General features: G+C 73.9%; 49 protein-coding genes, 3 tRNA genes and 2 pseudogenes. 28 read left to right on the plus strand and 26 right to left on the minus strand.

Features of this window, described 5'->3' with window-relative positions:
- Both NH602_RS04100 and NH602_RS04105 read left to right on the plus strand, forming a co-directional pair.
- The coding region (locus NH602_RS04100; protein WP_305882377.1) for a sugar-binding domain-containing protein at positions 1-199 on the plus strand (199 nt) is incomplete at its 5' end.
- A 91-nt stretch (positions 200-290) separates the two neighbouring features.
- On the plus strand, positions 291-692 hold the full coding sequence (locus NH602_RS04105) for a hypothetical protein (RefSeq protein ID WP_157818410.1): 402 nt from the start codon (positions 291-293) through the stop codon (positions 690-692).
- Positions 693-740: 48 nt separating this feature from the next.
- On the opposite strand, the gene NH602_RS04110 is transcribed toward NH602_RS04105, so the two are convergent.
- From NH602_RS04110 to NH602_RS04120, 4 genes are all read right to left on the minus strand, one after another.
- A complete protein-coding gene (locus NH602_RS04110; protein ID WP_179761387.1) occupies positions 741-2,000 on the minus strand; it encodes an acyl-CoA dehydrogenase family protein in 1,260 nt (419 codons plus the stop codon).
- A 41-nt stretch (positions 2,001-2,041) separates the two neighbouring features.
- Positions 2,042-3,115, minus strand: coding sequence for a helix-turn-helix domain-containing protein (locus NH602_RS04115; protein WP_179761388.1), 1,074 nt, complete (start codon positions 3,113-3,115; stop codon positions 2,042-2,044).
- A 414-nt stretch (positions 3,116-3,529) separates the two neighbouring features.
- A complete protein-coding gene (locus tag NH602_RS31165) occupies positions 3,530-3,655 on the minus strand; it encodes a hypothetical protein (protein WP_256493718.1) in 126 nt (41 codons plus the stop codon).
- A 65-nt stretch (positions 3,656-3,720) separates the two neighbouring features.
- Positions 3,721-4,581: an endonuclease/exonuclease/phosphatase family protein gene (locus NH602_RS04120; protein ID WP_253067049.1), complete on the minus strand. Its 861-nt coding sequence runs from the start codon at positions 4,579-4,581 to the stop codon at positions 3,721-3,723.
- A gap of 144 nt (positions 4,582-4,725) precedes the next feature.
- On the opposite strand from NH602_RS04120, the gene NH602_RS04125 reads away from it, so the two are divergent.
- Positions 4,726-4,902, plus strand: a complete 177-nt coding sequence (locus NH602_RS04125) for a CsbD family protein (protein WP_062404020.1) — start codon at positions 4,726-4,728, stop codon at positions 4,900-4,902.
- Positions 4,903-5,037: 135 nt separating this feature from the next.
- Here the strand turns inward: NH602_RS04125 and NH602_RS04130 are convergent.
- The 4 genes from NH602_RS04130 to NH602_RS04145 all read right to left on the minus strand — a co-directional run bounded on the left by NH602_RS04130 (position 5,038) and on the right by NH602_RS04145 (position 8,513).
- A tRNA-Arg gene (locus tag NH602_RS04130) sits at positions 5,038-5,110 on the minus strand.
- Positions 5,111-5,179: 69 nt separating this feature from the next.
- Positions 5,180-5,269 (minus strand) — tRNA-Ser (locus NH602_RS04135).
- A gap of 99 nt (positions 5,270-5,368) precedes the next feature.
- The gene (locus NH602_RS04140) at positions 5,369-7,375 is read right to left on the minus strand and encodes an acetoacetate--CoA ligase (RefSeq protein ID WP_100879220.1); all 2,007 of its coding nucleotides are present in this window, start codon (positions 7,373-7,375) and stop codon (positions 5,369-5,371) included.
- 91 nt (positions 7,376-7,466) lie between these two features.
- The gene (locus tag NH602_RS04145; RefSeq protein ID WP_253067050.1) at positions 7,467-8,513 is read right to left on the minus strand and encodes an aldo/keto reductase; all 1,047 of its coding nucleotides are present in this window, start codon (positions 8,511-8,513) and stop codon (positions 7,467-7,469) included.
- A gap of 88 nt (positions 8,514-8,601) precedes the next feature.
- Here NH602_RS04145 and NH602_RS04150 point away from each other — a divergent pair, with 88 nt between their 5' ends.
- Positions 8,602-9,219: a TetR/AcrR family transcriptional regulator gene (locus tag NH602_RS04150; RefSeq protein WP_218899297.1), complete on the plus strand. Its 618-nt coding sequence runs from the start codon at positions 8,602-8,604 to the stop codon at positions 9,217-9,219.
- Here NH602_RS04150 and NH602_RS04155 read toward each other — a convergent pair.
- Positions 9,191-9,892: a dienelactone hydrolase family protein gene (locus NH602_RS04155; RefSeq protein WP_062399312.1), complete on the minus strand. Its 702-nt coding sequence runs from the start codon at positions 9,890-9,892 to the stop codon at positions 9,191-9,193. The two genes, NH602_RS04150 and NH602_RS04155, sit on opposite strands and share 29 nt — an antisense overlap.
- Before the next feature lie 59 nt (positions 9,893-9,951).
- On the opposite strand from NH602_RS04155, the gene hisC reads away from it, so the two are divergent.
- On the plus strand, positions 9,952-11,004 hold the full coding sequence (gene hisC, locus NH602_RS04160) for a histidinol-phosphate transaminase (protein ID WP_253067051.1): 1,053 nt from the start codon (positions 9,952-9,954) through the stop codon (positions 11,002-11,004).
- Positions 11,005-11,014: 10 nt separating this feature from the next.
- Here the strand turns inward: hisC and NH602_RS04165 are convergent, their stop codons facing one another.
- Complete coding sequence (locus NH602_RS04165; protein ID WP_253067052.1) at positions 11,015-11,689, minus strand: response regulator transcription factor; 675 nt, start codon at positions 11,687-11,689, stop codon at positions 11,015-11,017.
- A 544-nt stretch (positions 11,690-12,233) separates the two neighbouring features.
- On the opposite strand from NH602_RS04165, the gene NH602_RS31785 reads away from it, so the two are divergent.
- Positions 12,234-13,760 carry a glycoside hydrolase family 16 protein gene (locus NH602_RS31785; protein WP_253067053.1) on the plus strand — a complete coding sequence of 509 codons (1,527 nt, stop codon included), beginning with the start codon at positions 12,234-12,236 and terminating at the stop codon, positions 13,758-13,760.
- Positions 13,761-13,829: 69 nt separating this feature from the next.
- Here the strand turns inward: NH602_RS31785 and NH602_RS04175 are convergent, their stop codons facing one another.
- The 4 genes from NH602_RS04175 to NH602_RS04190 are packed head-to-tail and all read right to left on the minus strand — an operon-like array spanning position 13,830 to position 18,433.
- Positions 13,830-15,860, minus strand: a complete 2,031-nt coding sequence (locus tag NH602_RS04175) for a M3 family metallopeptidase (protein ID WP_253067054.1) — start codon at positions 15,858-15,860, stop codon at positions 13,830-13,832.
- A 26-nt stretch (positions 15,861-15,886) separates the two neighbouring features.
- Positions 15,887-16,462, minus strand: a complete 576-nt coding sequence (locus tag NH602_RS04180) for a GNAT family N-acetyltransferase (RefSeq protein ID WP_253067055.1) — start codon at positions 16,460-16,462, stop codon at positions 15,887-15,889.
- Positions 16,459-16,938 (minus strand): SRPBCC family protein, encoded by a 480-nt coding sequence (locus NH602_RS04185; RefSeq protein WP_073575615.1) that lies wholly within the window; start codon positions 16,936-16,938, stop codon positions 16,459-16,461. Before NH602_RS04185 ends, NH602_RS04180 begins: the two co-directional genes overlap by 4 nt.
- Positions 16,931-18,433 carry a GMC family oxidoreductase gene (locus NH602_RS04190; protein ID WP_073575614.1) on the minus strand — a complete coding sequence of 501 codons (1,503 nt, stop codon included), beginning with the start codon at positions 18,431-18,433 and terminating at the stop codon, positions 16,931-16,933. Before NH602_RS04190 ends, NH602_RS04185 begins: the two co-directional genes overlap by 8 nt.
- A gap of 10 nt (positions 18,434-18,443) precedes the next feature.
- Between NH602_RS04190 and NH602_RS04195 the strand changes: the two genes are divergently transcribed.
- Positions 18,444-19,709 carry a M18 family aminopeptidase gene (locus NH602_RS04195; protein WP_253067056.1) on the plus strand — a complete coding sequence of 422 codons (1,266 nt, stop codon included), beginning with the start codon at positions 18,444-18,446 and terminating at the stop codon, positions 19,707-19,709.
- 9 nt (positions 19,710-19,718) lie between these two features.
- On the opposite strand, the gene NH602_RS04200 is transcribed toward NH602_RS04195, so the two are convergent.
- Entirely contained in the window at positions 19,719-20,126 is a 408-nt protein-coding gene (locus NH602_RS04200; protein WP_073575612.1) for a YccF domain-containing protein, read from the minus strand.
- A 112-nt stretch (positions 20,127-20,238) separates the two neighbouring features.
- Here NH602_RS04200 and NH602_RS04205 point away from each other — a divergent pair, with 112 nt between their 5' ends.
- Both NH602_RS04205 and NH602_RS04210 read left to right on the plus strand, forming a co-directional pair.
- A complete protein-coding gene (locus NH602_RS04205; protein WP_253067057.1) occupies positions 20,239-21,063 on the plus strand; it encodes an oxygenase MpaB family protein in 825 nt (274 codons plus the stop codon).
- The gene (locus NH602_RS04210) at positions 21,060-21,869 is read left to right on the plus strand and encodes an AAA family ATPase (protein ID WP_253067058.1); all 810 of its coding nucleotides are present in this window, start codon (positions 21,060-21,062) and stop codon (positions 21,867-21,869) included. The genes NH602_RS04205 and NH602_RS04210 overlap by 4 nt, the downstream gene beginning before the upstream one ends.
- Here NH602_RS04210 and NH602_RS04215 read toward each other — a convergent pair.
- Positions 21,853-22,206, minus strand: coding sequence for a hypothetical protein (locus NH602_RS04215; protein WP_073575609.1), 354 nt, complete (start codon positions 22,204-22,206; stop codon positions 21,853-21,855). The genes NH602_RS04210 and NH602_RS04215 overlap by 17 nt on opposite strands.
- A 30-nt stretch (positions 22,207-22,236) precedes the next feature.
- Between NH602_RS04215 and NH602_RS04220 the strand changes: the two genes are divergently transcribed.
- Both NH602_RS04220 and NH602_RS04225 read left to right on the plus strand, forming a co-directional pair.
- A complete protein-coding gene (locus NH602_RS04220; protein WP_161151811.1) occupies positions 22,237-22,671 on the plus strand; it encodes a hypothetical protein in 435 nt (144 codons plus the stop codon).
- A gap of 20 nt (positions 22,672-22,691) precedes the next feature.
- Positions 22,692-23,093, plus strand: coding sequence for a VOC family protein (locus NH602_RS04225; protein ID WP_253067059.1), 402 nt, complete (start codon positions 22,692-22,694; stop codon positions 23,091-23,093).
- Positions 23,094-23,124: 31 nt separating this feature from the next.
- Here the strand turns inward: NH602_RS04225 and NH602_RS04230 are convergent, their stop codons facing one another.
- Positions 23,125-23,625 carry a DinB family protein gene (locus NH602_RS04230; RefSeq protein WP_161151810.1) on the minus strand — a complete coding sequence of 167 codons (501 nt, stop codon included), beginning with the start codon at positions 23,623-23,625 and terminating at the stop codon, positions 23,125-23,127.
- A 66-nt stretch (positions 23,626-23,691) separates the two neighbouring features.
- Between NH602_RS04230 and NH602_RS04235 the strand changes: the two genes are divergently transcribed.
- The 3 genes and pseudogenes from NH602_RS04235 (at position 23,692) to NH602_RS04245 (ending at position 25,121) form a co-directional block, all read left to right on the plus strand.
- Entirely contained in the window at positions 23,692-24,150 is a 459-nt protein-coding gene (locus NH602_RS04235) for an SRPBCC family protein (RefSeq protein WP_179761401.1), read from the plus strand.
- A 34-nt stretch (positions 24,151-24,184) separates the two neighbouring features.
- Positions 24,185-24,514: pseudogene (locus NH602_RS04240) on the plus strand (DUF6194 family protein); the annotation flags it as partial.
- A gap of 130 nt (positions 24,515-24,644) precedes the next feature.
- Positions 24,645-25,121 (plus strand): nitroreductase family deazaflavin-dependent oxidoreductase, encoded by a 477-nt coding sequence (locus tag NH602_RS04245; RefSeq protein WP_179761403.1) that lies wholly within the window; start codon positions 24,645-24,647, stop codon positions 25,119-25,121.
- A gap of 26 nt (positions 25,122-25,147) precedes the next feature.
- On the opposite strand, the gene NH602_RS04250 is transcribed toward NH602_RS04245, so the two are convergent.
- Together NH602_RS04250 and NH602_RS04255 are read right to left on the minus strand one after the other, a co-directional pair.
- A tRNA-Ser gene (locus tag NH602_RS04250) sits at positions 25,148-25,233 on the minus strand.
- A 23-nt stretch (positions 25,234-25,256) separates the two neighbouring features.
- Positions 25,257-25,970, minus strand: coding sequence for a class I SAM-dependent methyltransferase (locus NH602_RS04255; protein ID WP_253067061.1), 714 nt, complete (start codon positions 25,968-25,970; stop codon positions 25,257-25,259).
- 83 nt (positions 25,971-26,053) lie between these two features.
- On the opposite strand from NH602_RS04255, the gene NH602_RS04260 reads away from it, so the two are divergent.
- Positions 26,054-26,917, plus strand: a complete 864-nt coding sequence (locus tag NH602_RS04260) for an AraC family transcriptional regulator (RefSeq protein WP_253067062.1) — start codon at positions 26,054-26,056, stop codon at positions 26,915-26,917.
- Between the two features lie 80 nt (positions 26,918-26,997).
- Positions 26,998-27,933, plus strand: a complete 936-nt coding sequence (locus tag NH602_RS04265; RefSeq protein ID WP_253067063.1) for a neutral zinc metallopeptidase — start codon at positions 26,998-27,000, stop codon at positions 27,931-27,933.
- On the opposite strand, the gene NH602_RS04270 is transcribed toward NH602_RS04265, so the two are convergent.
- Complete coding sequence (locus tag NH602_RS04270) at positions 27,930-28,622, minus strand: GNAT family N-acetyltransferase (RefSeq protein WP_253067064.1); 693 nt, start codon at positions 28,620-28,622, stop codon at positions 27,930-27,932. The genes NH602_RS04265 and NH602_RS04270 overlap by 4 nt on opposite strands.
- Positions 28,623-28,676: 54 nt before the next feature.
- Between NH602_RS04270 and NH602_RS04275 the strand changes: the two genes are divergently transcribed.
- The 6 genes from NH602_RS04275 to NH602_RS04300 all read left to right on the plus strand — a co-directional run bounded on the left by NH602_RS04275 (position 28,677) and on the right by NH602_RS04300 (position 34,029).
- Positions 28,677-29,663, plus strand: coding sequence for an NAD(P)H-quinone oxidoreductase (locus NH602_RS04275; RefSeq protein ID WP_100879201.1), 987 nt, complete (start codon positions 28,677-28,679; stop codon positions 29,661-29,663).
- Between the two features lie 15 nt (positions 29,664-29,678).
- On the plus strand, positions 29,679-30,224 hold the full coding sequence (locus NH602_RS04280; RefSeq protein WP_073573815.1) for a bacterial proteasome activator family protein: 546 nt from the start codon (positions 29,679-29,681) through the stop codon (positions 30,222-30,224).
- An 87-nt stretch (positions 30,225-30,311) separates the two neighbouring features.
- Complete coding sequence (locus NH602_RS04285; protein ID WP_374210127.1) at positions 30,312-31,178, plus strand: ABC transporter permease; 867 nt, start codon at positions 30,312-30,314, stop codon at positions 31,176-31,178.
- Between the two features lie 6 nt (positions 31,179-31,184).
- A complete protein-coding gene (locus tag NH602_RS04290) occupies positions 31,185-31,937 on the plus strand; it encodes an ABC transporter ATP-binding protein (protein WP_083657998.1) in 753 nt (250 codons plus the stop codon).
- Positions 31,934-32,839 carry a glycosyltransferase family 2 protein gene (locus NH602_RS04295; RefSeq protein ID WP_308292805.1) on the plus strand — a complete coding sequence of 302 codons (906 nt, stop codon included), beginning with the start codon at positions 31,934-31,936 and terminating at the stop codon, positions 32,837-32,839. The genes NH602_RS04290 and NH602_RS04295 overlap by 4 nt, the downstream gene beginning before the upstream one ends.
- A 176-nt stretch (positions 32,840-33,015) precedes the next feature.
- A complete protein-coding gene (locus NH602_RS04300) occupies positions 33,016-34,029 on the plus strand; it encodes a hypothetical protein (protein ID WP_253067065.1) in 1,014 nt (337 codons plus the stop codon).
- Between the two features lie 22 nt (positions 34,030-34,051).
- On the opposite strand, the gene NH602_RS04305 is transcribed toward NH602_RS04300, so the two are convergent.
- The gene (locus NH602_RS04305) at positions 34,052-34,507 is read right to left on the minus strand and encodes a GtrA family protein (protein ID WP_179761409.1); all 456 of its coding nucleotides are present in this window, start codon (positions 34,505-34,507) and stop codon (positions 34,052-34,054) included.
- Between the two features lie 160 nt (positions 34,508-34,667).
- Here NH602_RS04305 and NH602_RS04310 point away from each other — a divergent pair, with 160 nt between their 5' ends.
- Genes NH602_RS04310 through NH602_RS04325 form a run of 4 tightly spaced genes read left to right on the plus strand, consistent with a single transcriptional unit; the run spans position 34,668 to position 37,199 of the window.
- Positions 34,668-35,279 (plus strand): hypothetical protein, encoded by a 612-nt coding sequence (locus NH602_RS04310; protein WP_073573812.1) that lies wholly within the window; start codon positions 34,668-34,670, stop codon positions 35,277-35,279.
- On the plus strand, positions 35,276-35,593 hold the full coding sequence (locus NH602_RS04315; protein ID WP_073573850.1) for a transcriptional regulator: 318 nt from the start codon (positions 35,276-35,278) through the stop codon (positions 35,591-35,593). Before NH602_RS04310 ends, NH602_RS04315 begins: the two co-directional genes overlap by 4 nt.
- Positions 35,590-36,462 carry an ABC transporter ATP-binding protein gene (locus NH602_RS04320; RefSeq protein ID WP_073573811.1) on the plus strand — a complete coding sequence of 291 codons (873 nt, stop codon included), beginning with the start codon at positions 35,590-35,592 and terminating at the stop codon, positions 36,460-36,462. The genes NH602_RS04315 and NH602_RS04320 overlap by 4 nt, the downstream gene beginning before the upstream one ends.
- Positions 36,459-37,199 carry an ABC transporter permease gene (locus NH602_RS04325; protein WP_073573810.1) on the plus strand — a complete coding sequence of 247 codons (741 nt, stop codon included), beginning with the start codon at positions 36,459-36,461 and terminating at the stop codon, positions 37,197-37,199. Before NH602_RS04320 ends, NH602_RS04325 begins: the two co-directional genes overlap by 4 nt.
- Before the next feature lie 16 nt (positions 37,200-37,215).
- Here NH602_RS04325 and NH602_RS04330 read toward each other — a convergent pair whose 3' ends face one another.
- Together NH602_RS04330 and NH602_RS31790 are read right to left on the minus strand one after the other, a co-directional pair.
- Positions 37,216-37,818 carry a DUF1707 domain-containing protein gene (locus NH602_RS04330; RefSeq protein WP_062399264.1) on the minus strand — a complete coding sequence of 201 codons (603 nt, stop codon included), beginning with the start codon at positions 37,816-37,818 and terminating at the stop codon, positions 37,216-37,218.
- 17 nt (positions 37,819-37,835) lie between these two features.
- Positions 37,836-39,632 carry a hypothetical protein gene (locus NH602_RS31790; protein ID WP_253067066.1) on the minus strand — a complete coding sequence of 599 codons (1,797 nt, stop codon included), beginning with the start codon at positions 39,630-39,632 and terminating at the stop codon, positions 37,836-37,838.
- A 52-nt stretch (positions 39,633-39,684) separates the two neighbouring features.
- Here NH602_RS31790 and NH602_RS04340 point away from each other — a divergent pair, with 52 nt between their 5' ends.
- On the plus strand, positions 39,685-41,091 hold the full coding sequence (locus NH602_RS04340) for an FAD-binding oxidoreductase (RefSeq protein WP_253067067.1): 1,407 nt from the start codon (positions 39,685-39,687) through the stop codon (positions 41,089-41,091).
- 20 nt (positions 41,092-41,111) lie between these two features.
- Positions 41,112-41,867, plus strand: coding sequence for a decaprenylphospho-beta-D-erythro-pentofuranosid-2-ulose 2-reductase (locus NH602_RS04345; protein WP_073573807.1), 756 nt, complete (start codon positions 41,112-41,114; stop codon positions 41,865-41,867).
- Positions 41,868-41,880: 13 nt separating this feature from the next.
- Here NH602_RS04345 and NH602_RS04350 read toward each other — a convergent pair whose 3' ends face one another.
- The 3 genes and pseudogenes from NH602_RS04350 to NH602_RS04360 form a co-directional block, all read right to left on the minus strand.
- On the minus strand, positions 41,881-42,531 hold the full coding sequence (locus tag NH602_RS04350; RefSeq protein WP_062404007.1) for a nitroreductase family protein: 651 nt from the start codon (positions 42,529-42,531) through the stop codon (positions 41,881-41,883).
- A gap of 10 nt (positions 42,532-42,541) precedes the next feature.
- Complete coding sequence (locus NH602_RS04355) at positions 42,542-43,228, minus strand: hypothetical protein (RefSeq protein WP_073573806.1); 687 nt, start codon at positions 43,226-43,228, stop codon at positions 42,542-42,544.
- Between the two features lie 289 nt (positions 43,229-43,517).
- Positions 43,518-44,176 (minus strand): annotated as a pseudogene (locus NH602_RS04360) (hypothetical protein); the annotation flags it as partial.

The following is a 44,176-nucleotide window of genomic DNA, read 5'->3' on the forward strand; positions in this document are numbered from 1 at the left end:
GCACCAGCTCGTCGCGGCGGGGGAGGCGGACCTGCGGGCCGCGGGCGACGTGATCGCCCTGGTCAGGGACCCGGAGCGGGCCGACGCCACCCGCGCCGTACTGCGCTCGGGCCTGGTCCACACCCTGGTCTGCGACGCGGCGACGGCCGACGCCCTGCTCGCCCCGGGCGATGGGCGGCACCCGCCGGGCGGCGCCTGAGGTACCGGCCCCGGCCACGACGCCGTGGTGCTCACCAGGCGTCGGGCTCGACCTCGGCGGTCATGTCCCGCCACGCCACCGGCTCGGCGCAGTGTGTACAGGTGAGCCGGGGCTCGGCGGGTGGCCGCAGCCGCGGTGCACCAGCCGGACCGGCGGGACGTCGACGGCGTACCGGTCGCAGCCGGTCGTCGAGGACGTTGCTGCGCCCGCCCGCTACGTGCACTGCACCTTCACCGAGGTCCCGCCCGGCAGCGTCTCCGTGGCCGGGGAGCCGGTGGAGGGCCCGCGGATGGTCGGGCTGATCCACGACGGCCGCTCCCCCGAGGTCCGGGCCCGGCTGCTGCACGGGATCGCCGACGCGTGGTGCGCGGTCACCGGGGACGCGAAGTCCGACGGGGCGATCTTCCTGCACGAGGTGCCGCGCGCCAACGTGCTGGAGGACGGCGAGATCCTGCCCGAGGCTGCCGACGACCCGGTCGCCGCGCACGCCTGAGCTCGGGAGCGGGCCGGCCCTCTCGGCACGGGGACCGGCCCGGGGCGGTCAGGTCCCGGTGGCGAGCCGGTTCTCGGCCGAGGCCAGCGGGTCGTAGCTCGGCTCCATCAGCATCTCGTGCAGGTGCCGTCGCCGGACGCCCATGTTGCCGCCGTCGTACACGGGGAAGCACAGGACGTCCTGCATGATCCCGGCGATCGGGGTCTCGGTGGTGTAGGCGTCCACGCCGACCAGGCGCATCGCGTCGTAGACCACGTCGACCGACCGCTCCGAGGCGTAGATCTTCGTGATGTTGGCGAGCTCGCGGTCCTTGCCGCCGGTGCGGTCGAAGTGGTCGGCAGCCTTCCACGCCAGGTACCGGGTCGCCTCGATGCGGATCTTGATGTCGGCGAGCATGTACCCGGCGTTCTGGTACTCGATGACCGGGTGCGGGCCGGAGCGGCTGTCGGTCCTCGCGAACTCGTAGGCGTAGTCGAAGGCCGCCCGCATCCGCCCGACGCAGGCCGCGCCGATCGGCGCGCAGGTCCAGGTGAACGCGCTCTTCACGATCTCCATGCCGTCGCCGGGGCCCCCGATCATGTTCGAGAGCGGGACGCGGACGTCGCGGAACTCGACGCGCGGCGAGTTCGCGGCGCGGTGCCCGATGGTGTCGAGCATGCCGGTGATCTCCACGCCGGGTGTGCCCCGCTCGACCATGACGACCGCGAGCGACTCCTGTGGCGGCAGTGCCGGGTCGGTGCGGCAGACGACCGCGATGAGGTCGGCGCCCTGGCCGTCGAAGCCCGAGGCGTTGGTGGTGTAGTGCTTGGAGCCGTTGAGGACGATCTCGTCGCCCTCGATCCGGGCGAAGGTCTGCACCCCGACCTTCGGGTCCGGCGAGTCGTAGTTCGCGCCGCCGGTGACCTCGGTGTAGGCGATCGCGGCGAGCTTCGGCTCGGTCCCGCAGAAGGCCGGCAGCCAGCGCTGCTTCTGCTCCTCGGTGCCGAAGTGGACGACCGGGTACAGCCCGAGACCGGTGCCGAGGATCGCCGTGGGGGTGTTGACGTCGACGCGGGCCAGCTCCTCGACGGCCAGCACGAACTGCAGCGAGGTGAACCGGCCGCCGCCGTACTCGGCTGGGATGAGCGCCTTCACGAACCCGGCCTCGACCATCTGCCGGTAGAACGGCTCGATGGCGTAGAACCGCTCGGCAGGCTGCGGGTGCGGGGCGATCGCCGGCTCGACGCCGGTCAGGACGGTGTCGGCGAACTGCCGGGCCTGCTCGCGCAGGGCCAGCTGCTCGGCGTCGAGGGAGAAGTCCAGTGTCATCGTCGAATGCCTTCCGGTCGGGCCCCGACCCGACCGTGGGGTCAGGGACGCGACGCGATGGTGGCCGTCACACCCCGCCCCGGGATCGAACCGGTGCGCACGGCGGCCGGTACCGGCGTGCACGCTCCGTCCGGGCCGCGGTCGACGTACTCCGACGGCAGGCAGCCGTGCTGGGCGCGGAAGACGCGGTTGAGGTGGGACAGGTCGGCGAAGCCCCAGCGGGCGGCGAGCTCGGTGAGGGTCCCGGTCCGCGCCGGGGCGGTGAGCTCGCGGGTGCACCCGTCGAGGCGCAGGGCCATGACGGTACGGGAGAAGCTGCGGTCGGTGCCCTCGTAGAGCTGGTGCAGCTTGCGGACCGAGATGCCGAAGCGGGATGCGACCGCGCCGGCCGAGGTGTCCCCGGTCCGCAGGTGCGCCGCCAGGTAGCGGTTGACCGCGGCCCGCATGCCCGCGTCGAGCTCCGCGCGCCCGGTGTCGCGCAGCTCGTCGGTGCCGCCGGCCGCGGCAGCGAGCAGTGTGGTGAAGGCGGTGTCGGCGGCGTCCGCGCCGGCCGGGTCGAGCGTGTCGAGGCCGTTCCAGGTGGACAGCATGGTGGAGGCGACGATGCGGGCCATGCCGGGCGCGGCGCCGTCGTGGGTCGTCGCGGTGGCGCCGTCGAGGTCGACGACCAGCGGCAGCAGCCGGGCGCGCGGCACCCGGAACGAGACGCAGCGCCACTCCTCGGTCCGGTCGTCGGCGACGAACTCCAGCCCGTACTCGCGGGTGGTGTCGAACAGCGCGAAGCCGCCCGGCTCCACGACGCAGCGGCGCCCGGCCTGGGTCCCCACGCAGTGACCGCTGATCTGCAGGTTCACGAACACGTGGTCGGTGACGGTGCGCCGCACCTCGGCCGCGCCGTGGGTGATGAGCTGCGTCGCCGACGACACCTCGGCACAGTTGGTCGCGGTGAGCCTGCTGGAGCGCACCCAGCTGCGGATCTCGCGCGCGTGGGCCCGGCCGGTCCGCCGCGCGCCGGGCAGCTCCGCGGCGAGCGGGGTGAACGCCTCGCAGATCACCTCGCGCCAGTAGCTGAACTGCTCACCGGCCGGGCGGTCCTCAGTGGTCCAGTAGCGCACTCGGGGCCTCCTCGACAGCTCGCATCGGCTCCGCCGGCGTCGGCGCCGTGAGCAAGGACACTATCCCGCAGGCGCCTCGGAACCCAGGTTCCGGCGGGGGTACGCGGGGTGAGCGCGAAGCATGACCGCTCCGGGGTACATCGGTGTTTCCGCCGGTGAACTCCGGGTCACGACCCGGCTCGCGGGTCAGCAGGGCCGCGGACCCGCCGATCCGACCGGACCGGTGACCGGGCGCAGGGAGGCGTCGCCGCCGGCCCGGGCCGGCGCCGCGCCGACGACCAGGTCCGCCGGCTTCACGTCGCGGTGCAGCAGGCCCGCGGCGTGCGCGGGCGTCCAGGGCGCGCGCGGCGCGCACCTCCCGCCGGAACCGCTCGACGACGACCGGGTCCCCGGCGAGGTGGGCGGCCAGCACCGTCAGCGCGACCTCGCCGCCGTGGCGGCGGTCGTGGGCCCGCAGCACGACCCCCATCCCCCGGCCCCGAGCCGTCCCCGGATCTCGAAGTCCCCCAGCACCGCACCGACGGCCAGGTCCTCGTCCATGACCCCACCCCTCCCGCGTCGTGTGACCGTTCTACCGGCCGGCGGGGTCCCGTCGATCCGCAGCGCTACGCAGATCCGGCCTCGGGCCGCACCGTGACCAGCAGCGCGGGGTGGTCGGTGGTCCCGCCCAGGTCGATCACCCGGGTGCGCGCAGCGGCCGCCGCGGGGATGACGACGACGTGCTGGACCCCGTCGTCGGCGGCCGGTGCCGACCCCGGAGGCAGACAGGACCGCAGGTCGGGGTCGTCGGCGGCCCCCAGGTTGAGGTCGGCCCCCACGACGACCGGTCCGGCGTCGGCGCGGGACCGCAGGCCCGCGACGACGGTGTCGAACAGGTACCCGCACTGGGCCCGGGTGACGGCGCGGTCGGTGTAGGCCAGGTGCGAGGTGCAGACCCCGAGCGGGCCACCAGCGGTCGTCGTGTCCAGGCAGAGCCAGGCACGCTCCTCGGGGTCACGCGGGTCCTGCGCCGGGTGGATCCCGGCGCTCGCGACGCTCGACGGGGCACGCGAGACCACGCCGATGCCGTACTCGTCACCGTTCGCGCAGCGGTACGGCGCGCCGGTGTCGCGCTCGCGGGCCGGCTGGAACGACGACGATGTCGACGACCCCGGCGCGGCCCCGGCGAGCGCCCGCTCGATCCGCTCGACGCCCGCGCGGCACACCTCGTTGAGGGTGACCGCGTCCGGCATCTCGGTCCGCACGAGATCGGCCGCGGCCTCGACGGCTCGCCCGGTGTAGCAACCGGCGATCCCGCTGTCGCACAGGTTCATCTGGACGACCGTCACCTCCGGGGTGTCCGGCGGGCCGGGCGACGCGGGAGCCGCGGACCCGGGCGCGCAGGCGACCAGGAGCGGGAGCGCACCGGCGACGACCGCCATCCGCAGGCGACGGGACCGCGCGGCGGGGGAACGGCGACCGGGCACACCTCCATGATCCGCCCGAACCGGACGAACCGCATCCGGGCCCACCGTTTCCCGCGCCCGCCACGTGGTACCCGGTCCCACGCCGTGCGCGACACCCCCGCGGTGGCGCAGGACAGCGGTGACGAACGAGCCGAGGAGGCACCCATGGGAGCGGACGACAAGGTCGACAACAAGACCGAGGAGCTCGCCGGCAAGGCCAAGGAGACCGTCGGCAAGGTCACCGACGACAAGGAGCTCGAGGCCCAGGGCCAGGGCGACCAGGCGAAGAGCAACCTGAAGCAGGCCGGGGAGAAGGTCAAGGACGCCTTCACGAAGGACTGACCGGCTCCTGTCGGCGCGACCCCTCGGCCCCGGTCACGACGTGACCGGGGCCGAGAGTCGTGAATGCGAGTCGGCCGATCCGGACACGAGAACGGCCCCGACCATAGGTGCTGGTCGGGGCCGGATCCTGATGTGTGCGCCCGAAGGGATTCGAACCCCTAACCTTCTGATCCGTAGTCAGATGCTCTATCCGTTGAGCTACGGGCGCGTTGCTGTCTCCAGCGTAGCAATCTTCAGTTGTCGGCCGGCGACCGGTGTCCCCACCGCCGTGCCGGTGCGGAGGCTCCGGGATTTGAACCCGGGATGGGGGGTTACCCCAAACCGCATTAGCAGTGCGGCGCCATAGACCAGACTAGGCGAAGCCTCCCCGGTGCCTGACGGCCACCAGCGAGCGCAACACTACACGGGCATTCCGGCCGTCCGGAACCGGGGTCCCCCTGGCCGGGGGCCCCCGGTCCGGCGCAGGTCAGGACCCTGCGAGGGCCACGAACGGGGTCAGCGCGTCGGGATTCTGGAGGGCGCCGGCCGACACCGCCTTCTCCGGCGCGGTGCCCGCGAGGATCTTCTTCACCGGGACCTCGCACTTCTTGCCGTTCAGGGTGCGCGGCACCGCGTCGACGACGACGAACCGGTCCGGCACGTGCCGCGGCGAGAGCTCTTTCCGCAGCAGCGAGCGCAGGGTCGGCTCGACGTCGTCGAGCGCGACGCCGTCGTCGAGGACGAGGAAGCAGAGCAGGGCCCCCTCCTCTCGCTCGCCGAGCGCGGTCGTGTCGATCACCAGCGAGTCCGCGACCCCGCCGACGTTCTCGACGACGGCGTAGAAGTCGGCGGTGCCCATCCGGACCCCACCGCGGTTGAGTGTGGAGTCCGAGCGGCCGTAGATGACGTAGGAGCCGCGCGGGGTGCGGCGGACCCAGTCGCCGTGCCGCCAGTTGCCGGGGAAGTCCTCGTAGTAGGACTCGCGCAGGCGGGTGCCGTCCGGGTCGTTCCAGAACATGACCGGCATCGACGGGGTCGGCGTCGTGATGATCAGCTCGCCGACGTCGTCGAGCAGGTCGGTGCCGTCCTCGGCCCACGAGCGGACGTCGGAGCCGAGCGCCGCGCAGGAGAGCTCGCCCAGCCACACCGGCACCGTGGGGGCGCTGGTGAGGAAGGCCGCACAGACGTCGGTGCCGCCGGAGACCGAGCAGATCTGGATGTGCGACCCGGCGGCCTCGCCGATCCAGCGGAACCCGTCGACCGACAGCGGCGCGCCGGTGGAGCCGAGCGCGCGCATCGCGGAGAGGTCGTGGTCGTCGCCGGGGCGCAGGCCGGCCTTCATGCAGGACTGCACGTAGGGGGCGGAGACCCCGAACAGCGACACCCGGTGCCGCGCGGCGAGCGCCCACAGCGCGCCGAGGTCGGGGTGACCGGGGCTGCCGTCGAACATCACGATGGTCGCGCCCACGAGCAGGCCGCCGACCAGGAAGTTCCACATCATCCAGCCGGTGGTGGTGAACCAGAAGAACCGCTCCCCCGGCCCGAGCCCGTGCTGCAGACGCATCGCCTTCAGGTGCTCCACGACGATGCCGCCGTGCCCGTGCACGATGCCCTTGGGCAGGCCGGTGGTGCCCGAGGAGTAGAGCACCCACAGGGGGTGGTCGAACGGGACGGGTGTGAACTCCAGCGGGCCGGGCTCGGCGGTGAACCCGGCCCAGGTCGTCGTGCCGTCGAGGATCGCGTCGGGGTCGAGGTAGGGCACGAGGACGGTCGCGCGCAGCGTCGGCAGCTGTCGCTGCAGGTCGGCGACCTTGTCGCGGATGTCGAAGCCCTTGCCGTTGTAGCGGTACCCGTCGACGGCGACGAGCACGGCGGGCTCGATCTGGGCGAAGCGGTCGTGCACGGCGCGGGCGCCGAAGTCCGGCGAGCAGGACGACCAGATCGCGCCGAGGCTCGCCGCGGCCAGGAACGCGACCAGGGTCTCGACGGAGTTCGGGGCGAGCGCGACGACCCGGTCCCCCTGTCCGACGCCGGCCCGGACGAGCCCGGCACGCGCGCGGGCGACCTGGTCGCGCAGCTCGGCGTGGGTGACGGTGCGCTCCAGGCCGTCCTCGCGGACGAACTCGACGGCGATGTCGTCGTCGGCGCGGCCCGGGCCGGGGGTCAGGGCGTGCTCGGCGTAGTTGAGGGTCGCACCCGGGAACCACTGCGCGCCGGGCATGTCACGGGAGCCGAGCGTGGCCGTGGGGCGGTCGTGGAACAGCACCCCGGAGTACTCGGCGACCGCCGACCAGAAGCCCTCCAGGTCGGTCACCGACCAGGTGTGCAGCTGCGCGTAGTCGGTGACGTCGGACAGCGGGGCGCTCCGCTCGTCACGCGCCCAGGTCGCGAACCGGACGATCTCGGTGTCCGCCACCCGGTCCGGGTCCGGGCTCCACAGGAGCTCGGGGGTGTCCGGATCGGTGACGGTCTGCGGCGACGACACGGGCGGCATGCCCCGAGCATCCCCGACGGCCCCGGCCGCGCACCAGTGGCCGGACCCCACTCCGGCCCTCCGCGACAGGGTGCCCGTCACAGGGGGACGGTCAGGCCGGGGCGCCGACGAGCGGCGGCGCGAGCCGGGCGAAGGCCTCCTGCCGCTCGTAGGGGAAGTACGGGTAGGGCGCGGGGCGGTGCGAGGCCGCGTCCAGCCGGGCGACCTGGTCGTCGTCCAGACGCCAGCCGACCGCGCCGAGGTTGTCCTCCAGCTGCGCCAGGTCCCGGGCGCCGACGATCACCGAGCTGACGGTCGGGCGGGAGGTGAGCCAGTTCAGTGCGATCTGCGGCACCGTGCGGCCGGTCTCGGCGGCGATCGCGTCGAGCACGTCGACGACGTCGAACAGCAGGTCGTCGGGGACGGGCGGGCCCGCCTCGGCGGTGGTGTGCAACCGGCTCCCCGCGGGCAGCGGGGCGCCCCGCCGGACCCGGCCGGTGAGCCGCCCCCAGCCCAGCGGGCTCCAGACCAGGGCGCCGACGCCCTCCTCGTGGCCCAGCGGCATGAGGTCCCACTCGTAGTCGCGGCCGACCAGCGAGTAGTACACCTGGTGCGCGACGGGCCGCGGCCAACCGTGCCGGTCGGCCAGGTCCAGGGTCCGCACCAGCCGTCGCCCGGGGTGGTTGGAGACACCGGTGTAGCGCACCTTGCCCGACCGGACGAGCACGTCCAGCGTCGCGAGCACCTCCTCGGGCGGGGTGCCCGCGTCGTAGGCGTGCAGCTGGAACAGGTCGATCCGGTCGGTGCCGAGCCGGCGCAGGGCGTCCTCGACGGCGCGGACCAGGTGGAAGCGCCCGGCGCCCGCGTCGTTCGGGCCGGGGCCGGTCGGCAGGCCGGCCTTGGTCGAGATCAGGACCTCGTCGCGGCGCTGCCGCAGCGCCGCCCCGAGGACCTCCTCCGACCCGCCGTCGGAGTAGACGTCGGCTGTGTCGAACAGGGTCACCCCCGCGTCGAGGCACCGGTCCACCATCCGGCGCGCGCCGGCGGCGTCGACCGACCCCCATGCGCCGAACAGCTCGCCGCGCCCGGCGAACGTGCCCGCGCCGAAGCTCAGGACCGGGACCTGCAACCCACTGCGGCCCAACCGTCGGTACTCCATGCCCGTCCTCCTCTAAAGGGACTGTAGTTCCTTTAGAACAAGCACGCCAAACGGGACTCCGGTTCCGTCACGGGTTAGGGTGGGCGCCGTGGCACCGGAGATGAGCAGGCCGGGCGGCCGGACCGCGCGCGTCCGGTCCGCCGTGCTGGCCGCGGCGGGCGACGCCCTGATCGAGCTCGGGCTGCCGGGCCTGGACCTCGCCGAACTCGCGCGCCGGGCGGGCGTCGGCAAGACGACGGTCTACCGCCGCTGGGGCAGCGTGCCCGCGGTGCTGGAGGACCTGGTCACCGACATGATCGAGACCTCCGCCCCGCGCGCCGACACCGGCTCGCTCGACGGCGACCTGCTCGCCAACGCCGAGCTGGTCCGCTCCACACTGGCCGACCCGCGACAGGGGCCGCTGCTCACCGCGCTGGTCTGCGCCGCCGCCGACGACGCCGGGACCGCACGCGCGCTGCGCGGCTTCTACGACGCCCGGACCGCCGTCTGGGAGCCGTGCGTCACCGACGCCGTGGCCCGCGGCGAGCTACCGGCCGGCACCGAACCGGCCGCCGTCGTCCGTGCGGTCTCCGCCCCGCTCTACCACCAGCTCCTCACCCGCGGGACGCGTCCGGACACCGCGGACGCCCACCGTGCGGCAGCGGCGACCGCGGCCGCCGCGCGCGCCGGGGTCTTCGTCAGCGCAGGTGCGCGTCGAACCAGTTGAGGACCCGCTGCCAGGCCTCGGCGGCCGAGTCCGGGTCGTCGTCGAAGCGGTAGCCGGTGCTCGGGTAGATCACGACGTCGGTCGCCTTCCCGGAGGACGCCGCGGCGTCGCGCAGGCGGGCGACGGCGTCGGTGTCGGAGGCCTCCGAGTAGATGCCCAGCCAGGGGCAGGTGAGCTCGGGCGCGGTCTCGACCAGGGCGGGCAGGCTGGACCACGGCGACGACTCGATCCCGCCACCCGCGACCGTGATCGCCGCGCCGAGGGTGCGGTTCGCCGCGACGTGCAGCGCGACCGTACCCCCGAGGTCGAACCCCAGCACGCCCATCCGGTCGGCCTCGATACCCACGTCGCCCAGCCAGCCGAACGCGGTGTCGCAGTCGTCCATGACCTGGCGCGGCTCGAGGCTGCCGACGTGCTCGGCGACCTCGGCGTCGGAGCCGTCGGCGAGGTCACCGCCCGCACCGGCGTCGCGGTAGAGGTGCGGGGCGACGGCGAGCCAGCCGTCCGCGGCGAGGCCGGTGACGAGCAGCCTGATCGAGTCGGTGACCCCCCGTGCCTCCTGCAGGACGACGACACCGCCGCGGACCGGACCGTCGGGTTCGGCCACGGTCAGGCGCAGCTCGCCCCCGTCGGTCAGCGGCACGCCCTCGGTCCGGACAGCGGTCGTCGTCATGACGTCACTCAACCAGAGCACGGGCCCGGGTTCGACCCCCGGCGGATACCGTTGCCGTCATGACGCTGATCCGTCCCGATCTGGACACCCTGCCCGCCTACGTGCCGGGTCGCACCGTCCCCGGGGCGATCAAGCTCGCGAGCAACGAGGTCGCCGCGCCGCCCGCTCCCGCGGTGCTGGAGGCCATCGCCCGCGCCGCCGCAGGTGGCAACCGGTATCCGGACCTCGGCGTCGTCGAGCTGACCGGACGCATCGCGGACCTGTACGCCCTGGCCCCCGAGCGGGTCGCGGTCGGCTGCGGCTCGGTGACGCTGTGCCAGCAGCTCGTGCAGATCGGCTGCCTGGGCCCCGGCGACGAGGTGCTGTTCGCCTGGCGCTCGTTCGAGGCGTACCCGATCGTGACCCGGATCGGCGGTGCGGAGATCCGCACCGTGCCGCTGGACGCCGACTTCCGGCACGACCTCGTCGCGATGGCCGCCGCGGTCACCGAGCGGACCCGGGTGGTGTTCGTGTGCAGCCCGAACAACCCGACCGGCCCGGCCGTGCACCGCGACGAGTTCGTCCGTTTCCTGGATGCCGTGCCGTCGGACGTGCTGGTGGTGCTCGACGAGGCCTACGCCGAGTACGTCACCGACCCCGACGCCGTCAGCGGCCGGCCGCTGCTCGACGCCCACCGGAACCTGGTCGTGCTGCGCACCTTCTCCAAGGCCTACCGGCTGGCGGGACTGCGGGTCGGCTACGCCCTGACCTCCGAGGAGATCGCGACCGCGCTGCGCAAGGTGGCGCCACCGTTCGGGGTCAGCTCGGTCGCCCAGGCGGGTGCCGTCGCCGCACTGGAGCACCGGGAGGAGATCCTCGCCGACTGCGCCGCCGTCGTCGCGGAGCGGGACCGGGTGGCCGCCGGGCTGCGCAGGTCCGGGTTCACCGTGCCGGAGACCCAGGCGAACTTCGTGTGGCTGCCGCTCGGGGACCGGACCGCGGCGTTCGCGACGCACTGCGGCGAGCGGAAGGTGATCGTGCGTCCGTTCGCCACCGACGGGGTACGGGTCACCGTGTCCACGCCGGAGGAGAACGACCTGCTGCTCGACGTCGCGTCGTCCTTCGGATCCTGAGAACCCCGACTCAGCCGTCCAGCTGGTAGCCCAGCCCCCGGATGGTCCTGATCCGCTCGGGACCGATCTTGCGCCGCAGGTAGGACACGTAGACCTGCACCAGGTTGGCCGACACCGGTTCGGTCCAGGCCCGGCGGCCCAGGTCGTCGAGCGCGACCGGCTCGCCCGCCTGCTCGGCCAGCGCGAGCAGCAGCGCGTACTCGGTCGGGGACAGCGCGACCCGGCGGCCGTCGACGAACACCTGGCCGGCGTCGACGTCGACGGACAGGCCGCCGTGCCCGAGCACCGTCGGCGCGGGCAGCCCCGCGGCGGCACGCAGCCGGAGCCGGATCCGGGACGCGAGCTCGTCCGGGACGAACGGCCGGATCAGGAAGTCGTCGCGGTCGCCGCGCAGCATGCCGATCACCCCGGCCCGCCGTTCGCGCGGCACGACGGTGATCACCGGGGTCGGCGGGGACTCGGACTGCACGGCTCCGAGCAGCACCGACGGCTCCGGACCCGGCAGCTCCATGTCGAGCACGAGCAGGTCGGCGCCGCGGGAGCGCAGGGTGTCCAGCAACTCGATGCCGTCGGTGACGACGACGAGGTCCACGCCTTCGGCGGCGAGGTCCTGGCGCAGCCCGCGGCCGAGCGAGGCGGTGCCGGCCGACGGCGGCAGGGCCAGCAGCACGCTGAGCGCGCGCATCTCGGCACGGGGCGCGGGGATCGGGAGGGACGGCGAGACGGGGGGAGCGTGATCGTTCACAGATCCTGCGGAGGTCGGGGAGCGGGGAGCTCGTGAGGTCGTGCGAGGAGCGCCGGGGAGGCACGGTCACTGTTCCTCGACCGGCAGCCCGTCACAATCGGCTAACGGTGCGATGTACCGTGAACACTTAGCCTTAACGGGTGACCCTGAGAGTCCCGTTGCTCTGTTCGGCCCAGCATTACTGCCGAAATGGCGGGATCTTGCTCTTCGGCGCTCTCCGTCGACCTGTCGGCGCGGAGACGCAACCACCCTTCTCAGCGAGGGTGTTCACACTCGGTCACCCTACCTAGAGTCCCTCCTCATGCGACGGAAGAGTTCCGCTGCGGCTGATCAGGTCGACCCCCGCGACCTGATCGCGCGACTCGCCGCCGAGCACAGCTCCCCCTCTGTGCCGTCTCCCCGGGGCAGGCATGCCGTGTCCTCCGCCCCGGCGGACGACACGGCCCGATCCGCCGTACCCGCGGCCACCCTGCTCCAGGACCGGGTGAGCGCCTCCGGGCGGCACCGCGTCCTCGACGCCGGGTACGACGACACCGACCCCGACATCCCCGACGACACCGGTGCCGCCGTCACGGCGGACTCCCCCACCGGTGCCACGACGGCGGACGCCGGGCGGATCACCTGGGCCGACACGGCCGACCCCGGCCCGTGGGCGCCGGGCGGCCGCGCGGCCGGCAGCGGCTCCCACGCCGCCGCCGGGGACACCGCGGTGACCGGGACGGGCGCGCACGCCGTGCCCATCACCGGGACCCCGGGCCGTCGCGCGCGGCGGTCCACGCCGTCGTCGGCGGCCGGGCTGTCCGGTGTGGAGCTGTTCGGCGGGTCGTCTTCGCCCGAGGAGCCCGCGGCCCCGCAGGCCGAGGTGCCCGCACCGCGCACCGAGGTCACCGGTGGGGCCATCGCCGGCCTGCACGAACCCGAGGTGTCGGGGACGGGCTCGGTCGTCGCGATCGACCGGGCACGACCCGCCCGCTCCCGTGTCCGCCGGTTCGCCCCGCTGGGCGTCGGCGCCGCCGCGGTGCTCGCCGCGACGATGGTGTTGACGCTGCTGCAGCCCGGCACCGAGGACCCGTCGCTGTCCGCGGCGATGGTGAACGACTCGTCGCGCCGGTCGGCGTCGGACACCGCGCTGTCCGCCGGCCCGGTGCTGGCCAACGGGGGCGGCTCCGCACTCGGCGACGCCGCGCAGGGTGCGTCCGGCCAGATCGGCCAGGCCCTGGCCGCGCAGGAGGCCGCCGAGCGGCGCGCCGAACAGCGCCGCCGCGAGGCTGCCGAGCGGGCACGGGCCGCCGCGAACTCCGGTGGTTCCGGGAGCTCCGGGAACTCGGGCGGAGCCCCCGCCGCCGGTCCGGTCGGTGGCGCCGTCCAGGTCGCCGGCGACGGCATCCAGGCCGCGCTGAAGATGGGCTGGCAGGCCATCGGCGGTGACGAGTTCCTCGGCAACACCCTCGGCAGCAACTGGTCGCCCTACAACGGCGAGGGCCACGACGGCCAGGGCCGCCGCACCTCCGACGCGATCTCGGTGGAGAACGGCAACCTCGTCATCCGCGGCGACTCGCAGGGCAACACCGGCGGCATGGCCTGGGGCACCTCCCAGAAGTACGGCAAGTGGGAGATGCGAGCGCAGTTCCCCAAGGGCGACAAGCAGTACCACCCGGTGCTGCTGCTGTGGCCGAGCGAGGTGTCCTGGCCGGAGGGCGGCGAGATCGACTTCGCCGAGACCACCAGCGCCAGCGACGACGTGTCCTTCTTCCTGCACTACGGCAGCTCGAACTCGCAGAAGGACGCCAAGAAGCAGCTCGACATCACCCAGTGGCACAACTACGCCGTGGAGTGGACCCCGGACGCGATCGTCGGCTACGTCGACGGCGTCGAGTGGTTCCGCTCCGAGGACCCGAACACGTTCCCCCCGGGTCCGATGCACGCCACGATCCAGCTCGACTACTTCCCCGACGGCGGCTCGCCGGAGCCGTCGGAGATGCGGGTCGCCTGGATGCGCCAGTACGAGTAGCACTCCGCACACACGACCGCCCGCCGCCCGGCGCTCCCCACCGGACGGCGGGCGGTCGTGTGTGCCGGGTCAGCCGGCCAGACCGCGCCGCGCCAGCAGCGGCGCGATCTCCGGGTCGCGGCCGCGGAACGCGCGGTAGGCCTCCATCGCGTCGACGGCGCCGCCGCGGGACAGCACCTCGCGGCGGAACCGGTCGCCGTTCTCCCGGCGCAGGCCGCCGTGCTCGCCGAACCAGGCGACGGTGTCGGCGTCGAGCACCTCGGCCCAGATGTAGGAGTAGTACGCCGCCGCGTACCCGCTGCCGCCGAACACGTGGTTGAAGTAGGTACTGCGGTAGCGCGGCGGGACCAGCGGGTGCGCGGCCCCGGCCGCCTCCAGCGCCTGCTGCTCGAACGCGAGCACGTCGGTGATGCCGGCGGCCTCGGCCGGGGAAAGCCGGTGCCACGCCTGGTCCAACAGCGACGCGGCCAGGTACTCCGTCGTCGCGAAGCCCTCGCCGTACCCGCGGGCGGCCTGCGACGCGGCCAGCAGCTCGTCGGGCAGCGGCTCGCCGGTCACGTGGTGGCGGGCGAACGAGGTGAGGACCTGCGGGTCCTCCAGCCACATCTCGTTGACCTGGCTGGGGAACTCGACGAAGTCGCGCGGCACCGACGTCCCGGCGAACGTCGGGTACTCCACCTCGGAGAACAGCCCGTGCAGGGCGTGCCCGAACTCGTGGAACAGGGTGCGGACCTCGTCGAGGGTGAGCAGCGCGGGCTCCCCGGCCGGGGGCTTGTTCAGGTTCAGCGTGTTCAGCACGACAGGCCGCGTCCCGAGCAGCGACGACTGGTCGACCAGCGAGTTCATCCATGCCCCGCCGCGCTTCGACGGCCGCGCCCACAGGTCGGCGCCGAACAGCCCGAGCGGCTCGCCGTCGCAGTCACGGACCTCCCACCAGCGCACGTCCGGGTGGTAGGCGGGCAGGTCGGTGTGCTCGGTGAAGGTGATCCCGTACAGCCCGGACGCGGCGCGGAACACGCCGTCGGTGATCACCCGGTCGAGCTCCAGGTACGGGCGCAGCGCGGCGTCGTCGACGGCGTAGCGCTCGCGGCGCACCCGCTCCGCCTCGAACGCCCAGTCCCACGGCTCCAGGTCGCCCTCGACACCGCCGGCCAGCTCCGCGGCCTCCCGGTCGGCGTTGGCGACGGCGGCGGGGACCAGCGACTCCAGCATCGCGACGGCGGCCTCCGCCGTCCCCGCGGTCGCGTCGTCGATCACGTACGACGCGTGGTCGGGGTACCCGAGCAGCGCGGCCCGCTCGGCGCGCAGCCGCACGATCGCGAGGACGGTGTCACGGGTGTCGTGCTCGCCGCCCTGCCCGCGCCCGGTGGACGCACGGAACAGCTCCTCGCGCAGTGACCGGTCGGTGAGCACCGCCAGTGCGGGCTGCGCGGTCGGCAGGACCAGGGTGATCAGCCAGCCGTCGTCGTGACCGCGTTCGGCCGCGGCGGTCGCGGCGGCGGCGACCGCGTCGTCGGACAGGCCACCGAGCCGGTCGCGGTCGGTGACGTGCACGGCCGCGGCGTTCGCCCCGGCCAGCAGCGCCGCACCGAACCGGGTGGTCAGCCCGGACAGCTCGGCGTTCAGCTCCCGCAGCCGGACCTGCTCATCCGGGCCCAGCCGGGCCCCGGCGCGCACCATGTCGCGGTGGTGGCGCTCGAGCAGCCGCAGCGACTCGGCATCGAGACCGAGGTCGTGGCGACGGGCGTGCAGCGCGTCGATCCGGGCGAACAGGCCCGGGTCCAGCGCGATCGCGTCGGCGTGGGCGGCGAGCATCGGCGCCACCTGCGCCTCGATCTCGCGCACCGCGGGCGAGGAGTCCGCCGAGACGCGCGTGAAGAACAGCCGCGCCACCCGGTCCAGCGTGGCACCGGAGCGCTCCAGGGCGACGACGGTGTCGTCGAAGGTCGGTCCGCCCTCCCCCGCGACGATCGCCGCCACCTCGGCGCGCTGCTCGGCCGTCCCGGCCTCGAACGCGGGCAGGTAGTGCTCGTCGGTGATCCGGGAGGTGTCGGGCAGCCCCCACGGCAGCGCGCTCGGGGCGAGGAACGGGTTGCTCATGGGCCCGACCCTACGGCCGGGGACCGTCAGGATCCGGCCAGTTCACGGCGCATCGCGAGCCGCGGCCACACGTCGAGACCGCGCGCGGCCTCGTGCTCCCGGATCGCGCGCAGCCCCGGGCCGGGCGCGATCAGCTCACGGAAGCCGAGCCGCACCCAGTACGGGCCGTTCCACGGCACGTCCCGGTAGGTGGTGAGGGTCAGCGCGGGCAGGCCGCGGTCCCGGGCCCAGCCCGCGAGGTGCTCGACCAGGCCCTCCCCGATCCGCCGTCCGCGTTGCGACGGCAGCACCGACACCTGCTCGACGTGCGCACAGCCGTCGACGAGGTCGGCGATCAGGTACCCGACGAGCCCGGTGCCGGCGCTCCTCTCGGCACCGATGCTCGTTCCGCCTGCGCTCCTCTCGGCACCGATGCTCGTTCCGCCTGCGCTCCTCTCGGCCACCCACGCCCGCCCCGCCACCACGTACGCGGCCAGTACCGCGGCCGGTGGCGGCTCCTCGTCGGCGACGACGTCGAGCCCGATCTCCCGGAACGTCTCCCCCGCGGCGCGCTCGATCTCACGCAGGGCGGGGACGTCGGCGACGCGGGCGGGACGGATCACACCGCGGGATCCTCCACCACCGCACGGATGCGTTCCAGGGTCGTTCGCATCCCCTCGCGATTGGTGCGCCCGCGGGCCCACCCCAGCAGCGTCCAGTAGAGCCGGGTGCCGGCCGAGGGCTCCAGCCGGAAGGACTCGGTGACGTCGGTGCCCGCGGTGCCGTCCGGCGCGGGGGCCGGGGTGAACCGGTAGTGCCAGTGGTTGATCCGCCGGCCGCCGGGCAGGAGCACGACGAAGCCGAACTCGCGGCCCGGCTCGCAGGCGGTGATCTCGCACTCCGACCAGTAGGTCGGGCCGCGTCCGTTGCGGACGACCTTGCCGCGGAACCGGACACCGACGGCCGGGCCGGTCGCGCCGCCCAGCCACTGCGCGTCGACGGTCTCGGGTGAGAACCGGCCGGTGTTGCGGATGTCGGAGACCAGCTCCCAGACCCGCTCGGCCGGTGCCGTCATGTGGACGGTGACCTCGTCATGCACGGTGTTCCCCCTCGATGCCGCACACCAGGTCGGCGGCGCGCTCCCCGATCATGATCGCGGTCGCGGCCGGTCCGCGCCGCGGCGCGCGGGGCAGGACCGAGGTGTCCGCCACCCGGAGCCCGGCCAGGCCGTGCACCCGCAGGTCGGCGTCCACGACGGCATCCGGCCCGGAGCCCATCGCGGCGCTGCCGGACAGGTGCACCGAGGTCGTCAGGTGGTCGCGGATCCAGCCGTCGAGCCGGGTGTCGTTGCCGAGCTCCCAGCCGGCGGGGCCGCCGTCGTCGGGGCCCGCGCGGTCCCAGCCCGCGGCGCGCAGGATCTCCGCGGCGATCCGCACCGCGGCCCGCATCCGGTGCCGGTCGGAGGTGGTGCGCAGGTAGCGGAAGTCCAGCCGGGGCGGGTCGTCGTGGTCCGGGGAGGTGATGGCGAGCATCCCGAGGCTGTCCGGGCGCTGGACCGCGCACATCAGGTGCGCGGGACCGCCGGGTGCGAACGGGTGCGCGAACAGCAGGATCTCCAGGTCACCGGCCGGGTCGGTCCCGGAGTCGAGGTTGAGCGCGGCCTGCGGGGCGACGGCGTCGGCGGGCGGGTCCGGCAGCCCGCTGCGCAGCGGCAGGAACACCGCGGGGTGGTCCGACCAGCCACGCCCGACCCCGGGCAGCTCGTGCGCCACCGCGACGCCCGCGGCCCGCAGGGTGTCCTCCGGCCCGATCCCGGAGCGCTGCAGCAGCGCCGGGGTGCCGACCGCGCCCGCCGTCACGACGGTCTCGGCCGCGTGCAGGGTGCGACCACCGACGCGCACGCCGGTGACCCGGTCGCCGTCGAGCACCAGGGTCTCGACCGGGGTCCCCCCGAACACGGTCAGCGCGTCCTTCCACTCCGCGTTCCCCCACGGCGGCGGCAGGTAGGCGGTGGCGGCGCTGACCCGGCGCCCGTCGACGGCGTTGGTCGGGATCGGACCCGCTCCGGGTGGGCCACCGGCGTTCTTGTCCGGCTCCTCGGGGTGGCCGAGCGCGAGGCAGGCGGCCAGGAACGGGTCGGTCGTCGCTGCCCGCAGCCGGCCCGAGGGCCGTGAGATGCGCAGCGGACCGGCGTCGCCGTGCCGGTCGGAGGTGCAGAAGTCGAGGTCGCGCTCCAGCCGCCGGTAGTACGGCAGGACGTCGTCGTAGGACCAGCCCGGGACGCCCCAGTCCGCGAAGTCCGCCGGGACGGCGCGCACGAAGTAGCCGCCGTTGATCGCGCCGGAGCCGCCCAGCACGCGTCCGCGGGGCACGGTGCACTCCCGGCCCTGGCACAGCGTCGCCCGGTAGGCCCAGTTCAGGACGTGGCCGGGGGCGGTCGCGGCGAGCGAGGCGATCGGCGTCGAGTCCGGTGGGACGACGACGGCGCCCGCCTCGACCAGCGCCGTGCGCACACCGCGCCCGGCCAGCCGGCCCGCGAGGGTGCACCCCGCGGACCCCGCGCCCACCACCACCACGTCGAAGCTGTCGGTCATTGCTGCCAGGATGCCCCACGTGACCGACGCTGCACGTGACCTCGCCTCGTTCCTCACCGCGAGCCCGTCGCCGTACCACGCGGTGGCCGAGGCGGTGCGCCGGTTGTCCGCGGCGGGCTTCACCGAGCAGCGCGAGGACGAGCCGTGGGCCGACGGGCCGGGCGGGCGCTACCTGGTCCGCGACGGCACGGTCCTGGCCTGGTGGCAGCCCGCGTCCGGGCCGGGCGCCCCGCTGCGGATCTTCGCCGCGCACACCGACTCCCCCGGGTTCAAGGTCAAGCCGAACCCCGACGTCGGTGTGGCCGGGTGGCGCCAGGTCGGGGTGGAGGTCTACGGCGGCGCGCTGTGGAACTCCTGGCTGGACCGTGACCTCGGCCTCGCCGGGCGCCTCGCGCTCTACGACGGCCGGGTCGTCCCGGTGCGGGTGGACCGGCCGCTGCTGCGCATCCCGCAGCTGGCGATCCACCTCGACCGCGGTGTGAACCAGGGCCTGACCCTGGACCCGCAGCGGCACCTGCTCCCGATCTGGGGGCTCGGCGACCCGGACGGCGGCGACCTGGTGGAGTTCCTCGCCGTGCGCGTCGGCGAGGACCCCGAGGACGTCGCGGCGCACGACCTGTTCACCTACGACCTGACCCCGCCGGCCACTCTCGGCCGCGACGACGAGCTGCTCGCCGCCCCGCGGCTGGACAACCTGGCCTCGGTGCACGCCGGGATCAGCGCGCTGCTCACCGCCGTCGAGCGGGACCCGGGCACCGTCCCGGTGTTCGTCGGGTTCGACCACGAGGAGATCGGCTCGGCCAGCGCGACCGGCGCGGCCGGGCCGCTGCTGGAGACGGTGCTGACCCGGCTGGCCGGCGGGTTCGACGCCCGGCACGCGGTGTTCGCCCGCTCGCGCTGCCTGTCGGTGGACGTCACGCACGCCGCGCACCCCAACCACCTGGACAAACACGATCCGGACCACCTGTCGGTGCCGAACCGGGGGCCGTCGCTGAAGGTCAACGCGGTGCAGCGCTACGCCACCGATGCGCCGGGCGCGGCCGCCTGGAAGCGGGCCTGCCGCACCGCGGACGTGCCGAACCAGGTGTTCGTCTCGAAGAACACCGTGCCGTGCGGATCCACCGTCGGGCCGATCATGGCGACCCGGCTCGGAATCCGGACCGTCGACGTCGGCATCCCGGTGCTGTCGATGCACTCGGCGCGCGAGCTGTGCGGCGTGCACGACCCGGGCCTGCTGGCCCGGGCGGGTGTGGAGTTCCTGACCGACGCCGGCTGAGGCCCGCGGTCAGCGCAGCACGGGCTGCCCCGGCATGGAGGTGTCGCTGTCCACGATCCGCGACCCCAGCGGCAGCAGCGACACCGGGATGAGCTTCAGGTTCGCCCAGGCCAGCGGCAGCCCGATGATCGTGACGGCGAGCGCGAGGGCGGTGGCGATGTGCCCGATCACCAGCCACCAGCCGAACAGCACGATCCACAGCACGTTGCCGATGGTCGACGCGGCCCCCGCGGTGGGGAGGCGCACGACGTCGCGGCCGAACGGCCACAACGCGTAGAGCCCGATCCGGAACGAGGCGATCCCGAACGGGATGGTCACGACCAGCACGCAGGCGACGATCCCGGCGAGCATGTAGCCGAGGAACAGCCAGAAGCCGGAGAGGACCAGCCAGACCACGTTCAGGATGAGGCGGAGCATGGCTCCAGGCTGCCCGCACCGCCCGTCCGATCCCTCGGGGTTCTCCCGGAGGACGGCCCGGAACCGGCGTGATCGACGTGCGGCCGGCCGCGGCACGGGGTGTCCTGGACACATGACGGATCACGGCCTGTTCGGGCCGCACTCGGTGACCTGGCGGGTGCACCTCGAACCGGTGATGTGGGTGGCCGGGATGCGCGCGCTGCTGCTGCAGTCGCTGGACCCGCGGGTGATGCGCGGGACGTACCAGAACTCGGCGCTGTTCGACCCGAAGAAGTCCTACGCGCGGTTCCAGCGGACCGTCGAGTTCGTCGGGACCCGCACGTTCGGACCGCTGGCCGACGTCGACCGGGCCGGCGCCCGCGTCCGGGGACTGCACGCCGGGCTGCGCGGCCACGACCCCGACAGCGGCGAGAGCTACCGGATCGACGCCCCGGAGGGCCTGCTCTGGGTGCACGCCGCGGAGATCGAATCCTACACCGACGTCGCCCGCCGGTCGGGTCTGCTCGACGACGACTCGGCGGACACCTACGTCGCCGAGAGCGTCCGGGCCGCCGAGGTGGTCGGCATCGACCCGGCGACCGTGCCGTTGTCGGTGGCCGAGATGGCCGAGTACATGGCCGCGGTGCGCCCCCGGCTGCGGATGACCGACGAGGCCCGCCGCGCCGCCGGGAACCTGTTCGCCCCGCAGGGCGCGGCGCCGCCGCAGGTCCGGCTCGGCATCGCCGGGCTGTCGACGCTGGCCCTGGCCACGCTGCCGCGCTGGGCGCGGCGGCTCTACGGCCTGCCCGGTCTCCCGACGACGGACTGGTCCACCACGCTCACCCTGCGCGCGCTGCGCACCGCCACCGGGGTGCTGCCGGACGTGCCGGGGCCGCCGGAGGTCGAGCAGGCGCGGCGGCTGGTGCGGGCGGCCCGCGGGGTCGCGGAATCCGCGTGACCGACGGATGCACCGACGGCCAGGCTGGGGACATGTACCTGCTGACCGGCATCCAGGCGTCGGGGAAGTCGACCGTGGCGCAGGCACTCGCCGAACGCCTGCCCGCGCCCGCGGTGCACGTGCACGGCGACCGGTTCCGCGGGATCGTCACCGGACGCGCCGAGATGGGCCCCGACGCCGGCCCCGAGGCGCACCGCCAGCTGCGGCTGCGGCACACCCTCACCGCTCAGGCCGCCGACGGCTACGCCGACGCCGGGTTCTCCGTCGTCGTCCAGGACGTGGTGCTCGGGGCACACCTGCCGGCGACCGTGGCGGCGCTGCGGACCCGTCCGCTGTACGTCGTGGTGCTGGCGCCACGACCGGAGGTGGCGGCCCGGCGGCAGGCCGAGCGGGACAAGGTGACCTCGGACGCGTTCACCGCAGCGGCGCTGGACACGGTGCTGCGGTCGGAGACGCCCCGCATCGGGCTGTGGCTGGACACCTCGGAGCTGGACGTGGCCGCGACCGTCGACGCGATCCTCGACCGGACCGCGGAGAGCGCCGTCGGCACGGTGGGGACGGTCCGCGTGTGGCACACCGAGCAGGGCTGGGGCGTCGTCGACTCCCCCGTCACACCCGGCGGGTGCTGGGTGCACTTCTCGGCGGTCGCGGGCGATGCGGTCCCTGCCGCCGGCGACGTCGTCACGCTGGAGTGGGAGGCGGGCGAGCAGGACGTCTTCGCGTTCCGCGGAACGCGGCTGACCCCGCAGGACGACGGCCCGTCCGGGGCGTACCGCAGCTCGCTCACCCTCACGTTCGACCCGTGATCTCCTCGACGACGCTCTCCCCGGTGCCGGGCCGCGACTCCCAGGCCCAGGACTCGTGCGAGCGCAGCCGGCCGTCGTCGAGGATCTCGAGGCGGGCCTCACAGCGACCCGAGCTGGTGGTTCCGTCGGTGGAGACGTGCACGTAGCGGAAGCGCAGGACGTCGCCGTCGCGGGTACCGGCCAGCCGGCCCAGCCGGACGGCGCCACCGGCGTACTCGGCCCAGACCAGGCCGTCGGCCTCGTGGTAGTCGAAGACCGTGGCCCGCCCGACCTCACCGTCACCGGAGTTGCTCACGCCGGCGAACCGGCGGCCGTCCACGCTGGGTGCGCTGCTCATGTCCCGATCCGACCACGGGAGGATGGCGGGGTGGAGTTCCCCGTGACGTTCCTCCCGCCGCTGGTGCGGACCTGCACCGACTCGGGTGAGGGACCCTGGAACGAGCTGCTCGGGATCATCGCGCCCGACGATCCGGACGAGGAGACCTTCCTCGCCGCGTTCGACGTCGTCACCGAGAACCTCTTCGACGGCTGGACCGCGGACCGCGTCGTCGCGTTCGCGCTCGACGACGGGCTCGCCACCCATCATCCGCTGCTGTTCGTCGTCGACGAGCGGACCCTGGTCGACGACGGCTTCCCGATCGTCGCGGCCGACCTGCGGCAGGATCCCGGCCGAACCTTTCGGATCGCCGCAGCAGACCTGTGGTCGGTGGAGAACAACGTGGCGACCGCGAACATGGAGTTCGCCGACTACGCCGACCACGCGGAGCTGCAGCCCGACCGGATCTTCCGCGGGTTCTGCTGAGCGCCGCTACCGTCGACGTCGTGAGCTCCACGGTCTGGCCGGTCCTGCACTACGACGACCCGGGCGCCGCGGTCCGTTTCCTGGTCGAGGCAGCCGGGTTCGCCGCATCGGTCGTCGTCCACGACGAGGTCGGCGACGTCGTGCACGCCGAGCTCACCCGCGACGGCGGGACCGTCCTGCTCGGCGGCACGAAGCACGATGACGGCGTCCACGCCGGCCTGCACGCCGGCGCCGTGTACGTGGCGTGCCGCTCCGACGCCGACGTCGACGCCGTCCACCGGCGCGCCGCGGATGCGGGCGGGACCGTCGTGCAGGCGCCGCACCCCGCCTCCTTCGCGGCGGGCGGCCCGACACGGGCCTGCACCGTCGCCGACCCCGAGGGCAACCTCTGGACCTTCGCGACCTACCCCGGCGGCGGCTGACCCGCGTTCCGCGGAACGCGGCCGGGCCGTCTCAGACGCCGGTGCTCCCGTCGATCCGCTCGCGGACCAGGTCGGCGTGCCCGACGTGGCGGGCGTACTCGGCGATGACGTGGGTGAGGATCCAGACCACCGACACCGCGTTCCCGCCCAGGGAGCCCGTGCCGTCCGGCCCGGCCGCCTCGACGACCTCGCGGGCCCGGCCGACCTCCTCCTCCCAGGCGGCGCGGGCCTCGACGATGCCCGCGCTCCCGAGCTCGAACCCGCCGTCGTGGCCGGTCCCGGGCTCGCGCGGGTGCAGCGGCGGCACGTCCTCGCCGCCCAGGACCTGCCGGAACCAGTTCCGTTCGACGGCGGCCAGGTGCTGCACCAGCCCCAGCAGGGTCAGCGACGACGGCGGCACCGACGCCGTCCGCAGCTGCTCGTCGGTCAGGCCGTCGCACTTCCCGGCCAGGGTGGCGCGGTAGAAGTCGAGCCAGGCCGTGAGCGTGGTGAGGGCGTCGGCCTGCATCGGGGGGTGCGCGCGATCGGTCATGCCCGTGATCGTGGCAGCGAGGTCCGACATCTTCCGCTCCCGGCCGGGCGGTGGTCCACTGCGGTCGTGACCGACACCTCGCCAACCGTGGTACGCAGCAGCCGGACCGTCGCCGCCGACCCCGCGACGATCTTCGAGCTCATCGCCGACCCCACCCGCCAGCCGTCCTGGGACGGGAACGACAACCTCGCCGAGGCCGCCCCCGGCCAACGGGTCCGCGCCGTCGGCGACGTGTTCTCGATGCTGCTGACCCAGGGCACCGTGCGGGAGAACCGGGTCGTCGAGTTCACCGAGGGACGCCTGGTCGCGTGGCTGCCCACGGAGCCGGGGAGCCCGCCGCCCGGGCACCTGTGGCGCTGGGAGCTGGAGCCCGTCGACGACGCCACGACCCGGGTGACCTGCACCTACGACTGGACCGGCCTCGACCCGGACGACACGTTCCGGCAGAAGCGGGCCCGCGACACCACCGCCGACCGGCTGAGCGCCTCGCTCGACCGGCTCGCCGTCGTCGCCGAGAAGATGTGATCCGTGGCACCTCCGGCGGACGAACGACCATGGAAAGGTGCTGACCTGCCGGCAGGGCTGGGCGACCGTGGTGCGGTCCGACGTGAACGACACCGCGTCCGACCTCGACCGCCCGGGAGCGTTCCGGCTCAACATCGGGCTACCCACCGCGCGCTACCGGGAGCTGTTCCCGACCGATCCGGGCATCGACCCGACGACCCGTGACGTGCTGTTCCCGCACCCCGTCCACGCCGCCCACCACTGGGTGGCGGTGGTGCAGCCGGACACGACCTGGCCGCGGGTACGGGAGCTGCTCGACGACGCGTACGACTTCGCCGTCCGCAAGCACGACAACGCCATCCGGCGAGTTCATCGGATGTCCTGACGAAACGTCGGCTGGTCACGATGCGCGTCACCCAGGACGACCGCGCGCCGTCGACCGCACGGCTGACGACGAGATCACCGGAGACCGGAGAACACGACATGGTCGATCCCGCACTCGGACGGAGCCGTTCATGAACGCGGGAGCGAGGGCCGCGGCGGTGTTCGCACGGCTCCTACACTCACGCCCGCTGGTCCGAGCGCCGCTGGTGCTCTACCGCGCCGGGCTCGGTGCCGTGTTCGGCTCGCGGATGCTGCTGCTCGAACACACCGGCCGACGGAGCGGACAGACACGGCGTGTGGTGTTGGAGGTCGTCTGGCGCACCGGTCCCGGCCGCTACGTCGTGGCGTCCGGGTTCGGCGAGCGCGCTCAGTGGTTCCGCAACATCACCGCCGAGCCGCGGGTCCGGGTGTCGGTGGCAGGACGACGGTCCGTTCCCGCACGAGCCCGGCTACTCGACCCGGCCGAGGGCGGCGAGGTGCTGGCCCACTACATCGCGGCCGACGACAAACGCTGGACATGGTTCCGGCAGGTCCTGGAACGCACCCTCGGCCGCCCGGTCACCGCCGCAGACCCGCCCCCCATGGTCGAGCTGAGCCTCGATCACTGAAGGTCGCCGATCAGGACTGCGACCTGTGGCGGAAGCGGGGGGATTCGAACCCCCGGTCCTTTCGGACGCCCGCTTTCAAGGCGGGTGCATTCGGCCGCTCTGCCACGCTTCCGCACGGGAGGGTAACGGGACCGCTCAGCACTCCGCGCGGTAGTAGGTGACCGGCCCCATCCTGGTCGTCCCGTGCCCGACCACCGTCGCGTCGGTGAACCCCGCGGCCGCGAGCAGCTCCGGCACCGGCTGCGCCCCGTGGCCGTGACCGTGGCCGTGGTCGCCGTGGTCTCTGTGGTCTCTGTGGGCGCCACGCCGGGAGCGGCGGTGGGCCGGGTCGAGGCGGGCCAGCAGCGACAGCACCCTGTTCACGGTGCGCATCCGTCCGCCGCTGCGCGGGTCGTGGTCGAGGTCGACCAGGTGCAGGCTCCCGCCCGGCGCCAGGACGCGGTGCGCCTCCCGCAGCGCTGCGACCTGGGCGTCGGCGGCGATGTGGTGCAGCATCAGCGAGGAGAGGACCCGGTCGACGCTGCCGTCGTCGAGGGGCAGGTCCTCGGCCACACCGACCTGGAGCTCCAGCTCGACGCCGGCCTCGGCGGCCTTGCGACTGGCCATGGCGACCGCCTCCGGGTCGGGGTCGACGCCGCGCACGGTGGCCGTCGGGACGGCCTCCTTGGCGCGCAGCAGGACGTTCCCGGTCCCGCAGCCGATCTCCAGCACGCGGTCCCGCGGGCCGATGCCGGCCTGGGCCAGCAGACGCCAGTACATCGGGACGGCGCCACCGAGCCGGGCCACGGTGTCGTAGCCGGGCAGCAGCCGCGAGCTGACGAGCGCGGGTGTGTGGGCGTGCGTGGTCATCGCATCCTCTCGGACGAACTTCGTGTTCTCCAGCTACTCTCCCTGGCCTCTGAACAGGCCACAAGGCACTATCCGTGGCCGTGATGGGACGAAGTTCGGACATTCCGCTGATCGGCTTCGCACACACGCCGGTACCGATCGCGGCGTACCGCGTCGACGGGCCGGTGCAGCTTCCGCGGGTGCAGGGGCCGCACGCGCACGACTTCCTCACCCTCGTGCACGTCGTGCGCGGCACCTGTACCTACCAGGTCGACGGGCAGGTCTGGCGGCTCGCCGAGGGCGATGCGTTCGTCATCGCACCCGGAGCCGTGGTCGACCACGCCGCGGAGACCTCGACGCCGCCCGGCGAGCTGTGGTCGGTCGTCTTCCCCGCGGAGGCGGTCGCGCCCGCGTCCTGGCAGGACCATCCGCTGCTCGCGCCGTTCGTCGGGCGCCACCGCGGGGGTGGGCAGCGGATCGGCGTCCCACCGGCGGACCGGGCGGCCTGGCGGGCCCGCCTCGTCGACCTCGACGACGAGCTGACCCGCCGCCGCGACGGTCACGCCGAGGCTGCCCGCGCCCACCTCACCCTGCTGCTGGTGGCGCTCTGCCGGCTCGTCGACGACGTCCCCGCCGAGTCGAGCGACCCGCTGCTCGCGGCGGTGTTCGCCGTCGTCGAGGAGCGGTTCGCCGGCCGGCTGTCGCTGCGCGACGTCGCCGCGGCCGTCGGGCTCACCCCCGGGCACCTGACGACCGTCGTCCGGCGCGGGACCGGGCGGACCGTCCAGCAGTGGATCACCGAGCGCCGGATGCGGGAGGCGCGGCGGCTGCTCGTCTCCACCGACCTCCCGGTCGCCGAGGTGGGCGCCCGGGTCGGCTACCCCGACCCCGGCTACTTCGCCCGCCGCTTCCGGGCCGCGCACGGCGTCGGCGCCGCGACCTGGCGGGCCGGCTCCGGAACCCCCTGACGGGTGGCGGGGGACGTCCGCGCCGGTGCGGTCCGGCGCGGTGTGGTGGGATTCCCCCGGTCTCATCTCGGGAGGACGACGTGCGGTTCGACGAGAACGCCCGGCTCGACACGTCCGGTGTGGACGACCTGCGCGGATCCGGCGGTGGCCGGGGCGGCGGGGTCGGCGGCCGGGTGGCGGGCGCGGGCGGCGGCCTGGGCCTCGTCGGCGTCATCCTGTACCTCCTGCTGTCGAACTTCGCGGGCGTCGACATGTCCGGCATGGGCGCGGGCGGCGGCTACCCGGGGCTCGACCAGGTCGGCTCCGGCCAGACCGCGGACAACTCGTCACTGCAGCAGAACTGCGCCACCGGCGCCTCGGCGAACACCTCGACGGACTGCCGCGTCGTCGCCGTCGTCAACTCCCTCGACGACTTCTGGGCCACCCAGTTCTCCTCCGGCTTCACGGAGCCGCGGACGAACTTCTTCTCCGGTGGGGTGAGCACCGACGGCTGCGGCTCGGCCTCGTCGGACAGCGGGCCGTTCTACTGCCCGGCCGACTCCGAGATCTACATCGACCTCACCTTCTTCCAGGAGCTGCAGACCCGCTTCGGTGCGCAGGGTGGACCGTTCTCGCAGGCCTACGTGATGGCCCACGAGTACGGCCACCACATCCAGAACCTGCTCGGCACCAACCGCAAGGCAGGCAACGACACCGGCCCCACCTCTGGCTCGGTGCGCCTGGAGCTGCAGGCCGACTGCTACGCGGGCGTCTGGGCGAACCACGCGACGACGACGCCCGGCCCGTCGGGGCGGCCGCTGATCAGCGAGCTGAACCAGTCCGACATCGACGCCGCCCTCGACACCGCGTCCCGGATCGGCGACGACTACATCCAGTCCAACCTGGGTGGCGGCCGGGTCGACGAGTCGCAGTTCTCGCACGGCAGCTCCGCGCAGCGCGAGAAGTGGTTCACCACCGGCCTGCAGAGCGGCGACCCCGACTCCTGCGACACCTTCGCCGCGCGCAGCCTCGGCTAGGGCCGCCAGTCCGGCGGATCGGCGGCCAGGAACCCCGCGAGATCGTCGGTGTGGCCCGCGACGCGCAGCTCCCACCCGGGCCGCACGAACGCCTCCCGCGTGAGCAGCACCCGGTACTCGGTGACCCGGGCGTCGCCGTGGTCGATCGTGGCGGTGCCGTCGTCGCGGTACCCGAGCCGGGCCGACACGGCCGCCGACCTCGGGTTGCCCTCGACGTACTCCGAGCGCGCCGCCAGCGCGCCGAGGTGGTCGAAGGCGAAGGCCAGCACCGCGGCCCGCATCTCGGTGCCGTAGCCGCGACCCTGTGCCCGTCGCACCAGGTACGAGCCGGTCGCGACCTCACGACGCACGCCGAACCGGTCGCCCACGACGTCCTGCAGGCCGACCACCCGGCCCTCGGCGCGCACGACGAACTGCAGCGTCCACCAGTCCGGCGACGCCTTCGCGCGGTTCGACCAGACGTACTGCGCGATGCCGCGCCCCAGGTGCCGCGGGTCGGCCCGGGTCCACGGGACGCGGAACGGCATCTCCGACGACGGGTGGATCCCGCTCTCGTGCACGGCCGCGATCAGCTCCCGGACCGACGCGTCGTCCTCGACGCGCAGCTCCAGGCGCGGGGTCCGCAGGGTCAGCCCGGACATCGGCCACGGGTCGGGCACCGGGTCGATCGGCGCGGGGAGCACGTCCATCGGTCGACCGTGCCGGATCGCCGACGGGCGCGCCACGGAATACCGTCGGCTCCCATGTGGGCGATCACCCTGACCGAGTACGGCGGACCCGAGCAGATGACGTGGGCGGAGGTGCCCGATCCCGAGCCCGGCCCGGGCGAGGTCGTGCTCGACATCGTCTCCTCGGCCGTCAACCGGGCCGACCTCCTGCAGGTCCAGGGGAACTACCCGGTCCCGCCCGGCGCGTCGGAGATCCTGGGTCTGGAGTGCGCGGGCCGGATCGCCGCGCTCGGTGCGGGCGTGACCGGCTGGTCGGTCGGCGACGAGGTGTGCGCCCTGCTCGCCGGCGGCGGCTACGCGACGAAGGTGGCCGTCCCGGCCCCGCAGCTGCTGCCCGTCCCCGCGGGCGTCTCCCTGGAGGAGGCGGGCGGCCTCCCCGAGGTCGCCTGCACCGTCTGGTCGAACGTGTTCCTGGAAGGCCGGCTCGCCGAGGGCGAGACGTTCCTGGTCCAGGGCGGCTCGTCGGGCATCGGAACGCACGCGATCCAGGTCGCGAAGGCGCTCGGCGCGCGCGTCGCCGCCACCGCGGGCCACGCCGACCGGCTGCAGTTCTGCCGCGACCTGGGCGCCGACATCGTCATCGACTACCACGACGACATCGCCGAGGAGCTGAAGAAGGCCACCGACGGCCACGGAGCCGACGTCATCCTCGACAACATGGGCGCCAAGGGCCTGGCGAACAACCTGTCCGCGCTGGCCCGCGACGGCCGCCTGATGATCATCGGAATGCAGGGCGGGGTGAAGGCCGAGCTCAACATCGGCGCGCTGCTGGCCAAGCGCGGCCACGTCTCGGCGATGGGCCTGCGCGGCCGCCCGGTCGACGGTCCGCACTCGAAGGCCGAGATCGTCGACGGGGTCCGCGAGAACGTGTGGCCGCTGTTCGCCGACGGCCGGGTGAAGCCGGTGGTCTTCGAGCGGTTCGCGATGTCCGACGCCGCCGACGCGCACCGCAGGCTGGACGCCGGTGGGGTGACCGGCAAGCTCCTCCTCGTGAACTCCTGAGCGGGCGGGTCCAGAATGGCGGGCATGAGCGACGAGCAGGAGACCCCCGGGGACCGGGTCGTGGTGGTCGGCGCCGACGGGCGCCCGGTGGGCATGGCCTCGGTTCCGCAGGACGACGAGGGTCAGAGCCCCGCGTCGATGGTGGAGCAGCCCGCGAAGGTCATGCGGATCGGCACCATGATCAAGCAGCTGCTCGAGGAGGTGAAGGCCGCACCGCTGGACGAGGCGTCCCGCGAGCGGCTCAAGGAGATCCACGAGAACTCCGTCAAGGAGCTCGAGGAGGGCCTGGCGCCGGAGCTGCGCGAGGAGCTGCAGCGGCTCAGCCTGCCGTTCACGGCGGACACGATCCCGTCGGAGGGTGAGCTGCGGATCGCCCAGGCCCAGCTGGTCGGCTGGCTGGAGGGTCTGTTCCACGGCATCCAGACCGCGTTGTTCGCCCAGCAGATGGCCGCGCGGGCACAGCTGGAGCAGATGCGTCGCGGGCTGCCCCCGGGCGTCGGCGGGCCGGAGCAGGGCGGCGTCCCCGAGGGCATGGGCCGGGGAACCGGGCAGTACCTCTGACGCACGACGACGACCTGCGGTTTCGCGGTGTCCCGGCCGGGGCCTCCCCTGCCGGGCCCGCGGACCGCGTCTGAGTACCCTCACCGGGTGGCCGTGACCGTGACCGACGAGCCGGGTGACGTCGTCGACCCGTCCGAGGTGTCGAGCCCGCGCAGCTGGCGGCGGGCCTTCGCGGACCTCGCCCAGGGCTGGCGGCAACGGCCGCTGTGGGGCTACCTCGGCTGGCAGGACATCAAGCAGCGCTACCGCCGCTCCGTCCTGGGACCGCTGTGGATCTCGATCAGCATGGGCGTCATCGCCCTCGGCCTGGGGATCCTCTACTCGGCGCTGTTCCAGATCTCGCTGGCGACGTTCCTGCCGCACGTCGCCGTCGGGCTGCTGATCTGGAACTTCGTGTCCGGCTGCATCCTCGAGGGCAGCGAGGTCTTCATCGCCAACGAGGGCCTGATCAAGTTCCTGCCCGCCCCGCTCAGCCTGCACATCTACCGGCTCGTGTGGCGGCAGACGCTGTTCTTCCTGCACAACCTGGTCGTCTGGGTCGTGCTGATGATCGTGTTCCCGCATCCGCTGGGGCTGTCGACGCTGCTGGCGGTCCCGGCGTTCGCGCTGCTGGCGATCAACGGCGCCTGGGTCGCGATCCTCGCCGGGATCCTCGCGACCCGGTTCCGCGACATCCCCCCGATCATCGCCAGCGTCACCCAGCTGGTGTTCTACCTGACCCCGATCGTCTGGTCGGTCGACATCCTGAGCGACAACCCGGCCGCGCGCGAGCGCGCCCAGCTGGTCGAGCTGAACCCGGTCTTCCACTTCGTCGAGATCGTGCGCCAGCCGCTGCTCGGCCAGGAGATCGTCGGCCGGTACTGGCTGGTCACGGGCGTGATCACGATCGTCGGCTGGGCCGCGGCCCTGATCTGCCTGCGCAACTACCGCTCCCGCGTCGCGTACTGGGTGTGAACCTCTGTGACTGAACCCCGCATCCGGATCGACCGCGCCGCCGTCGACTTCCCGATCTTCGACGCCAAGACGCGGTCGCTGAAGAAGGCCGTCCTCGGCAAGGCGGGCGGCCGGATCGGCACCGACGCCAAGGTGCCGATCATCGAGGCGCTGCGCGACATCACGGTCAGCCTGGACAAGGGCGCCCGCGTCGCGCTCGTCGGGCACAACGGCGCCGGCAAGTCCACGCTCCTGCGGCTGATGGCCGGCATCTACGAGCCCACCCGCGGTCGCTCGCTGGTCCGCGGCAAGGTCGCGCCCGTGTTCGACCTCGCCGTCGGGATGGACCCGGAGATCTCCGGTTACGAGAACATCCTGATCCGCGGGCTGTTCCTGGGCATGACGCGCAAGCAGATGGAGGCGCGGATCGACGACATCGCCGCCTTCACCGAGCTGGGCGACTACCTGGAGATGCCGCTGCGGGCGTACTCGACGGGTATGCGGGTGCGGCTCGCTCTCGGCGTCGTCACCTCGATCGACCCCGAGATCCTGTTGCTCGACGAGGGCATCGGCGCCGTCGACGCGGAGTTCCTGAACAAGGCCCGCAACCGGCTCCACGAGCTCGTCGACCGCTCCGGGATCCTGGTCTTCGCCTCGCACTCCGACGAGTTCCTCGCCGACCTGTGCGACACCGCGCTGTGGATGGAGCACGGGACGATCAAGGAGTACGGCCCGCTGCACGAGGTCCTCGACCACTACAAGGGGCGAACCCCGTCGTGACCGGACCGCTCCCGCCCGGCTCGGTCGTCGGCGTCATCGTCACGCGGCACCGGGCCGAGCTGCTCGTCGACTCGCTCGCGGCGATGGCGAAGCAGACCCACCCGCTGGCGCACCTGATCGTCGTCGACAACGGGCCGGACCGGCCCGCGCGCGACGCCGTCGAGGCGTGTCCGCTGCCGACGACCTGGCTGCCGTCGTGGTCGAACCTCGGCGGTGCGGGCGGCTTCGCCCTCGGGATGCTGCACGCGCTCGCGATGGGCGCGGAGTGGATCTTCCTGGCCGACGACGACGGCCACGCCGCCGACGAGTCCACCCTCGCCACGCTGCTCGACGTCGCGTCGCGGCACGGGCTCGCCGCGGTGTCACCGGTGGTCGCCGACAAGGCCGACCCGGACCGGCTCGCCTTCCCGCTGCGCCGCGGCGTCACCTGGCACCGGTCCCGCTCGGCACTGGGCCCCGACGATCTGCTCCCCGGGATCGCCTCGTTCTTCAACGGCGCCCTCTTCCGGGCCTCCACGCTGGAGGTCATCGGGGTTCCGGACCTGCGGCTGTTCGTCCGTGGCGACGAGGTGGAGATGCACCGCCGGATGGTCCGGTCCGGGCTGCCGTTCGGCACCGCCCTGCAGGCCACCTACCTGCACCCCTACGGCTCCGACGAGTTCAAGCCGATGCTGGGCGGGCGGCTGCACGCCCAGGACCCGGGCGACGAGGTCAAGCGCTACTACACCTACCGCAACCGCGGCTACCTGATGTCCCAGCCCGGGATGCGGAGGATCGGCCTCCTGGAGCTGCCGCGGTTCGCCTGGTACTTCCTGGTGACGAAACGCGACCCGCGCGCCTTCCGCGACTGGCTGACCCTGCTCCGCCAGGGCCGCCGCGAGCAGTTCCACCGCGCCCCCTGACCGATCGCCCACTAGTCCCGATCAGGCGTGGCGACCTATGACGTCGTGCGGCGACCGCCGCGGCGAGCGCCGCGGGACGTGACGGGTCGCCACGAACCTGTCCACAACCGGCAGGTTCGTCCACAGGGCGGTGGGGATGTCGGTGGCGGGCGGCGTACGGCGGCAGTCTCGGACGCATGGATCGCCTCGACCACGTGCCTCCGGATCCGGCCGGGCTCCTGCACCGGTCGGCGTTGCTGGGCGCAGGCCTCGCCGTCGACGAGATCGACCGCCTCGTCCGCGCCCGCGTGCTCGTCCCGGTCCGGCGGGGCTCCTACCGGCTCGGTGACGACGAACCGCGCTCGCCGGTGCATGCCCACCTGCTCCGAGCCCGGGCCACGGCGCCGCACCTCGCTCCCGGCTCGGTCCTCGGCCATGTCACCGCGGCCCTCGTCCTCGGGCTCCCGGTCTGGAACCTGCCTCTCGACCGGGTGCACGCCGTACGGGAACGCAGTACCGGTGGCGGCCGGAACCGCCACGGCACCTCCGTGCACCGGGCTCCGCTACCGGACGACGACGTCCGCGAGCTCGACGGTCTGCTGGTCACCTCGCCGGCCCGGACACTCGTCGACCTGGCTCGGACGGTGCCCGCCGAGCAGGCGCTGGTGACGGTCGATGCGGCCCTGCACCAGCACGTCCGGCTGCGGCCACGGTCCGAGCGCCCGCCGCCCGGCGCGACCACGGTCGACGAGCTGACCGAGGTGCTCTCCCGGTTCGGCGGACGCGTCGGTACCCCCGCGGCACGGCGTGTCGTCGCGCTGGCAGACGCCCGCTCCGAGAGCCCCGGTGAGTCGCGTAGCCGGTTCCGGATGTACCTCGCGAGCCTCCCGGACCCGGCCACCCAGTGGGAGGTTCCAGGTCTGCCGTTCCGCGCCGACTTCGCCTGGCCGGAGCACGGAGTGGTCGGGGAGTTCGACGGCCGGATCAAGTACGGCCGCCCACTGCGGCCCGGTCAGGATCTCGGTGAGGTGCTCTGGGAGGAGAAGCGGCGGGAGGACCTCATCCGTTCCACGGGCCTGACCGTCGTGCGATGGGTCTGGTCCGACCTCGCCGACGGCAGCATGGTCGCCCGCCTCGCCCACAGTCTCGGAACCGCACGGCACCCCGTCGCGTCGCGTGGCGCCCCGTGCGACGGTCGCCGGGCGACGTGACCGGTCGCCACGCCTACGAGGGTCAGTTCTTGAAGATGACCCAGCGCAGCATGACGAAGTTGATCGCGGTGGCGGTGCCCTGCGCGACCAGCCAGGCGAGGCTGGTGTCGTAGGTCAGCGGCGGCAGCAGGTGCAGGACCAAGGAGTTCACACCGACGTTCACGGCGAAGGTCGTGCCGTAGAGGGCCACGAAGCCGGCGAACCTCGCGCGGCCGCCGGTGTTCGCGCCGGTGAAGGTGAACCGCTTGTTGAGCAGGTACGCCGTCGTCGTACCGAGGATGAAGCTGATGCCCTTCGCGAACGGCACCCACAGGCCCGCGTTCAGGAGCAGGTGGTAGACGCCGAAGTCGACGATCGCGGAGAGCACACCGATCGCGACGAAGCTGCCCAGCTGGCGGACGAGGCCGAGGCGCGGGGCCGGGCCGTCGGCCGGACCGGTGGCCGGGGGCTCGGCCCGGGTGGGCTCGGTGGCGGTCACCCACCGAGGGTAGCGGCGCACGCCGCAACGACCGCGTCGACCCACCGGAGCGCAGGCCGTGCCCCTCGGAGCTGCCGATCCGTTCTCGACCGTGGACAAGACAATGCACTTTGCAGTACAAAGTTAGTGACAGAGCAAACCAGTTGGCAGTGGAGGAACCATGCAGGACCGGACGGACACCGACGTCGACGACCAGCCGCCGCGCTCACCCGCCGACGCGCTCGCGATCATCGAGCGTGAGCAGGCCCGGCAGATCCCGCCGTACTGGATCTTCTATCTGATCTGGGGCGCGGCCTGGGCGGTCATCGGGCTCGCCTGGTTCGCGAACGGGACCGGCGCGGTCACCGCGGCCACCGCGGGCGTCCTCACGGGGCTGGCGATCGCCGGGGGGTCGATCGCCAGCGGTCTGGTCGGCGCCCGGATGGGACGCGGCGTCACCGGGCCGAGCCAGCTCCACGGCGCCCTCTACGGCTGGGTGTGGCCGGTGGCGATGATCGGGGTCGTCGCGCTGGCGGTCGGTCTGGGCCGGCTCGGGGCGCCGGTCGGGTTCGCCATGCCCGCGCTGTTCGTGTTCGTCACCGGCGGCCTGTTCGCGGTCGGGGCCGCGGTCTGGCGCAACATCCCGGATTACGCGCTCGGGCTCGGCCTGCTGGTGCTCGGCGCGGCGCTGCCGTTCGTCCCGGCGCCGTGGCACGCGCTGACACTGGCGGTCGTCGGCGGTGGCGCCCTGGTCGCCACCGGGCTGTGGACACGGGCGCGGGCGGTCCGGTGACCGAGCTCGACCCCGTCATCCACGCCCAGGCCCGGCTGCGGGTCACCGCCACCCTCGCCGCCCTCGACGACGGCGACCGCATGACCTTCCCTCGGCTGCAGGAGCTGCTCGGCATGACCGCGGGCAACCTGTCCACCCACCTGCGCAAGCTGGAGGACGCGGGCTACGTCGCGATCACCAAGACCCACCAGCGGCGCACCCCGGTGACCTTCGTCGAACTGACGAGAACGGGCAGGCGGGCCTTCGAGGACTACACGGCCGCGCTGCGGGCGCTGCTCGACCCGGCGGCCGACCCGTCGGAGGTGCCGTCGTGACCGCACCGGTGGAGCTGCACGGGGTGACCCGCCGCTACGGCGACACCGTCGCCCTCGACGACGTCGACCTCGTCCTGGAGCCCGGCAGCCTGACCGGCCTGCTCGGACCGAACGGGGCGGGCAAGTCGACGCTGGTCAACCTCGTGTCCGGGCTGCGCCGACCGGGCACCGGCACGGTGCGGCTGTTCGGCGGGAACCCGCGTGACGCGGCGACCCGGGTCGCGCTGGGCACCACCCCGCAGCAGACCGGGCTGCCCGACACACTGCGCGTCGGGGAGATCGTCCGGTTCGTCGGCGCCCACTTCCCCGACCCGGTCGGGGCCGGTGAGCTGCTGGGGCGCTTCGGCCTCGACGGGCTGGAACGACGCCAGGCGGGCGGGCTGTCCGGCGGCCAGAAGCGTCGCCTCGCGCTCGCGCTCGCGTTCATCGGCCGTCCTCGGCTGGTGCTGCTCGACGAGCCGACGACCGGCCTGGACGTCGAGGGCCGCCGCGCCCTGTGGGACACCGTGCGCGCGTTCCACGCCGGCGGCGGGACGGTGCTGCTGACCACCCACTACCTCGACGAGATCGAGTCGCTGGCCGAGCGCGTCGTCGTCCTGGCGGGCGGGCGGATCCGCGCCGACGGCGACGTCGACGCCGTCCGCGGAGCCGTCCGGGTGGGGCGGGTGTCCTTCCGCGCGGCGACCCTTCCCGACCTGCCCGGCGTCGAGCGGACCGAGCGCGACGGCGACCACGTCACCCTGCACACCGCCGACGCCGACGAGCTGGTCCGCACCCTCGTCCGGCACGACGTGCCCTTCACCGGCCTGTCGGTGTCCCGGGCGTCGCTGGAGGACGCGTTCCTGACCCTGACCGGAGGCCCGTCGTGAGCATCGCCGCAGCGCACGCCCGCTACCTGATCCTGGAGCAGCTGCGGATCCCCGTCGCGGTGCTGTCCACCGCGCTGTTCCCGGCCCTGACCCTGTGCTTCTTCGTGCTGCCGTTCGACTGGGGCGACGACCCGGCCGCCGCGACCCGCGCGGTCGCCCAGCTCGCACTCTTCGGGGTGCTCAGCGGGTTCCTGTTCACCTTCGGCGTGGGCGTGGCCGACGACCGGGAGAAGCCGTGGGACCCGTACTTGCGAACGTTGCCGGCGCCGCCGTCGGCCCGGGTCCTGGGGCGACTCGCGGTCGGGGCGCTGTTCGCGCTGCTCGGGATGCTGCCGGTGGTCGTGCTGGGGGCACTGCTCACGCCGGCGTACGTGGAACCGGCGCGGCTGCCGTTCGCGTTCGTGACGCTCCTGGTGGCCGGGCTGCCGTTCCTGTTCGGCGGGCTCGCGATCGGCTACTCGCTGCCGACCAAGGCAGCGCTGCCGGTGACCCAGCTGGCGTTCTTCCCGATGGCCTTCGGTGGCGGGCTGCTGCTGCCGCCGGAGCTGTTCCCCGGCTGGCTGGCCCGCGCGACCGAGGTGCTGCCGACCCGCGGGGCGCGTGACCTGCTGCTCTGGTCGCTCGGCGGGCCGGTCCCGAGTGGTCTGGCGCTGGGCGCGTTCGCGGCGTGGACGGTCGGGCTGGCACTGCTGGTGGGCTGGGCGTACCGCCGCGACGAGGGGCGCCGCTTCCGGTGAGCCCCGGGGCCGGCGCTCAGAAGTGGCGGCCGGCGAAGGTGTAGCGGGTCCGCACCGTGACCGAACCGGCGGCCGTCCGGCCGTAGACGCGGAAGTGCGGGCGGCCGTGGACGGCGCGGCTGGGCATCTTCGAGCGGACCGAGCCGTACTGGGAGACGAGGCCGTCGACGTCGGCGGTGGCGTTCTCCGGGACCAACAGCCGGGCCGACCCGGCGCCGAGCTCCAGCTCCACCTCGACGACGGGCATGGGCAGCTGCGCGTCGCAGAAGTCCAGCAGGACCGCGCCGAGCGAGGTCTGCACCCGCAGCCGGGCCGGGACCGCCCAGTCGCCGCGGCGCTTGACCCCGCCGACGCCGCCGCGCAGCACCGTGGGCGGGCCGACCGGGGTGGCCAGGACGTCCGCGGACAGGTCCAGCGGGTCCCCGGGCAGGTCGGACAGCACGGGGAGCAGCTCGGAGCCGAACCGGGCGCCGTAGACGACCGACAGCCGCTCCTGCAGCTCCTCGACCGAGATGCGGCCCTCGGCCATCGCACGGTTGAGCCGCGTCGCGGCGCGCTCGCGGTCGGCGTCGGAGATCCTGATCTCCCGGCCCTCTCCGGGTAGCCGCGCACCGGTCACCCCACCAGGGTAAACACCTATCCGACGGGTGCGGCGTCCGGCAGCCGGAACAGCCACACCCCGCCGTCGAACCGGCCGGGGTCGCCGGTGACCCGCCGGGTCCAGGTCAGCGCACGGGCCTCGTCGCCGCCGGCGAACCCGGGGACGAACGCGACGGCGGTGATCCCCAGGTCGCGCAGCTCGCGGTGGGCGGCGGCGGTGTAGTCGTCGCTGGGGTCGTTCTTGCCGTCGGCGACCCACTGCGCCCCGATCTGGTACCGGTTCCAACGGGACTGGATCGCGACGTCGTCCTCGGGATCGGAGGCGATGAAGTAGCCGCCGCGGATGCGGAACGCGGGGCCGGAGGCGGCCTGCCAGCGCAGGCCCTGCGCACCGTCGTCCCAGGCCGCGGTGATCCGCGGGTAGATCTCGACGACGTCGGCCGGGCCCAGCGGCGCCGCCCCGCCCGCGAAGAAGGCGGGCACCGGCGCGGGCCGGACCTCCTGGGCGTCGGCGGGCAGCCAGGACACCACCGCCAGCGCGGTCAGGGCGACGGCACCGACCGCCGTCGCCGGGGTGTCGAGCGGCATCCGGTCCACCCACAGCGCGACGACGACGGCGACGCACAGCGCCGTCACCACCTGGATCCGGACCGGCTCGACCTCCGACAGCAACGGGACCTCGGCGAACCCGAGCCAGGGCAGCGGGATCCCCGTGTAGTCGCCCAGCAGCACGACACTCGTGCCGAGCGAGGCGACCCAGGACAGGAACCCGACCGCGGCGACGACCCGCAGCGTCGTCGACCGGACGACCAGCACCGCGACGACGACCAGCGCCAGCACGGCGACGCCGACGTAGCCGCCCTGTTCGCCGATGTGGCCGCCGAGTTCGGTGCCCGCGCCGTCGGGCACCGCCCGGACGGCGGTCAGCCGCGTCGGGACGAGCAGGTTCGCCAGGTCCGCGCCGGTGGCGTGCACGTTGCGGATCGCGCCGCGTGGGCGGTTCGGCCCGGCCAGCACCAGGTACAGCGGATAGGCGCCGAGCACCACGAACACCCCGACGCAGGCCAGGCCGGCCCGGACCAGCCCCGGCAGGTGCGCGCGGACCCGGCGGGGGAACCGCAGCGCGAGCACCACCGCGGTGACGACCAGGAAGATCACGCCGATGGCGAGGGTCTGGGTGTAGAGGACGAGCTGCCCGACCAGCGCGAGTCCGGTCAGCGCCCCCACGAGCCACGGGCGACGCAGCGGGCCGCGCGCGAACAGGTGGTGCGCGACGAGCAGCAGCAGCGGCGGCAGCAGCGACCACGTGAGGTTGAGGTGCCCGGCGATCGCGTGCGCCAGATGGAACGGGGAGAACGCGTACAGCGCACCGGCGATCCCGCGGGCGACCCAGCCGCGGGTGCCCGCGCCGACGTACGGGCCGAGCGCGGCGACCAGGACCAGTCCGGACACGACCGGGCCGAGGACCAGCCCGACGTTGAACGCGGTCACCGAGCCCGCGACCAGGGTCACCGGGGCGAGCGCCAGTGCCAGCAGCGGCACCGCGGTGTTCCACAGCGCGTTGAGCCCGTACGGCCAGTGCATCCAGTCGGTGACCAGCGGGTTCTCCCCGTGCGTCACGGCGAACGGGAACCGGTGGAGCCACCAGGCGAACATGTCGGCGTCGGCGGTGACGTGCCCGATCAGCAGACCGCCCGGGTCGGCGAGCACCCGGCGCTGCAGCCACAGCGAGACCAGCAGGTAGCCGAGCCCGAGCAGCACGTACAGCCCCGCGGTCGCGCCCCGGCGCCGTGCCGGGGGCAGCGGGAGGCGGACCTGCCGCTCGTCGAGCACCCGCCCAGGGTCGCACCCGTCGTCGTCGGTGGCCCTCGCTACCCTGGCGACGATGACGGACACGACCGTTCCCAGCAGCACCAGGACCGACGCCCCGGCGCGACGGACCGCCTCCCTGCACGGCTGGGGACGGACCGCGCCGACGGTCGCCCAGCTCGTCACCCCGCGCGACGCCGAGGACGTGGCCGAGGCCGTCCGCACGGCGGGCGAGCGCGGCGTGATCGCCCGCGGGCTCGGCCGGTCCTACGGCGACCCGGCGCAGAACGCGGGCGGTGTCGTCCTCGACATGCCGGGCCTGAGCCGGATCCACGCCATCGACCCGGACACCGGCGTCGCGGACGTGGACGCGGGCGTCAGCCTGGACCAGCTCATGCGCGCCGCGCTGCCGCTCGGGCTGTGGGTCCCGGTGCTGCCGGGCACCCGCCAGGTCACCATCGGCGGGGCGATCGGCGCCGACGTGCACGGCAAGAACCACCACACCAAGGGCAGCTTCGGCAACCACGTCGAGTGGCTGCAGCTCGTGACCGCGGACGGCTCGGTCCGCGAGCTGACCCCGTCCGGGCCGGACTCGGAGCTGTTCTGGGCGACCGTCGGCGGGATGGGCCTGACCGGCGTCATCGTGCGGGCCAGGGTGCGGCTGCACCGGACCGAGTCGGCGTACTTCGTGGTCGACACCGACCGCACCGACGACCTCGACGGCCTGCTGGAGCTGCTCACCGACGGCTCGGACGACACCTACGGCTACTCGGCCGCCTGGTTCGACACCACCGCGACCGGCGCCCGGATGGGCCGGTCGGTGCTGACCCGCGGCTCGCTCGCGACCGTCGACCAGCTCCCCGCGAAGCTGCGGTCCGAGCCGCTGAAGTTCGACGCGCCGCAGCTGCTGACCTTCCCGGACGTCTTCCCGAACGGGCTGGCCAACAAGTTGTCGCTGACGGCGTTCTCCGAGCTGTGGTTCCGCAAGGCACCGAAGCGCCAGCGCGGCTCGGTGCAGAACATCACGGCCTTCTACCAGGTGCTCGACGTCTTCGGGGACTGGAACCGGGTCTACGGCTCGAAGGGCTTCCTGCAGTACCAGTTCGTCGTCCCGATGGGGGCGGAGACCGAGCTGCGCCGGATCCTGGAGAAGATCGCGGCGTCGCCGCACAAGTCCGGGCTGAACGTGTTCAAGCGCTTCGGCGCGGGCAACGGCGCACCGCTGTCGTTCCCGACGAAGGGTTGGACGATCACCGTCGACTTCCCGATCGCGAACGGGCTGTCCCGGTTCTGCACGGAGCTCGACGAGATGGTGCTGGCCGCCGGCGGGCGGCTGTACCTGGCGAAGGAGTCGCGCACGTCGCCGGAGGCCTTCGCCGCCGGCTACCCGCGGTTCGCCGAGTGGAAGGCGATCCGCGACGGCGTCGACCCGGCCGGCGTCTTCGCCTCCGACATGTCCCGCCGCCTCGCACTGACCCTCTGACGTCCGGAGCCCGCACCATCATGATCGACGCAGTCGGCAATCCGCAGAGCATCCTGCTCCTCGGCGGCACCTCCGAGATCGGCCTGGCCACCGTGCGCGCGTTCGCCGCGGACCGCCCGTTGCGGATCGTGCTCGCCGCCCGCCCCGGCCCCCGGCTCGACGCCGCCCGCGCCGAGCTCGAGGCGCTCGGGTGCGGCGTGGAGACCATCGAGTTCGACGCCACGCGCATCGAGACCCACCCCGAGGTCGTGAAGAAGGCCTTCGCGGGCGGGGACATCGACGTCGCCGTCGTCGCGTTCGGGCTGCTCGGCGACAACGAGAAGGCCTGGACCGACGTCGACCACGCCGTCGAGCTGGCGCAGGTCAACTACACCGCGACCGTCTCCACCGGGGTCGCGCTGGCGGAGAGGTTCCGCGAGCAGGGCCACGGCTCGCTCGTCGCGATCTCCTCGGTCGCCGGGGAGCGGGCCCGCCGCTCGAACTTCGTCTACGGCTCCACCAAGGCCGGGATGGACGCGTTCTACACCGGGCTGACCGAGGCGCTGCGCGAGTTCGGCGTGACCGTGACGATCGTCCGGCCCGGCTTCGTGCACTCGAAGATGACCGAGGGCCTCGACGCCGCACCGCTCGCGACCACCCCGCAGGCCGTCGCCGACGTCATCGTCGACGCGGTGCGGACGGGCAAGGAGCTGGTGTGGGCACCGGCGCCGATGCGCTTCGTGATGAGCGCCCTGCGCCACGTGCCCCGGCCGATCTTCCGCAGACTCCCGATCTGATCCGGGGGGCGGCCTACCAGCCGTCGACGTGCAGGACGGTGTCGAGCGGCTGGCGCTTCGCGGGCTTGAACGTGTCGCCGGTGTAGTACGCGACCGGCAGCAGGACGCCCTGCCGCACGTTCTCCGGGATGCCCAGCAGCTCGGCGATCTCCTTCTCGTACTGCAGGTGCAGCGTCGTCCAGGCGCTGCCCAGGCCGCGGGCGCGCAGCGCGAGCTGCAGGCTCCACGCGGCCGGGAGGAGCGACCCCCACATCCCGGCCTGGTTCGACGCCGGCAGCTCGGCCTTCGCGTTCATCGCGCCGATGACCAGCACCGGGACCTCCCCCATCCGGTCCGCGAGGTACTGCGCGCTGTCCGCGACGCGGAGCTGGGTGGCGTCGCGGTCGGCGTCGCCGTGGGAGCGGGTCGTCGGGTACTGCGAGGAGTTCCGGTAGGCGGTGAACGCCTTCCGGTAGTACTCGCCGACGGCCTTGCGCTTCTCGGCGTCGGTGAGCACCAGCCAGTGCCAGCCCTGCTGGTTGGAGCCGCTCGGGGCCTGCAGAGCGACCTCGAGGCTCTCCCGGACCACCTCCAGCGGGACCGGACGCTCCAGGTCCAGGCGCTTGCGGACCGATCGGGTGGTGGTGAGCAGCTCGTCGGGCCCGAGGGGCAGCACATCGCTCATGCCCTGCACGCTACGGCGCCGCCGGTCTCCTCGCGATGATCACCGCGCGCTCCCCCGCGCCCGCCTCGCACGTGAGGCGTCCCGCGGACCGCTGCGCACGGGTCGCGGCCAGACGCGGGTCGGCCCAGGTGGGGACACCGCCGTAGGGGCCGCGGGTCAGCCCGTCGGAGCCCTCCCGGACGATCTCGAACCCGGCGTCGACGAGGATCTCCCGGATCCGCAGGTGCCCGCGCGGGACGCGGGGCGGCACCCAGCGGGCACCGGCCAGCTCCCGGCCGCGGCCCTCGGCGTCGGCGGCGACGACGAGTGCGCGCCCGCCCGGCTCGAGCGCCCGGAACCAGCCGCCCGGACCGAGGTCACCGGCCAGCGCCGCGTCGGGGAGCCGGTCGAGCACCTCCACCGCGGTCAGCGACGCGACCGGCCCCGGCAGGGCATCCGGGGTCAGGTGCACGGGGCATCCCGGCGCGCCCGCACGCATCGCCCCGGCCTCGTCCTCCGAGCCGGCCAGCCCCGAGACCGGGCCGAGCCGGGCCAGCCCGGCGAGCAGGACCCCGCCGGCACCCGCGACGTCGAGGTAGGGGCCGCGGCCCAGGTGGTGGCGGGCCAGGCGCAGGTACCAGTGCAGTGCGGCCCGCTCCGGCGGTGTGGCACCGGCGGGCTCGGGCAGGTCGGCGAGGGGCGGGGTCGTGGGGATCATCGGTCCATCGCGTCGGTGGGCGGGACCCGTCCTGGTCGCGACGGGCGGGCCCGTCCATTGTCACCGACGCGGCGGGCCGCGGTGTCCGGGCACCTGCGTCACGTCCCGGGCACCGGGATGCGGCGGCACCGGACCACTCCCCCGGTGCGTGGACCACCGCAGGGCGGGCACCGCCGGTCTCCCCGTCCCGCGGGACCGGATCCCGCGCGGGTCGGCGGACGCGACCGTGCCCCCGGACCATGGTGCTGGTCCGGGGGCACGGCCGTGTCACCCGCTCCCCAGCGGAGTCTCAGGCCCCGTGAGCCGGCTTCTTCCGGCGGCGACGGGCCGCGGCGGCACCGGAGGCGGCGACGATCGGTGTCGCGGCGCTGGCGTGTGCGTCGTCGCGACGACGGCCGGCCCGCCCGCAGTTCTCGGCGCCGGTCCGCGTGCCGGGCAGCGCCGACGCGGAGCGCAGCGCCCGCGGTGCCGGGACGACACCGCGGTCGTCGGCGAGACCGCGGGCCGCGATGTGCAGCGACCGCAGCCGCTCCATCCGGTCGACACCGGTGGTGGTGCCGGTGCCCTCGACGACCGGGGTGAACAGGTCCCCGCCGGTGCCGGCGCCGCCGCTGCGCATCCGGGCGACGGCGACGAGGTCGGCGGACAGGTCGCTGTGCCCGGCGCCGTCGAAGTCGGCGGCGCGGGCCGCGGCCAGGCGCTCGAGCACCCAGCGGGCCGAACCGGCCGGGGCCGGGACGTCGATCTCGGCCGCGGCGGGCACGTCGGCGGGATCGGCCTCAGGGCGTCGCGGTGCCCGGGTGGGCAGCGCGGGCGCCGGGACGACGATCGGGTCGGTAGGGGCCGGCTCGGACGCCGGGGCGGTGGGCTCGGGCTCGGCGACCGGCGCGGACGGGGCCGCGACGGGCGGGACGACCGGCATGGCGGCGGTCCGCGCGTCGTCGGCCG

Origin of the sequence: Pseudonocardia sp. McavD-2-B (genome assembly GCF_024124365.1) — a bacterium.
GTDB lineage: Bacteria > Actinomycetota > Actinomycetes > Mycobacteriales > Pseudonocardiaceae > Pseudonocardia > Pseudonocardia alni.

Excerpts from the sequence above, each read along its gene's own strand:
- NH602_RS04300 (WP_253067065.1), top strand. The coding sequence starts at position 33,016 with ATGGATCGCCTCGACCACGTGCCTCCGGATCCGGCCGGGCTCCTGCAC.
- NH602_RS04145 (WP_253067050.1), bottom strand. The coding sequence starts at position 8,513 with ATGGAGTACCGACGGTTGGGCCGCAGTGGGTTGCAGGTCCCGGTCCTG.
- NH602_RS04280 (WP_073573815.1), top strand. The coding sequence starts at position 29,679 with ATGGCGGGCATGAGCGACGAGCAGGAGACCCCCGGGGACCGGGTCGTG.
- NH602_RS04215 (WP_073575609.1), bottom strand. The coding sequence starts at position 22,206 with ATGAGCAGCGCACCCAGCGTGGACGGCCGCCGGTTCGCCGGCGTGAGC.
- NH602_RS04355 (WP_073573806.1), bottom strand. The coding sequence starts at position 43,228 with ATGATCCCCACGACCCCGCCCCTCGCCGACCTGCCCGAGCCCGCCGGT.
- NH602_RS31165 (WP_256493718.1), bottom strand. The coding sequence starts at position 3,655 with ATGGACGAGGACCTGGCCGTCGGTGCGGTGCTGGGGGACTTCGAGATC.
- NH602_RS04175 (WP_253067054.1), bottom strand. The coding sequence starts at position 15,860 with ATGAGCAACCCGTTCCTCGCCCCGAGCGCGCTGCCGTGGGGGCTGCCC.
- NH602_RS04350 (WP_062404007.1), bottom strand. The coding sequence starts at position 42,531 with ATGAGCGATGTGCTGCCCCTCGGGCCCGACGAGCTGCTCACCACCACC.
- NH602_RS04200 (WP_073575612.1), bottom strand. The coding sequence starts at position 20,126 with ATGCTCCGCCTCATCCTGAACGTGGTCTGGCTGGTCCTCTCCGGCTTC.
- NH602_RS04165 (WP_253067052.1), bottom strand. The coding sequence starts at position 11,689 with ATGCGCGCGCTCAGCGTGCTGCTGGCCCTGCCGCCGTCGGCCGGCACC.
- NH602_RS04310 (WP_073573812.1), top strand. The coding sequence starts at position 34,668 with ATGCAGGACCGGACGGACACCGACGTCGACGACCAGCCGCCGCGCTCA.
- NH602_RS04205 (WP_253067057.1), top strand. The coding sequence starts at position 20,239 with ATGACGGATCACGGCCTGTTCGGGCCGCACTCGGTGACCTGGCGGGTG.
- NH602_RS04275 (WP_100879201.1), top strand. The coding sequence starts at position 28,677 with ATGTGGGCGATCACCCTGACCGAGTACGGCGGACCCGAGCAGATGACG.
- NH602_RS04245 (WP_179761403.1), top strand. The coding sequence starts at position 24,645 with ATGAACGCGGGAGCGAGGGCCGCGGCGGTGTTCGCACGGCTCCTACAC.
- NH602_RS04270 (WP_253067064.1), bottom strand. The coding sequence starts at position 28,622 with ATGGACGTGCTCCCCGCGCCGATCGACCCGGTGCCCGACCCGTGGCCG.
- hisC (WP_253067051.1), top strand. The coding sequence starts at position 9,952 with ATGACGCTGATCCGTCCCGATCTGGACACCCTGCCCGCCTACGTGCCG.
- NH602_RS04110 (WP_179761387.1), bottom strand. The coding sequence starts at position 2,000 with ATGACACTGGACTTCTCCCTCGACGCCGAGCAGCTGGCCCTGCGCGAG.
- NH602_RS04260 (WP_253067062.1), top strand. The coding sequence starts at position 26,054 with ATGGGACGAAGTTCGGACATTCCGCTGATCGGCTTCGCACACACGCCG.
- NH602_RS04190 (WP_073575614.1), bottom strand. The coding sequence starts at position 18,433 with ATGACCGACAGCTTCGACGTGGTGGTGGTGGGCGCGGGGTCCGCGGGG.
- NH602_RS04155 (WP_062399312.1), bottom strand. The coding sequence starts at position 9,892 with ATGACGACGACCGCTGTCCGGACCGAGGGCGTGCCGCTGACCGACGGG.
- NH602_RS04195 (WP_253067056.1), top strand. The coding sequence starts at position 18,444 with ATGCCCCACGTGACCGACGCTGCACGTGACCTCGCCTCGTTCCTCACC.
- NH602_RS04230 (WP_161151810.1), bottom strand. The coding sequence starts at position 23,625 with ATGACCGATCGCGCGCACCCCCCGATGCAGGCCGACGCCCTCACCACG.
- NH602_RS04255 (WP_253067061.1), bottom strand. The coding sequence starts at position 25,970 with ATGACCACGCACGCCCACACACCCGCGCTCGTCAGCTCGCGGCTGCTG.
- NH602_RS04125 (WP_062404020.1), top strand. The coding sequence starts at position 4,726 with ATGGGAGCGGACGACAAGGTCGACAACAAGACCGAGGAGCTCGCCGGC.
- NH602_RS04140 (WP_100879220.1), bottom strand. The coding sequence starts at position 7,375 with ATGCCGCCCGTGTCGTCGCCGCAGACCGTCACCGATCCGGACACCCCC.
- NH602_RS04345 (WP_073573807.1), top strand. The coding sequence starts at position 41,112 with ATGATCGACGCAGTCGGCAATCCGCAGAGCATCCTGCTCCTCGGCGGC.
- NH602_RS04340 (WP_253067067.1), top strand. The coding sequence starts at position 39,685 with ATGACGGACACGACCGTTCCCAGCAGCACCAGGACCGACGCCCCGGCG.